General features: G+C 50.0%; 57 protein-coding genes and 1 pseudogene (2 of these 58 cut by a window edge). 32 read left to right on the top strand and 26 right to left on the bottom strand.

What is annotated here, in order from left to right; genetic code table 11:
* Window positions 1-986, bottom strand: the 5' portion of a protein-coding gene (locus SYN6312_RS01970; RefSeq protein WP_015123185.1) for an o-succinylbenzoate synthase. 34 nt of this gene lie to the left of the window's left edge; 986 of the gene's 1,020 nt are visible here — the first part of the coding sequence; it begins with the start codon at window positions 984-986; its stop codon lies off the left edge, out of view.
* A 273-nt stretch (window positions 987-1,259) separates the two neighbouring features.
* Between SYN6312_RS01970 and SYN6312_RS01965 the strand changes: the two genes are divergently transcribed.
* The 3 genes from SYN6312_RS01965 to SYN6312_RS01955 are packed head-to-tail and all read left to right on the top strand — an operon-like array spanning window position 1,260 to window position 2,886.
* Window positions 1,260-1,916: a Uma2 family endonuclease gene (locus SYN6312_RS01965; protein ID WP_015123184.1), complete on the top strand. Its 657-nt coding sequence runs from the start codon at window positions 1,260-1,262 to the stop codon at window positions 1,914-1,916.
* A 26-nt stretch (window positions 1,917-1,942) separates the two neighbouring features.
* The gene (locus SYN6312_RS01960; protein WP_015123183.1) at window positions 1,943-2,413 is read left to right on the top strand and encodes a DUF29 domain-containing protein; all 471 of its coding nucleotides are present in this window, start codon (window positions 1,943-1,945) and stop codon (window positions 2,411-2,413) included.
* A 26-nt stretch (window positions 2,414-2,439) separates the two neighbouring features.
* On the top strand, window positions 2,440-2,886 hold the full coding sequence (locus tag SYN6312_RS01955) for a DUF29 domain-containing protein (RefSeq protein ID WP_015123182.1): 447 nt from the start codon (window positions 2,440-2,442) through the stop codon (window positions 2,884-2,886).
* A gap of 277 nt (window positions 2,887-3,163) precedes the next feature.
* Here the strand turns inward: SYN6312_RS01955 and SYN6312_RS01950 are convergent, their stop codons facing one another.
* On the bottom strand, window positions 3,164-3,604 hold the full coding sequence (locus tag SYN6312_RS01950; protein WP_015123181.1) for a hypothetical protein: 441 nt from the start codon (window positions 3,602-3,604) through the stop codon (window positions 3,164-3,166).
* 422 nt (window positions 3,605-4,026) lie between these two features.
* On the opposite strand from SYN6312_RS01950, the gene mfd reads away from it, so the two are divergent.
* A complete protein-coding gene (mfd, locus tag SYN6312_RS01945) occupies window positions 4,027-7,491 on the top strand; it encodes a transcription-repair coupling factor (RefSeq protein WP_015123180.1) in 3,465 nt (1,154 codons plus the stop codon).
* A gap of 162 nt (window positions 7,492-7,653) precedes the next feature.
* Here mfd and SYN6312_RS01940 read toward each other — a convergent pair whose 3' ends face one another.
* Entirely contained in the window at window positions 7,654-9,117 is a 1,464-nt protein-coding gene (locus tag SYN6312_RS01940) for an FAD-linked oxidase C-terminal domain-containing protein (protein ID WP_015123179.1), read from the bottom strand.
* 70 nt (window positions 9,118-9,187) lie between these two features.
* Entirely contained in the window at window positions 9,188-10,201 is a 1,014-nt protein-coding gene (locus tag SYN6312_RS01935; RefSeq protein ID WP_015123178.1) for an N-acetylmuramoyl-L-alanine amidase, read from the bottom strand.
* A 379-nt stretch (window positions 10,202-10,580) separates the two neighbouring features.
* On the opposite strand from SYN6312_RS01935, the gene hemL reads away from it, so the two are divergent.
* From hemL to hemH, 5 genes are all read left to right on the top strand, one after another.
* A complete protein-coding gene (gene hemL / locus SYN6312_RS01930; RefSeq protein WP_015123177.1) occupies window positions 10,581-11,879 on the top strand; it encodes a glutamate-1-semialdehyde 2,1-aminomutase in 1,299 nt (432 codons plus the stop codon).
* 125 nt (window positions 11,880-12,004) lie between these two features.
* Window positions 12,005-12,763, top strand: coding sequence for an ABC transporter ATP-binding protein (locus tag SYN6312_RS01925; RefSeq protein ID WP_015123176.1), 759 nt, complete (start codon window positions 12,005-12,007; stop codon window positions 12,761-12,763).
* Window positions 12,764-12,905: 142 nt separating this feature from the next.
* Window positions 12,906-14,129, top strand: a complete 1,224-nt coding sequence (locus SYN6312_RS01920) for an MFS transporter (protein WP_015123175.1) — start codon at window positions 12,906-12,908, stop codon at window positions 14,127-14,129.
* A gap of 63 nt (window positions 14,130-14,192) precedes the next feature.
* Window positions 14,193-14,789, top strand: coding sequence for a hypothetical protein (locus SYN6312_RS01915; RefSeq protein WP_015123174.1), 597 nt, complete (start codon window positions 14,193-14,195; stop codon window positions 14,787-14,789).
* Between the two features lie 127 nt (window positions 14,790-14,916).
* Window positions 14,917-16,080, top strand: coding sequence for a ferrochelatase (gene hemH, locus SYN6312_RS01910; RefSeq protein WP_015123173.1), 1,164 nt, complete (start codon window positions 14,917-14,919; stop codon window positions 16,078-16,080).
* Between the two features lie 36 nt (window positions 16,081-16,116).
* Here the strand turns inward: hemH and SYN6312_RS01905 are convergent, their stop codons facing one another.
* On the bottom strand, window positions 16,117-18,702 hold the full coding sequence (locus SYN6312_RS01905; RefSeq protein WP_253276398.1) for an AAA-like domain-containing protein: 2,586 nt from the start codon (window positions 18,700-18,702) through the stop codon (window positions 16,117-16,119).
* 603 nt (window positions 18,703-19,305) lie between these two features.
* On the opposite strand from SYN6312_RS01905, the gene SYN6312_RS18655 reads away from it, so the two are divergent.
* Window positions 19,306-19,527 carry a hypothetical protein gene (locus SYN6312_RS18655; protein WP_015123171.1) on the top strand — a complete coding sequence of 74 codons (222 nt, stop codon included), beginning with the start codon at window positions 19,306-19,308 and terminating at the stop codon, window positions 19,525-19,527.
* Between the two features lie 29 nt (window positions 19,528-19,556).
* Here the strand turns inward: SYN6312_RS18655 and SYN6312_RS01895 are convergent, their stop codons facing one another.
* Together SYN6312_RS01895 and SYN6312_RS01890 are read right to left on the bottom strand one after the other, a co-directional pair.
* Window positions 19,557-20,282 carry a phycocyanobilin:ferredoxin oxidoreductase gene (locus tag SYN6312_RS01895; protein ID WP_015123170.1) on the bottom strand — a complete coding sequence of 242 codons (726 nt, stop codon included), beginning with the start codon at window positions 20,280-20,282 and terminating at the stop codon, window positions 19,557-19,559.
* A 9-nt stretch (window positions 20,283-20,291) separates the two neighbouring features.
* Window positions 20,292-22,535 carry a spermidine synthase gene (locus tag SYN6312_RS01890; protein ID WP_015123169.1) on the bottom strand — a complete coding sequence of 748 codons (2,244 nt, stop codon included), beginning with the start codon at window positions 22,533-22,535 and terminating at the stop codon, window positions 20,292-20,294.
* 680 nt (window positions 22,536-23,215) lie between these two features.
* Between SYN6312_RS01890 and SYN6312_RS01880 the strand changes: the two genes are divergently transcribed.
* Window positions 23,216-23,785 (top strand): Uma2 family endonuclease, encoded by a 570-nt coding sequence (locus SYN6312_RS01880; RefSeq protein WP_015123165.1) that lies wholly within the window; start codon window positions 23,216-23,218, stop codon window positions 23,783-23,785.
* Here SYN6312_RS01880 and trpD read toward each other — a convergent pair.
* The gene (gene trpD / locus SYN6312_RS01875) at window positions 23,772-24,800 is read right to left on the bottom strand and encodes an anthranilate phosphoribosyltransferase (protein ID WP_015123164.1); all 1,029 of its coding nucleotides are present in this window, start codon (window positions 24,798-24,800) and stop codon (window positions 23,772-23,774) included. The genes SYN6312_RS01880 and trpD overlap by 14 nt on opposite strands.
* Before the next feature lie 180 nt (window positions 24,801-24,980).
* Window positions 24,981-25,337 (bottom strand): hypothetical protein, encoded by a 357-nt coding sequence (locus tag SYN6312_RS18105; protein ID WP_015123163.1) that lies wholly within the window; start codon window positions 25,335-25,337, stop codon window positions 24,981-24,983.
* A 244-nt stretch (window positions 25,338-25,581) separates the two neighbouring features.
* On the opposite strand from SYN6312_RS18105, the gene SYN6312_RS01865 reads away from it, so the two are divergent.
* Both SYN6312_RS01865 and SYN6312_RS18100 read left to right on the top strand, forming a co-directional pair.
* Window positions 25,582-25,920: a hypothetical protein gene (locus tag SYN6312_RS01865; RefSeq protein WP_015123162.1), complete on the top strand. Its 339-nt coding sequence runs from the start codon at window positions 25,582-25,584 to the stop codon at window positions 25,918-25,920.
* A 528-nt stretch (window positions 25,921-26,448) separates the two neighbouring features.
* Window positions 26,449-26,955, top strand: a complete 507-nt coding sequence (locus SYN6312_RS18100; protein WP_216594166.1) for a hypothetical protein — start codon at window positions 26,449-26,451, stop codon at window positions 26,953-26,955.
* Here the strand turns inward: SYN6312_RS18100 and thrC are convergent.
* A complete protein-coding gene (gene thrC, locus SYN6312_RS01855) occupies window positions 26,942-28,027 on the bottom strand; it encodes a threonine synthase (RefSeq protein WP_015123160.1) in 1,086 nt (361 codons plus the stop codon). The two genes, SYN6312_RS18100 and thrC, sit on opposite strands and share 14 nt — an antisense overlap.
* Before the next feature lie 180 nt (window positions 28,028-28,207).
* Between thrC and SYN6312_RS01850 the strand changes: the two genes are divergently transcribed.
* From SYN6312_RS01850 to SYN6312_RS01835, 4 genes are all read left to right on the top strand, one after another.
* Window positions 28,208-28,531, top strand: coding sequence for a phasin family protein (locus tag SYN6312_RS01850; protein ID WP_015123159.1), 324 nt, complete (start codon window positions 28,208-28,210; stop codon window positions 28,529-28,531).
* Between the two features lie 66 nt (window positions 28,532-28,597).
* Window positions 28,598-29,149, top strand: coding sequence for an FKBP-type peptidyl-prolyl cis-trans isomerase (locus tag SYN6312_RS01845; RefSeq protein WP_015123158.1), 552 nt, complete (start codon window positions 28,598-28,600; stop codon window positions 29,147-29,149).
* Window positions 29,150-29,162: 13 nt separating this feature from the next.
* On the top strand, window positions 29,163-29,954 hold the full coding sequence (gene cpdA, locus SYN6312_RS01840) for a 3',5'-cyclic-AMP phosphodiesterase (RefSeq protein ID WP_015123157.1): 792 nt from the start codon (window positions 29,163-29,165) through the stop codon (window positions 29,952-29,954).
* 140 nt (window positions 29,955-30,094) lie between these two features.
* Complete coding sequence (locus tag SYN6312_RS01835; protein WP_015123156.1) at window positions 30,095-30,781, top strand: bifunctional 2-polyprenyl-6-hydroxyphenol methylase/3-demethylubiquinol 3-O-methyltransferase UbiG; 687 nt, start codon at window positions 30,095-30,097, stop codon at window positions 30,779-30,781.
* Between the two features lie 23 nt (window positions 30,782-30,804).
* Here the strand turns inward: SYN6312_RS01835 and SYN6312_RS01830 are convergent, their stop codons facing one another.
* Both SYN6312_RS01830 and SYN6312_RS01825 read right to left on the bottom strand, forming a co-directional pair.
* A complete protein-coding gene (locus SYN6312_RS01830; protein ID WP_015123155.1) occupies window positions 30,805-31,638 on the bottom strand; it encodes a TlyA family RNA methyltransferase in 834 nt (277 codons plus the stop codon).
* A 3-nt stretch (window positions 31,639-31,641) separates the two neighbouring features.
* Entirely contained in the window at window positions 31,642-32,916 is a 1,275-nt protein-coding gene (locus tag SYN6312_RS01825) for a DNA repair exonuclease (protein WP_015123154.1), read from the bottom strand.
* Window positions 32,917-33,250: 334 nt separating this feature from the next.
* Here SYN6312_RS01825 and SYN6312_RS01820 point away from each other — a divergent pair, with 334 nt between their 5' ends.
* The 5 genes from SYN6312_RS01820 to lpxB are packed head-to-tail and all read left to right on the top strand — an operon-like array spanning window position 33,251 to window position 38,945.
* A complete protein-coding gene (locus SYN6312_RS01820) occupies window positions 33,251-35,467 on the top strand; it encodes a BamA/TamA family outer membrane protein (protein ID WP_015123153.1) in 2,217 nt (738 codons plus the stop codon).
* A gap of 5 nt (window positions 35,468-35,472) precedes the next feature.
* Window positions 35,473-36,372, top strand: coding sequence for a UDP-3-O-acyl-N-acetylglucosamine deacetylase (gene lpxC / locus SYN6312_RS01815; RefSeq protein WP_015123152.1), 900 nt, complete (start codon window positions 35,473-35,475; stop codon window positions 36,370-36,372).
* 1 nt (window position 36,373) lies between these two features.
* A complete protein-coding gene (fabZ, locus tag SYN6312_RS01810; protein WP_015123151.1) occupies window positions 36,374-36,862 on the top strand; it encodes a 3-hydroxyacyl-ACP dehydratase FabZ in 489 nt (162 codons plus the stop codon).
* Between the two features lie 57 nt (window positions 36,863-36,919).
* Complete coding sequence (gene lpxA, locus SYN6312_RS01805) at window positions 36,920-37,744, top strand: acyl-ACP--UDP-N-acetylglucosamine O-acyltransferase (RefSeq protein WP_015123150.1); 825 nt, start codon at window positions 36,920-36,922, stop codon at window positions 37,742-37,744.
* Between the two features lie 13 nt (window positions 37,745-37,757).
* Window positions 37,758-38,945 (top strand): lipid-A-disaccharide synthase, encoded by a 1,188-nt coding sequence (gene lpxB / locus SYN6312_RS01800; protein WP_015123149.1) that lies wholly within the window; start codon window positions 37,758-37,760, stop codon window positions 38,943-38,945.
* Here lpxB and trmB read toward each other — a convergent pair.
* Together trmB and recF are read right to left on the bottom strand one after the other, a co-directional pair.
* Window positions 38,898-39,578, bottom strand: a complete 681-nt coding sequence (gene trmB, locus SYN6312_RS01795; RefSeq protein WP_015123148.1) for a tRNA (guanosine(46)-N7)-methyltransferase TrmB — start codon at window positions 39,576-39,578, stop codon at window positions 38,898-38,900. The genes lpxB and trmB overlap by 48 nt on opposite strands.
* 56 nt (window positions 39,579-39,634) lie before the next feature.
* Window positions 39,635-40,753 (bottom strand): DNA replication/repair protein RecF, encoded by a 1,119-nt coding sequence (recF, locus tag SYN6312_RS01790; protein WP_015123147.1) that lies wholly within the window; start codon window positions 40,751-40,753, stop codon window positions 39,635-39,637.
* Window positions 40,754-41,347: 594 nt separating this feature from the next.
* Between recF and SYN6312_RS01785 the strand changes: the two genes are divergently transcribed.
* Window positions 41,348-42,106 carry a methyltransferase domain-containing protein gene (locus tag SYN6312_RS01785; protein WP_015123146.1) on the top strand — a complete coding sequence of 253 codons (759 nt, stop codon included), beginning with the start codon at window positions 41,348-41,350 and terminating at the stop codon, window positions 42,104-42,106.
* The gene (gene tadA / locus SYN6312_RS01780) at window positions 42,106-42,615 is read left to right on the top strand and encodes a tRNA adenosine(34) deaminase TadA (protein ID WP_015123145.1); all 510 of its coding nucleotides are present in this window, start codon (window positions 42,106-42,108) and stop codon (window positions 42,613-42,615) included. Before SYN6312_RS01785 ends, tadA begins: the two co-directional genes overlap by 1 nt.
* 64 nt (window positions 42,616-42,679) lie before the next feature.
* On the opposite strand, the pseudogene folK reads toward tadA, so the two are convergent.
* A pseudogene (gene folK, locus SYN6312_RS20485) lies at window positions 42,680-43,069 on the bottom strand (2-amino-4-hydroxy-6-hydroxymethyldihydropteridine diphosphokinase); the annotation flags it as partial.
* A 118-nt stretch (window positions 43,070-43,187) separates the two neighbouring features.
* Between folK and btpA the strand changes: the two are divergent.
* A complete protein-coding gene (btpA, locus tag SYN6312_RS01775; protein ID WP_015123143.1) occupies window positions 43,188-44,078 on the top strand; it encodes a photosystem I biogenesis protein BtpA in 891 nt (296 codons plus the stop codon).
* Between the two features lie 51 nt (window positions 44,079-44,129).
* Here the strand turns inward: btpA and SYN6312_RS01770 are convergent, their stop codons facing one another.
* The 4 genes from SYN6312_RS01770 to SYN6312_RS01755 form a co-directional block, all read right to left on the bottom strand.
* Window positions 44,130-45,227 carry a hemolysin family protein gene (locus tag SYN6312_RS01770; RefSeq protein WP_253276397.1) on the bottom strand — a complete coding sequence of 366 codons (1,098 nt, stop codon included), beginning with the start codon at window positions 45,225-45,227 and terminating at the stop codon, window positions 44,130-44,132.
* Window positions 45,228-45,389: 162 nt separating this feature from the next.
* Complete coding sequence (locus tag SYN6312_RS01765) at window positions 45,390-45,821, bottom strand: DUF4168 domain-containing protein (protein ID WP_172636031.1); 432 nt, start codon at window positions 45,819-45,821, stop codon at window positions 45,390-45,392.
* Between the two features lie 57 nt (window positions 45,822-45,878).
* Window positions 45,879-46,349, bottom strand: coding sequence for a hypothetical protein (locus SYN6312_RS01760; RefSeq protein ID WP_015123140.1), 471 nt, complete (start codon window positions 46,347-46,349; stop codon window positions 45,879-45,881).
* 34 nt (window positions 46,350-46,383) lie between these two features.
* Window positions 46,384-46,752, bottom strand: a complete 369-nt coding sequence (locus SYN6312_RS01755; RefSeq protein ID WP_015123139.1) for a hypothetical protein — start codon at window positions 46,750-46,752, stop codon at window positions 46,384-46,386.
* A 94-nt stretch (window positions 46,753-46,846) separates the two neighbouring features.
* On the opposite strand from SYN6312_RS01755, the gene SYN6312_RS01750 reads away from it, so the two are divergent.
* From SYN6312_RS01750 to SYN6312_RS01740, 3 genes are all read left to right on the top strand, one after another.
* Window positions 46,847-47,278 carry a TerB family tellurite resistance protein gene (locus SYN6312_RS01750; protein ID WP_015123138.1) on the top strand — a complete coding sequence of 144 codons (432 nt, stop codon included), beginning with the start codon at window positions 46,847-46,849 and terminating at the stop codon, window positions 47,276-47,278.
* A 157-nt stretch (window positions 47,279-47,435) separates the two neighbouring features.
* Window positions 47,436-47,843 (top strand): pentapeptide repeat-containing protein, encoded by a 408-nt coding sequence (locus tag SYN6312_RS01745; RefSeq protein ID WP_015123137.1) that lies wholly within the window; start codon window positions 47,436-47,438, stop codon window positions 47,841-47,843.
* On the top strand, window positions 47,844-49,007 hold the full coding sequence (locus SYN6312_RS01740; RefSeq protein ID WP_015123136.1) for a class I SAM-dependent methyltransferase: 1,164 nt from the start codon (window positions 47,844-47,846) through the stop codon (window positions 49,005-49,007).
* Between the two features lie 24 nt (window positions 49,008-49,031).
* Here the strand turns inward: SYN6312_RS01740 and SYN6312_RS01735 are convergent, their stop codons facing one another.
* A complete protein-coding gene (locus tag SYN6312_RS01735) occupies window positions 49,032-49,343 on the bottom strand; it encodes a DUF6679 family protein (protein WP_015123135.1) in 312 nt (103 codons plus the stop codon).
* A 125-nt stretch (window positions 49,344-49,468) separates the two neighbouring features.
* A complete protein-coding gene (locus SYN6312_RS01730) occupies window positions 49,469-49,963 on the bottom strand; it encodes a hypothetical protein (protein WP_015123134.1) in 495 nt (164 codons plus the stop codon).
* A 188-nt stretch (window positions 49,964-50,151) separates the two neighbouring features.
* Between SYN6312_RS01730 and SYN6312_RS01725 the strand changes: the two genes are divergently transcribed.
* The 4 genes from SYN6312_RS01725 (at window position 50,152) to SYN6312_RS01710 (ending at window position 54,543) form a co-directional block, all read left to right on the top strand.
* Window positions 50,152-51,339, top strand: coding sequence for an HhoA/HhoB/HtrA family serine endopeptidase (locus SYN6312_RS01725; protein WP_015123133.1), 1,188 nt, complete (start codon window positions 50,152-50,154; stop codon window positions 51,337-51,339).
* 408 nt (window positions 51,340-51,747) lie between these two features.
* Complete coding sequence (locus SYN6312_RS01720; protein WP_172636030.1) at window positions 51,748-53,304, top strand: M48 family metallopeptidase; 1,557 nt, start codon at window positions 51,748-51,750, stop codon at window positions 53,302-53,304.
* A gap of 81 nt (window positions 53,305-53,385) precedes the next feature.
* A complete protein-coding gene (locus tag SYN6312_RS01715; protein WP_015123131.1) occupies window positions 53,386-54,039 on the top strand; it encodes a hypothetical protein in 654 nt (217 codons plus the stop codon).
* A gap of 204 nt (window positions 54,040-54,243) precedes the next feature.
* On the top strand, window positions 54,244-54,543 hold the full coding sequence (locus tag SYN6312_RS01710; RefSeq protein WP_015123130.1) for a ferredoxin: 300 nt from the start codon (window positions 54,244-54,246) through the stop codon (window positions 54,541-54,543).
* 85 nt (window positions 54,544-54,628) lie between these two features.
* Here SYN6312_RS01710 and SYN6312_RS01705 read toward each other — a convergent pair whose 3' ends face one another.
* The 5 genes from SYN6312_RS01705 to SYN6312_RS01690 form a co-directional block, all read right to left on the bottom strand.
* The gene (locus SYN6312_RS01705) at window positions 54,629-55,501 is read right to left on the bottom strand and encodes a shikimate dehydrogenase (RefSeq protein ID WP_015123129.1); all 873 of its coding nucleotides are present in this window, start codon (window positions 55,499-55,501) and stop codon (window positions 54,629-54,631) included.
* 39 nt (window positions 55,502-55,540) lie between these two features.
* Window positions 55,541-55,879, bottom strand: coding sequence for a P-II family nitrogen regulator (locus SYN6312_RS01700; RefSeq protein ID WP_015123128.1), 339 nt, complete (start codon window positions 55,877-55,879; stop codon window positions 55,541-55,543).
* 99 nt (window positions 55,880-55,978) lie between these two features.
* On the bottom strand, window positions 55,979-56,383 hold the full coding sequence (locus SYN6312_RS20890; RefSeq protein WP_371257390.1) for a Uma2 family endonuclease: 405 nt from the start codon (window positions 56,381-56,383) through the stop codon (window positions 55,979-55,981).
* On the bottom strand, window positions 56,350-56,631 hold the full coding sequence (locus SYN6312_RS20885; protein ID WP_371257385.1) for a hypothetical protein: 282 nt from the start codon (window positions 56,629-56,631) through the stop codon (window positions 56,350-56,352). The genes SYN6312_RS20890 and SYN6312_RS20885 overlap by 34 nt, the downstream gene beginning before the upstream one ends.
* 17 nt (window positions 56,632-56,648) lie before the next feature.
* Window positions 56,649-57,050, bottom strand: partial view of a R3H domain-containing nucleic acid-binding protein gene (locus SYN6312_RS01690; RefSeq protein WP_015123127.1) — the end only. 1,314 nt of this gene lie beyond the right edge of the window; the window shows 402 of its 1,716 coding nt (coding positions 1,315-1,716); the start codon falls outside the window, past its right edge; the stop codon is at window positions 56,649-56,651.

Genomic DNA, 57,050 nt, shown 5'->3' with positions numbered 1-57,050 from the left:
TCCCAAAAGTCTTCTAGTTCCGTCTTTGTGTTCAAAGTGGGTACTGGCCGCCAAGCGTCCACCCCCAGGCCCAAGGCATAGCGGGTCAGGTTTAACTCTTGGGCCAGGACTAAAATTCCCCAACGACCAATGGCCCCCTCCAAGGCAGAGGACAAAACAATCTGGTCTCGATATTTTGGCAAAACCACTTTTAAGCGCGACCAGGCCCCCATCAACACAGGCTTAATGACTACTAGGCCCCGCCAGCCCAAACCCATGACATTTTCCAGGGCGGTTAGACTATCTACGGTTTCATCCAAAGCAATGGAGGTTTGAAAGTCGTTGGACAAGGCTTGGAGATTAACCCAATCTTGGGCCGGGAGGGGCTGTTCGAGAAATTCAATGGCGATGTAGCCTTGCTCTTGTTGAAATTGGGTATTGAGCCGATCACAAACGGTTAACCAAGCCCGAGCCGTCGTTAAATTGAGGCCACCATTGGCATCTAAGCGAATTTTGAGGGGAGTTTCAGGGTTCAGGGTTTGTAACCAGGCCTGGAAAATCTCTAACTCTCTGGCATAGGGCAGAACGGCAATTTTCCACTTCCAGGCCACATAGGACTGTTTGGCTAACTGGGGGACAGTCAGTAGATCCCGGCCCGCCGGCAATAGACCACAGTAGGGCAAGGTTTCGGGCTGTAGGTGAGGAAATTCCGTAAGTTGGGCCCAGGCCTGGGACAGACCAAATTGACAGGCGGGTAAGGTATCAGGAATAGCGGCAATTGTTTCTGCGGTGATGGTGTTGGGGAGTGCAGCACAAAATGTCCAGGCGGCCCCGATGGGTTCGGATCCAAAAGCTGGCAATGGAGCAATTTCGCCAAACCCCACTTCCCCGGATTCCGACTCTAAGCGGACATAAATCCCTTCCCGAATCCGCCAAGTCCCATGATGGGTTTTTAGGGGCTGACAAAAGGGTTCCTGGTAAAGGAAAAATCTGGGGTAGGCGTACACAGCAGACTAAATGACTTTGTATGATCTTATCGAAAATGATAGAAAATGATCAGTTTTACAAACAGTTCTATTTAAATTGCGTTCGGCTCAGTTCGAGATCGGGTTGAAAGTTTATAATTTTTGTATAATTGAATCCATGCTGTAATCTTAAAAAAGATTACGGTAATCTAGCAAAACCTTGCCCAGGCCCTAGATGAAGATTGGTTTTCGCCCCGGCCCGATGATGATCTTTCGTGATTTGGTTAAACTTAGACCAGGCCTGGTAAATGTTTCATGATCACGACTTCTGCTCAATCAATAATTAAATCTAAGATCGCTACTTGGGCTGAATATCTTGAATTACGAGATGATCCCAATTTAGAGTGGCGCAAAATTTCATTTGATCAGGGATGGCTACGGGTAGAAATGGGTAAAGAGGGGCCTGGGCACGCATCAGTTAGCGATTTGTTCACGATCATTTTTGGTTTTTGGGCTTTTCTCCATCCCGAAGAAACCTATCAATCCTATGGGCGGTGTCTGATTGAAAACCCTGAAACCCAGGCCTGTGCTCCCGATTTAGTGCTTTATAGGGGTGACAATATTCCCCGCTGGCAACCTGGGACACCCCGCCGAATTACCTTACCTGAGCAGCGATTACCGGATTTAGTTGGAGAAGTGGCCGATACGAGCTTGACGTTGGATTTAGCAGAACAAAAACAGCTTTATGCTCGGTTGGGAGTTCCTGAGTATTGGGTGATTGATGTGCAGCAGGGTCAGGTCTTGGCCTTTGGCTTAACTGAGGCAGGAAGTTACGAACCAATTACGATTTCTCAAGTGTTACGGGGCCTGGAAATTGAGTTACTGTCGCAAACCTTAGCCCGTTTAGAGAAAGGAACAAACACTGCTGCGGCGAATTGGTTAATGCAACAGTTATCTATAAAACAAGACTAAACCTACTCAAATACCGAGAGTGAGCTATGACATCTCAACTGCAAATCAAATCTAAATCTCTTTACGAACAAGACTTTAACCTTTGGCTTGATGAAACTGTTCGTAAATTAAAGACGAATGAATTTAATGAAGTTGACTTGGAAAATTTAATTGAGGAAGTTGAAAGTTTGGGAAACAGTAATAAGCACGCGCTATCGAGTTATTTGCGGCAACTGCTACGACACTTGCTCAAGATTCAATATTGGGAATCGGAACGGGACTATTGCCTAAGAGGATGGGATGTGGAGGTTGCAAATTTTAGGTCTGAGATTAAATCTCTACTCAAAAGAAGCCCAAGTCTACGAAACCAATGCCTAGAAACATTTGAAGAAGAATATCAAAAGAGTCACGAGATTTTTCTTAAAGAAAGTCAAATCAACTCCAATATTGTCCCTAAGTCGCCACCCTTTACCCTAGAGCAACCCCTTGATCCAAATTGGCAACCTTGGAATAAATAACTTCCCGTGACTATAAATAGCAAAATATGACACCAGGCCCAGACACGACGGAAAAAAACCTCTACGATTCAGATTTTCAACTCTGGATTGATCGAACGGTTGAGCAACTAAAAAACCGGGACTTTGCCAATCTTGATCTGATCAATATCATTGATGAAGTTGAGGGTATTAGCAGAGAACAAAAGCGTAAACTCCAAACTTATTTGAGAACGATTTGTGAGCATTTAATCACCCATCAATATGCCCGGCCAGGCCATGACCGATTTTATCCAGAGCTAGAAGCTAATATTCTCAATTTTCGGTTTGAAGCTGAATCAATCCTAGACGATAGCCCAAGTCTGATGGAGTATCTCCAAGAAAAATTTGATCAAACGTATCGAGAAGCACGAGAACTTGTCATAATACAATTTGATTTAGCAGCGGATATAATTCCAGAAACTCCCTGGTTTACACTATCCCAAGGCCTTGGATGAAGATTGGTTTCCTCCTCAGCCTGGTAATGATCTTTAGTGATTTTGTTAAACTGGGAACAGATTTGATAGCAGAGTCTATAACAGTAATAAGTCTCATAACCACAAAACTTATTCATTACTATTAGAATCATTGATATTAGATTTGAATCTCTTCTTATCTATTCATATCTAAATTGAAATTTTTAATGTTATCAGTTGATAGCTACAGAGTTATGAATAAAGTAATAAAATTTTTATTATGTGCCCACATAATTCCTGAAAGGTGAGAAGGTAGCACCTAAAAGTCTTGTGAATCTTGATATTGATACCTAACTCCCTCTAAGATTCCTTTAAATTCTGATCCTCTGAGTGATTGCCAGTTTTGATTTGGAGAAAGGGTTAAATTAAATCTCTTGAATAGACTAAGGAATTCAGGTAGTGTCATCAATGTCTCAATACGTCTTACATTAATAGGTACTTGACCATCAGCAATCTTTTTACTTAATGTCTTTTGTGTTTCGTCTGCAACTAGCAACAGCACTACTGGAACTGGGTTGACAAGCTCCTCCCCGTCATTCTCACGAATACTGAGTTCTATCCCATACACTAGTTCATTTGAGTTTCTTAGCTTGCGATCATCTAGCCATTTATAAATTGATGATTGGTCAGAATTATCAGCAGATACAGAGCCCACCAAGTCATTATATTGAACACAAGCCTCAAAAATTTCTTCATTCATAAATTACAGTCATTATTACGAAATACCTTTATTATATATAATCGGAAGCTTTTTATTAAGTTTAGAGTCAGATAATATCTGATAGACAACAATTATCATTTTGTCTTGCCTCTCTATAAAGAGCTAAAGATAGACTCAAGACAATGTTTTAATATTGAGCCATTTAACGGATGCGTCAGTCAGTTCTTTGGCCGCAGTCCGGAGTGAGTGGTAAAGATTGAAGCCATCAATTAAGAAGGAAACTCGGTTCATATTAATATGGTTAAAACCCGCCAGATCGTAATCTAACGGGGGCCAGTGAGCAAAAGCCCATCTGGGGATGATTTCTTATAATACCAGCTAGTACCGGCAAATACCAGAAAGTCTAATCCTTTCAACTATGATAGCTTGGCAGTACGTCATGACTGAGTTGATTTCCATCTATGACACTGGCTGCTCTTATCCGTAGTTGGGCAAAATTACCCCTGATTGCGGAACTCACAACCAAGCTCCAAAAGCACCAATCCCTGCATCTGACTGGCATTCCGCGACTGGTCAAGGGCCTGGTTGCTTCGACTTTGGCCCAATCACAGCCGTTACTCGTCGTTACCGCCACCTTAGAAGAAGCCGGACGTTGGGCCGCGCAGTTGGAAATGATGGGTTGGGGGGCAGTGTTGTTTTATCCCACCTCGGAAGCTTCCCCCTATGATCCCTTTGATTTAGAAGCCGAGATGGCCTGGGGACAGTTACAGGTTTTAGCGGAATTGGGTCGGGAAAACTCAAATTTAGCCATTGTCACCACCGAGCGCGCCCTCCAGCCCCATTTACCGCCACCGGATTTATTTCAAGACTATTGTTTACGGCTTGAAGTCGGTCAGGAAAGTAATCTCAAAACCCTCAGTCAAACCCTGGCCAATTTGGGCTATGAGCGGGTTTCTTTGGTTGAATCGGAAGGGCAATGGAGTCAGCGGGGGGATATTCTCGATATTTTTCCGGTGTCCGCTGAGTTACCTGTGCGCTTGGAATGGTTTGGGGAGCAACTGGAAAAACTACGGGAATTTGATCCAGCCAATCAACGCTCCCTAGATGCAATTCCCCGCTTAGTGTTAACGCCGACTAGTTTTAGTCCTCTGATTGCCCAGGCCCTGAGTGAAGCCGAAAAAGAGCAAATTCAAGCCATTCTTCCCCCCCCCGAACAGGAACAATGGCAAGCAGGAAATCCACCCGAAGGCATGCGGCGATTTTTAGGATTAGCGTTTGAACGGCCGGCCAGTTTGATTGATTATCTAGCTCCGAATACATTGGTGGTTTTAGATGAGCCAGAGCAGTGTCGTCAACATAGTCATCGCTGGTATGAACAAATTGAAAGCCATTGGCAAGAGGTGAATCAACGGTCGTTAATGCCCGCCACCCATCAAACCTTTGCAGACTGTTTAAGCCAAATTAGTGACCATCAACAACTCAAGCTGAATGAACTCGCGGAAGTAAATCAGGGGTTAAATTTATCCAGTCGGCCGGTGCCAGCCATCCCCCATCAATTTGGCAAACTCGCTGAAGCCATCCGCCAAGAACGGGAGAAAAAGTTTGCGGTTTGGCTCATTTCGGCCCAGCCCAGTCGCTCGGTGGCATTGCTCCAAGAACACGATTGCCCGGCCCAGTTTGTCCCCAATCCGAAAGATTTTCCGGCCATTGATAAACTCCAGGCCCAGCGTGTCCCCATTGCCTTGAAATATTCGGGGTTGGCTGAACTTGAAGGCTTTATTTTACCGACTCTGCGCACCGTTGTTGTTACCGACCGGGAATTTTTTGGGCAACATAGTCTGGCCAATATGGGCTATGTCCGTAAACGCCGCCGGGCCGCCTCGAAACAGGTTGATGTTAACAAGTTACAGCCGGGAGATTATGTCGTTCATCGGCAGCACGGGATTGGGCGATTTCTCAAACTCGAACCCCTGTCAATCAGCCATGAAACCCGCGAATACTTAGTTATTCAATATGCTGATGGGGTCTTACGGATTGCCGCCGATCAATTTAATACGCTCTCCCGCTTACGCACTGGACAAGACACCCCACCCCAGCTCAATAAACTCAGTGGCCAGGCCTGGGAAAAAACGAAGCAAAAAGTTAGAAAAGCGATCAAAAAAGTTGCGGTTGACCTGCTCCAACTCTATGCCCAGCGGGCCCAACAACAGGGGTTTCGCTATCCCCCGGATCAGCCTTGGCAAGTGGAAATGGAAGATTCGTTCCCCTATCAACCGACACCGGATCAACTCAAAGCCACTCAAGATGTCAAACAGGATATGGAATCGGATCGGCCCATGGATCGCTTGGTTTGTGGGGATGTCGGTTTTGGCAAAACAGAGGTGGCGATTCGGGCAATTTTCAAAGCAATTACAGCCGGGAAACAAGTCGCGGTTTTGGCTCCGACAACAATCCTGACTCAACAGCATTACCACACCCTCAAAGAACGGTTTGCTCCGTATCCGATTCATGTCGGTTTACTCAATCGGTTTCGCACTGGAGAAGAACGGAAAAACATTCTCCAACGACTGGTAACGGGGGAACTCGATGTAGTGGTGGGGACGCATCAACTATTAGGGAAAGGCGTAAATTTTCGGGACTTGGGCCTGCTCGTGATTGATGAAGAACAACGATTTGGCGTGAATCAAAAGGAAAAAATTAAATCCCTCAAAACCCAACTGGATGTGTTAACCCTCAGTGCGACCCCCATCCCACGCACTCTCTACATGGCCTTATCCGGTGTTCGGGAAATGAGTGTAATTACCACGCCGCCACCATCCAGACGACCGATTCAAACTCATTTATCGCCCTATGACTTGGAAGCGATCCGCTCAGCCATTAGACAGGAGTTAGATCGGGGTGGGCAGGTGTTTTATGTGGTGCCGCGGGTGGCCGGGATTGAGGAGGTGGCCGGGAAGTTACAGATGATGGTGCCTGGCGCGCGGATATTGGTGGCCCACGGGCAAATGCAGGAAGGGGAACTGGAATCGACGATGTTGGGCTTTTTTAATGCTGAGGCCGAAATTCTCGTGTGTACGACCATTATTGAATCCGGTTTAGATATTCCGCGGGTGAATACAATTTTGGTGGAAGATGCCCATAAATTTGGCCTGGCCCAACTCTATCAACTCCGGGGACGGGTGGGGCGGGCCGGAATTCAAGCCCATGCCTGGTTATTTTATCCCCGTCAAGAATCCCTCACCGAAGAAGCAAGGGCCAGATTGCGGGCAATTCAGGAGTTTACCCAACTGGGTTCTGGCTATCAGTTAGCAATGCGGGATATGGAAATTCGCGGCGTCGGGAATCTGTTGGGGGCGGAACAACACGGGCAAATGGATGCGATTGGCTTTGATTTATACGTTGAGATGTTGGAAGAAGCCATTGCCGAAATTCGGGGTCAGGAAATTCCCACGGTGGAAGACACCCAAATTGATCTGAGTGTCACGGCCTTTATCCCGGCTGACTATATTCCCGACATGGAACAAAAGATGAGTACCTATCGCGCTATTTCTGCCTCCCAAGATGGCCTGGCGTTGAAACAGGTATTACTCGATTTAACGGATCGCTATGGTGTGCCGCCTGCCCCGGTTTTACAGTTAATTCGCGTCGTTGAACTCAAACAAATGGCCAAAAAACTTGGATTCTCGCGCATTAGACCGGAATCTAAACAACACGTGATTCTCGAAACCCCGATGGCAGAACCGGCCTGGAATGTGTTAGCCAGTAATTTACCCACTCATCTCCAAACTCGGTTTGTCTATAGTCCGGGTAAAGTCACCGTCCGGGGCCTGGGGATGCAAACGGCGGATAAACAGCTAGAAAGTCTAATTGATTGGTTAGGTAAACTACAGATCAATGTCGTCAAAGCTGGGCAACAGGGTAAGTGACCGCTTGAGAAATCTAAATCGCTCTTTCAGGATTCACGCACAGGTTACTGATAAAGAGTTGATAAGACTAGATTCTAAGATAGCTTCTGCCAAGAGATCCCCAGGAATATTGGGTATGGCCTTGCTCCTTCCATCTGAGATGGGATATCGGTTAAACAGGCTTTAAAAGAGTTCCGCCCCGGTCTGGGTCAGAAATCGTTGGCTATGAGCCGCTTCCCCGCAGGTTTTGGGGGTTGGAAATACCTTGTCAGGATTGGCAATTAATTTTGGATCAAAGGCTCGCCGTAAACTCGACATCATCTCCAGATCCGCAGGGCTAAACATCTCCGGCATAAAACATTTTTTATCAGAGCCAATGCCATGTTCTCCAGAAATGCTTCCCCCAACCCGCACACAAAGTTTGAGGATTTCCCCCCCTAGTTCTTCAACCGCCTGAAGTTCCCCTGGAATCGCTTCGTTATACAAAATCAAGGGGTGGAGATTACCATCACCCGCATGAAAAACGTTAGCGATTTTATAGCCATACTGTTCGCTCAGGGCATTAATTTCCTGCAAAACGTAAGGGAGTTGGGTGCGGGGAATTACCCCATCTTGGACAAAATAGTTAGGGCTGAGTCGCCCGGCCGCCGCAAAGGCTGCTTTTCTACCCTGCCACATTTTTAAGCGTTCCGTCACATCCTCGGCAATGTGAACATGACGCGCCCCATTTTGGTAGCAAATTTCACTCACCCGCTGACTGAGATAAGGGACTTCTGCCGCTAGGCCATCCACTTCAATCAAGAGAACGGCTCCAGCATCGCGGGGATAACATTGGGTCGCAACCACATCCTCCACAGCATTGATACTCAGGTTGTCCATGATTTCCATACCGGCCGGAATAATCCCAGCTTTAATAATGTCGGAAACCGTCACTGCCGCCGCCTCAATAGTTGTGAAATCAGCCAAGAGAACTTGAATCACCTCTGGGGTGGGCAAAACTCGTAAAGTAATTTCCGTGGCGATGCCCAGTGTGCCTTCCGAACCAACAAAAACCCCTACCAAATCATAGCCTGGCCCTTCTGGTAAAGCACTGCCGATCTGAATTACATCCCCTGATGGCAACACCACCGTTAAGCCCAAGACATGATTCGTGGTTACCCCATACTTAAGGCAATGGACTCCCCCGGAGTTTTCGGCCACATTGCCACCCACAGAGCAAATAATTTGACTGGAGGGATCGGGGGCATAAAACAACCCCTCATTGGTAACCGCTTGCGTCACCCAAGTATTAATCACCCCAGGCTGCACCACAACCCGCTGATTTGCTAAATCTACCTCTAGCACTTGGTTCATCCGGGATGTGACAATCAGCACCCCCTCAAGATGAGGTAAAGCTCCCCCCGATAATCCGGTGCCTGCTCCTCGAGCCACAAAGGGAATCCGGTAGTGATCACAGACTTTAACCACCTCGGCTACCTGCTCTGTGGACGTGGGCAAAACCACAACCTTGGGTTGTTGACGATAGCTGGCCAGGCCATCACATTCATAGACTATTAATTCTTCGGCTCGGGTCACAATTCCGTCAGTCCCAACAATCTTAGTTAGGGCGGTTGTAATGGCTTGCCAAGGGGTTACTTGCGTCAACATAAAGCCATAGTTAAAAAATTGTGTAGGAGAGCTTATATTTACCTTAGCTTAGTCTCACGGGCCGACTCCGCTAGAGGCGAAAATAGCGCATAATTCCTGTGGCAATCGCATTGGCCATTGCTTGGCGATAGGTGGATTGGGCTAAACGAATTCCATCTTCCCGCCCGGTTAAGAACCCTACTTCTACCAAAACAGCAGGCATTGAAGTATTCCGCAGAACATAAAAGCGAGCTTGCTTAACCCCCCGATCTCGAATTTGGACTTGGCTGAGAATACTCCGATGAATGGCCTGGGCCAGGGGCAGTCCACTAGCATAGTAATAGGTCTCCAGGCCATTGACTTCTGGATGAGCCAAGCTGAGGGAATTTGCATGAATACTGACAAAGGCCCTAGCTTTGATTTGCTCTGCTCGTAGGACGCGTGGGGCTAGGTCTAGCTCTTGGTCATTGGCCCGGGTCAAGACGGCCTGGACACCCCGTTGTTGGAGGGACTGGGCTAAACGTTGGGAAATATCCAAGGTGACGACTTTTTCCTGAAGGCCATTAATGCCAACTGCCCCTGGATCGCCCCCACCATGGCCTGGATCCACCGCAATCACCACTCGCGCCCGGGGATAAGCGGGTGGATTTGGAACACTGATGGCCACAGGATTCGGACTAGAGGGAGCTTCACCAAGGGCCAAAAACTTGGGTAACTGGACAAACCAACGATTTGGAGCCAGGCCACGGACTTTAACCTCTTGGGGGCGCAGGGTGTAGGTTGGCCCCAATTCAATCACCAGCCGAGTTGTCCTGGGGTTAAACTGCCCGACCCGGACTTCCTTAACAAAATTACCAATGGCGCGCTGAACCAGGGGTCGCCCAAAACGGGTACCAGGGAGATCCACCACTAAGCGAGTGGGATGGCTCAATAACTGCACTTGGGGGCGAACCGTTCCCTCAGCTACCATCTCGAGGCGACTCATGGGGGCATTAAATCGCCAATAATCCAATTGGTTGCCCCAGGCCGGCCGGGGAATTAACCAACTCAACCCACTCAGTCCCAGGCAAGTGCAACCAAGAATTGCTTGAACTAATCGCCCCATCTCACTCCCCTCACCACAGACCCCTTAACGCTCCTGAGTCCCAAAAAGTTTCCTGAACTGCCTCAACAGTGAGAAACCCCTTTATTCCCATTGCCTAAAAGATTTCCATGCCTTTAGAACAGTCTGGACCATGGTGTAGTCCTAGAACAATCATTTTTGACTTGATATATAAAAATACGTTCAACCACAGAAACCATGCAGATGATGTCGGGGACCGCTGGTGGTTATGCTGCCAAGGCGGCCGAGAATGTCAGAATAAATACATTAGTCCGTTGCACAGAAAGTCTCCCCGGTTAGGCTTGAAAACTAAGGATAATAGGTCGGGGCCTGGGAACGAGACCGTTTGAGATCAGGTGTTTGCGATAAGGAGTTTATTTTGGTGAGTACCCTTTACACCACAACTAAATCAGCCGAAATTTTTGCTGCTGCCCAAAACCTCATGCCGGGAGGGGTTAATTCTCCGGTGCGGGCCTTTAAATCTGTGGGGGGGCAGCCCATTGTCTTCGATCATGTCAAGGGGGCCTATATCTGGGATGTGGATGGCAACCAATATATTGACTATGTGGGAACCTGGGGCCCAGCCATTGTCGGTCATACCCACCCCGAAGTGATTGCTGCGCTCCATGAAGCCCTGGAAAAAGGAACCAGTTTTGGCGCGCCCTGTGTCCTCGAAAACGTCTTGGCTGAGATGGTGATTGCCGCCGTTCCCAGTATCGAAATGGTGCGGTTTGTCAATTCTGGCACCGAGGCCTGTATGGGGGTCTTACGGGTCATGCGCGCCTTTACCGGCCGGGAAAAAATCGTCAAGTTTGAAGGCTGCTACCACGGCCATGCCGATACCTTTCTGGTCAAAGCTGGTTCTGGCGTGGCGACCTTAGGTTTACCGGATTCCCCGGGTGTGCCCAAAGCGACCACAGCCTCAACGCTGACTGCCCCCTACAACGACCTCGAAGCCGTCAAAGCTCTCTTTGCTCAATATCCTGGCCAGATTGCGGGGGTGATTTTAGAGCCAGTGGTGGGCAATGCCGGGTTTATCGTCCCTGAGGCGGGATTCTTAGCGGGATTGCGGGAAATTACCCAACAGGATGGGGCATTACTGGTCTTTGATGAGGTGATGACCGGATTTCGGATTGCCTATGGTGGAGCCCAGGAAAAATTTGGCATTACCCCAGATTTGACCACTCTTGGCAAGGTAATTGGGGGGGGCTTACCCGTAGGAGCCTATGGGGGACGCAAAGAGATCATGTCCATGGTCGCCCCGGCTGGGCCGGTCTATCAAGCCGGGACACTGTCGGGGAATCCGTTGGCCATGACGGCTGGGATTAAAACCCTGGAAATTCTCCGCCGCCCCGGTACCTATGAGTATTTGGATGAGATGACAGGTGAGTTAGCCCGCGGTTTGGTGCAAGTAGCTAAAGAGTGCGGCCACGCGGCCTGTGGTGGGCATATCAGTGGGATGTTTGGGATGTTTTTCACAGAGGGGCCAGTGCGAAACTACGAGGACGCGAAACAGTCGGATTTAGCCAAGTTCAGTTCGTTTCATCGGGGGATGTTAGAGCGGGGTATTTATCTAGCCCCCTCCCAATTTGAAGCCGGATTTACCTCCCTGTCCCACTCCCAGGCCGAAGTCAGTCAAACCTTAGCTGCGGCCAAGGAAGTTTTAACTCAATTGACCTAGGTTCCAAGTCGTGCAATTCCCCTCAGACGCCATGCTTGGATTGTCCTGAGATTGAAGAAGGATGCTAAATTTAGGCAAGATCCCGTCATTTCCCCTTTGTTTTTGCCATCCTGAACTAGGCCTTTATGCAATCCATCACCTTTCCCTCGCCCCACCATGGCGCGATCAATGAGAATGTTGTCCTGTCAGTGCGGGGCCTGGAGATGACCTACTATGCTGGCCGACAGGCAACCCCAGTGCTGAAGGGGATCGATCTGGACGTGAAAGCGGGGGATATTGAACTGCTCATGGGCCCTTCCGGCTCCGGCAAAACCACTCTCCTGTCAATCATGGCTGGTATCCTCACCCCCACAGCCGGTCACGTGCGCTTATTTGGCCAGGAAATCACCAGTCTTCCCAAACGGCAATTAGCCCAATTTCGGCTCCAAAATATTGGTTTTATCTTTCAAGGTTTTAATTTATTTCCTGCCCTGACTGCGGCGGAGAATGTTGGGGTCGCTTTCCAACTCAAGGGAGTCCACCGTAAACGGGCCAAACCACAGGTTAGGGAACTTTTGGAGCGGGTGGGCTTGGCAGAACGGGCGGATCACTTGCCAGAGGATTTATCAGGGGGACAAAAGCAACGGGTCGCCATTGCCAGAGCTTTAGCCGGCCATCCCAAGTTGATTTTGGCGGATGAACCCACTGCGGCCTTGGATTCCCAGAGCGGCCGACGGGTGATTGAAATTCTGGGACAATTGGCCAAACAGGATGGGTGTACGGTGGTGATGGTGACCCACGATCCCCGCATTGTCGATATTGCGGATCGGGTGGTTTATGTGGAGGATGGGCAAATTACAACCCCAAGTTCGTCAATCAACGGCAAAATTCATTGGGAAGGTTGAACACAGCAAGAAGTTTTCAAAATTTAGCTGTTATTTAAGATACCGTTAGCCAAGATATTTCAGACCCGTTACTCTGGAAGTAGTTAACTTTTATTAAGCATCGCTTGTTTATTGCTGCGTCTGCTGTTTTAGCCGGGTCTTCATGAAATCACAAAAAACCCTCTGGATTCTTTTAGTGGCTGGGTTTTGCTTTTGGTCAGGTTTGGCGATCACGCTGCCGACACTGCCCCTTTACATCCAAAGTTTGGGTGGAACACCTCATCAGGTGGGAATTGTCATGGGTGGATTTGCCATTGGTTTGATTGCCTCCCGGGCCTGGTTGGGGAAGTTGGCGGATCGCAACGGCCGGAAGCGAGTCCTCTTGATTGGCTTGGGGGTTGCGGTGTTGGCTCCCCTGACCTATCTCCTAGATTTCTTCTTTTTTCATTCCTTGCCCCTAATGTTTACTCTGCGCGGCATCCATGGCATTAGTATTGCGGCTTTTACCACGGGGTATGTGGCCCTGATTGTGGATATTGCCCCACCGGAACATCGGGGCCAGATTTTAGGCTACACAAGTTTAGTGCATCCCATGGGAGTTGCTTTGGGCCCGAGTTTAGGGAGTTGGCTAGAAGCAGAGGCGGGCCATGGTTGGGTCTTTTTAGCCGCAACGGTCTTTGGCCTGGCTGGCCTGGTCTGTGTCCTCTATGTTCGAGAATGCCCTCCATCCTCCGCCCAAGCTGAAAACTCAGGCCTATTCTGGCGACTATTAGGGGCGGGGCGGTTACGAATTCCCACCCTAGTGATGTTATTGGTGGGGTTAGCCTTTGGGACGCTTTCAACCTTTGTCCCGCTGTTTATCAAGGCAGAAAATATTGACTTTAGCCCAGGCCTGTTTTATTCTGCCGCAGCTTTGGCGAGTTTTATTGGGCGGGTGGCAACCGGCAGTGCTTCAGATCGGTGGGGCCGGGGAGTTTTTATTAGCCTAAGTTTACTGTTCTATACCGCTTCCATGGTGGGATTGTCCCAGGCCCAGACCGGGGTAGATTTACTGGTGGCTGGATTTTTAGAGGGGTTTGGGGGCGGTGTTTTGATTCCGATGATGTCGGCCTTGATGGCGGATCGGTCTCAACCCGATGAACGGGGGCGAGTTTTGAGTTTAACCATGGGGGGCTTTGACTTTGGGATTGCCATCGCCGGGCCGATCATTGGGGCCTTGGCAGCGGATTGGGGCTTAAGGACATTATTTGCCTGTGGAGGTGGTTTTACAATCTTGGCCTTGGGCCTATTTTTCAGTGGCAGTGGTTTGAAAGTGGCCGACTCCTGCCGATTTGCCGTGGGGCGGGGGCCCGATCCCTATGCTGTGCCCATGCCAGTGGAGAACTAATCTGTTGCCACACCGTTCCAAAAAAGCTTTTTAAGATTCCTAGCTCAGGGTATTCTAAGGATTATGGGGACGGGGATTCAGACTAAAACCTTAATCTTAGTGGCAACTGCGGCAATTCTCGGTGGCAGTTTATACCTATTTCAGCAAAAGCTTCCCCCCCCTGCCAGTGAACAGGCCGTCACCTCCGCAAAGCCCGTTTTTAATTTACAAGAATCTCAAATTACTGGCCTGGTTCTTAAGCAGGGAGAGCAAACCCTCAAGCTGGAGCGGGATGATCAGGGGGCCTGGCAGATTTTAGAACCTGTTGCCGCTAGGGCAGAAACCGGAACTGTTGTTTTTTTATTAAATTTAATTGCCACAGCGAAAACAGAAAAGAGTCTTACCGTGCCCCTACAGACTGCCGATGAATTTGGCCTGGCCGAACCTATAGCCACGATTGAAATCTCAACACTGGCTCAGGGAAGCCATCGGTTAGTTTTGGGGGGCCTCACCTTTGATCGTAATCAACTTTACGCCCAGGCCGACCCCCCCATAATCCCCACAGATCCACTGACCATTATTGTTGTCCCGTTGCAATTCTTAGATGCGATCAACAAACCCTTACAGGCCTGGAAAGCCCAACCCACTCCAACGCCTCCAGCATCCCCTTCTCCTCCTTAAAAAACTCCAAACACCATCTGGCTGAATATTTGTTAAGAACTGTAATGGACAATGCCGGATTGTCTGGGGCTAGTCGCTATATTGTTAAAATCGGTAACAAAGATGAAAATTTGGGATATTTAGGACTATGGGGCGTACTGGTGTATTACTACTCAATTTGGGGGGCCCAGATAGCCTCGCCGATGTCCGTCCCTTTCTCTACAACTTATTTTCCGATCCTGAAATTATTCGCCTGCCCTTTCGGTGGTTACAGAAGCCCCTGGCCTGGTTGATCGCCACTCGTCGCGCCAAGACATCAGAGGCAAATTATGCCCAAATTGGGGGTGGTTCGCCCCTGCGTGAGATTACCGAACAGCAGGCCCAGGCCTTACAGGAATCCTTAGCCCAGGCCGGAGTCACCGCAACGATTTATATTGGTATGCGGTATTGGCATCCCTTCACCGAGGCAGCCTTGGCCCAAATTAAAGCGGATGGGATTGAAGAGTTAGTCATTCTGCCTTTGTATCCACAATTTTCTATTAGTACCAGTGGTTCCAGCTTTCGACTCATAGAAAGTCTTTGGCAGGGAGATCCCGCTCTCCAGAAGATTAAATATACGATTATTCCCTCCTGGTTTAACAATCGCGGCTATATCCAGGCCATGGTAGCCTTACTGCGCCAAGAACTCGATCAACTGCCAGAACCAGAAAAAGCCACCATTTTCTTTAGTGCCCACGGCGTACCAATCAGCTATGTCACCGAGGAAGGGGATCCCTACCAGGCCGAGATTGAGGCTTGTGTCCATTTGATTATGCAGACCCTCGGACGCTCAAACCCCCATGTGTTGGCCTATCAGAGTCGGGTTGGCCCAGTAGAGTGGCTTAAGCCCTATACGGAAGATGTGATTCCAGAATTGGCAGCGGCTGGAGTAACAGAACTGGTGGTGGTTCCGATTAGTTTTATTTCTGAACATATTGAAACCCTCCAAGAAATTGACATGGAATATCGAGAGTTGGCGGAGGAGTCGGGAATTCATACCTTTCGGCGCGTCCCAGCCCTCAACACCCACCCGGAATTTATTGCCGGTCTCAGGGATTTAGTCACTACCGCCCTAGATACTCCTCCCTATACCTTTGCCCAAGTGACCCATCCCCGCAAACAATTCAAGCTCTATCCCCAAGAGCGTTGGGAATGGGGGATGACATCGGCCGCGGAGGTCTGGAATGGGCGGTTGGCCATGATTGGATTTATTGCTCTGCTCATAGAATTAATTAGTGGTCAGGGGCCTTTGCATATGGCGGGTTTACTGTAGCTGAAGCAGCATAATCCTTAACCAGGACGAAACCAGTCAGGTGACACCCAGCTGGCGACTGAAGTATTGTCGGTACAAATCACAGCGGACACAAGCCGCATTGCCTTCCAAATGCACCAGGCCCAGGCTATGTAACTTAAAGCCAATGGTTGAATCTAAGACTACGGCCTGAGAAGTTTGTACCACTTCCCTAAAGGCGGGGACTAATTCGGCCCGTTGATGGAGATGCCACCACTGTCCCCGGAGATGATCTCGATAGAGTCCGGTTTCCGTTGCGGCCTGGGTGATTAATTCTTGCCAACTTAAATCCTGTTTCGCCAGATGGTACAGGGTCAACCGCACCAAATAGGCATGCCCCCCAATTAACTGTTGCAATTCAGACAGTTGACTTTGGCTTAAGTGCAGGCCGTGTAACTGACTCAGTTCTGAGATTTGGGCCAGGGTAAATTCCGGCAAGTCAACAGCCAGGCCAACGTTAAAAGGGGATTGATTAATATCCAGAGGAATATAGACCTCTGTGCCATGCACAACAATGAGCCGCAAATTCCGCCAGACATCTCGGTTTTTTGCTTCTTCATGCCAGGCCCGGAGTAAGCCAAAGAAGTCGCTGGCAATGGCCGGATATTCAAACACCCGATCCACCTCATCGAGGCCGAGAGTCAACGGGCGATCACAGTGGGGCAATAAATATTCTTCAAAATAGGCCGTGCAGTTATATTTACTCCCGAAAATATCGTCCCAATAGTCCTTGAGTTTATTGTCCAGGCCCAGCCGTCGCCCCACCCCGGCACAGAACCAGCGCAACAGTTTATCCAAGTTACTAAAGACATCGGCATCCGCTAACTGAAAACTGAGGGGAACGGTGGCATAGTTCTCTTCTGTGGCGCGATAGAGGAGGCGGGCCATCAGGGAGGTTTTACCCATTTGGCGCGGAGCTTTAATCCGAATTAGGGAGCCGGGTTGTAAAAGGGTTTCTCGACAGCGGCTTTCAATGGGGGGGCGTTCCATATAAAAGGCCGAAGCCACTTCCACCTGCCCTTCAGGGAGTTCCGGTTCAGCCACAGGCAAGGGGGGCGCATCTTCGGCAATCGTGGGTGGCGGCGGGAGGAGGCTTGCTCCAGAACCAGAGGGAATCTCTGGGGCCTGGGTGGGTTCAGCAGTGGCATTAACTAGGCTGAGAACCTCTTGGAGCAAGGCCGGGGTATCGGTGGAACTGTGCCAAAATCGCTGCTGGAGACGGTGTAAGTAACCGCGCAATTCGTAATTGAGGGGTAAATCCAAGGGAAAATTAACCCGAATTGGCAAAATAAAGGGTCGCCGTTCCGGTCGCTGGGTCTGGAGATTCCGAACCGTGCGAACTTCCTCTAAAACCATCTCACTTTGGGCGGATTGGGATGAAAGCAACAGCAGAAAAAAGTCGCACAGTTGTAACTCTTGATCAATGCGCTGGGCCCAACCTTCCCCCATTTGGATACTTTGACTGGCCATGAAGGGCTGATGCCCCGCAGCAACCAAAGCTGCAAAAAATTCCTCGGCGAGTTCTTGTTCTTCGCTCCCGTTAGAATGGCTAATAAAAACATTCCGGCCCTGACCATAGGCTTTTAAGGGTGGCAAATCTGATTCTGAGGCGGAAGTCGGTTGTCGGGTTGGGGGCGGATTGGCAAGAATGGGTGACACTGGCGGCGGGGAATTAGGCCGCAGCAGATCCTGAACTGGGGTGCGGAGAAAATTACCTAGACGTTTCCAGACCGGGGGCGCGCTCTCAAGATTGTGCAAGGCCTGGAGAACTTCATCCGCCGAGTTATACCGTTCATAGACCCCAGGCCGGATCATTCGCGAGAGGATTTCCACCAGGCCCCCACTCACCGCCATTTGGGCTTGCCATTGCCAGTTTCCCAATTTATCTTGGGGCAGTTGGAGAGGATTCTGACCACTGAGGGCCTGAACGCCGATCATCCCCAAAGCATAGAGATCACTATTGGCGCGAGGCCGCCCCTGGGCCTGTTCGGGAGGCATATACCCCGGAGTTCCAATGGCAATAGTTTGAGCCGCCGCCGCCCCCATGAGTGTCCCGCCCCCAATGGACATCCCCATTTGTTTAACGGCCCCAAAATCAATTAAGACCAGCTTTTGATCACTAACTCGCCGCATCAGATTATCCGGCTTAATGTCCCGATGGATGACCCCACAGCGATGGACAAAACTGAGAATCTGCAAAGCATCCGTCAGCATTTGGATAACTTGGGCTTCACTCCAACAACAGCCAAGGGGTAACTCTGTGCGTAGAACATGACCTTCAATGAAATCCTGAACCAGATAAAATTCTTCACCCTCCGCAAAATAGGCCAGGAGCCGAGGAATTTGATCATGATGGCCGAGTTTTTCTAGGACTTGGGCTTCTCGGAGAAACAAATCTCGGGCTAAGGGAAGAAAATTGCCATCGGTGCGGGCTGGGCGCAGGTATTTAACCACACACTTAACCCGGCCAGGCCGGTGGGTATCCTCAGCTAGGAACGTTTGTCCGAAGTTGCCTGCACCCAGAACACTGAGAATCCGATACCGACCACCAAAGGTTTTACCAATCATGCCAATACTAGGGGCGTTATTGAGGGAGAACTCCACCAGATTCACCATCAAATCAATTGAGAGTTTAGGTCTTCTGGCTGGCCTCTCAACGATCAGGATAACTTTATTTTTGACCGATGCCAGAGTCGGGCTTAATTTTGGGCGACAGGGCTGGGGCTGGCTGGCCCAATAACAGTGAACCCAAACCCGACAAGTTCCGTCAAACCACTGAGGTGAAAGAAGTTCCTGAGGAGAGGTTTTGATTGGGTAATAGTTTCTAACTGACCAATTAAAAATCCGATTGTCCAATGTCACTTGCCTTACAAAAATTTGCAGAGCCAAACATTAAGACATGATTAATTCATGGCAACACTCAGGGGAAACGGTATTCAAAGTAACAGAATTTCAAGGTTGAGCTTAGCGGTTTTCTTGATCCCCGCTAGTTTGTCGCAATTTTTAATGGAGATTTACTGCGGGATCGTTGTCACTTCTAGTTTTGTTGTCCATAATAAAGATAGTTCCTTAATCACCAAAGACTTATCATTCAACAACTTTATATTTAATTAACGTCTAATTTCTTGATAACTTGTTGCATAGGTGAGGCGTATATCCCCTAACAGATGGTTAAGCCAAAGCGAGAAAATTTAAGGATTATTTAAGATGCAAACCTTTCATACTATTCACTGCCCTAACTGTGGTCGCCCTGCCGAACGATATTTCCTCCATTTGGATCGAATTAGCCGGACTCAATGCCCAAGCTGCGACTATTTCATGGTGCAATGCCTCGATAGTGGGCGCGTTATTGAAGCCTATGCCCCAGGCCTGGTCGGGAAAACTGATAATTTGCCGCTCCTCGCCCGCCGAACAGCATTTTCCCATTAGTGGATGTCTCCCAACTGGGGTTAAGACGATTAAGCAGGGGGTAAATCAAACAGAACGGTCGTCATATAACGGTCTGCCCAGGCTTCTCCGAAGGCTTTTTCAAGGACACGCCGGGTTTTGTCATTTTGCTGTTGTTGCAGACAGTAACGTTGCTGACCGGCCAAAATTTTTTCGGCTTGTTCTGGGTTTAAGGGAGTTGCCTGCTGGGCCTGGTGGCAATGAATCTTGAGGTAATCCCCGACCCGCTCTAGAAATAAATCCTCTTCCCCAGGATCAGCCGGCCGGATAAAAAGACAAAACTGGGAGAAAATACTCCCCCATTCCGGTAAGTCCCGTTGTTGGCTGAACTGAATCGCTGGGAGACTTTTGAGGCTGTCTTGATAGGCCTGGGGTAAATCTGCCTCTACCGGAGATAAATCTACAATCGCCGCCGAAATTTGCCCCCGCCCCCCGACCAAATCCGTTCCGAACATCGGTAAAGCATTATTGGGACGCGGAAACATGACGCAGTGCAAAATATCCAAAACTGTCCCGACCCGAGCGAGTTCTAAATGGAGTTTGCGAAATTGGGGGGTTTGGTAGCAACGGTTTTCAATCGTGAGTTTTTCCCCTTCCAATTTCCCTTCCACATAGCCTAAATCCTCTGGGAGTTGATAGGGAGATAGGTCTAGGGTTTCGGCCCAGATTTGCTCAATTTGATCCGCAAGGCGGGCAATTAGGGGATGTTGGTCGTGGCGAATTGAGGTAGGAGTCATTCAGAGATCCTATCGTAAGGGGCGAATCAAGGGCAATAACTGGGAGAAGTCATCTGTCCAGGCCGAGATCTGGAGATTACCTGTTAATTTTTCCCAGCGGGGATCAGCCCTTAAGTCCGCTAAATTTTCCGTATCTTTTGTCAGTAAGACCCAACGTGAGGGTGTTTTTCCAGCTTGAAGTTCCCCTTGAGAGATCTCTTGATCCCATTGAATGACTGAAAACAAGTTTAACCGCTTACTTAAAGCAGCGATGACGGGTTCAAGGTCTAAAAAGCGATTGGTAATATTAATGGCCACCAGGCCAGTGGGGGTCAATTTTGTGAAATAAAGTTCCAGCGCTTCCTGGGTGATTAAATGAATCGGAATGGCATCGGAGCTAAAAGCATCCATTACTAATAAGTCAAGACTGTGATCCGGGGCCTGGGCCAAACTTAAACGACCATCCCCTAAGGTAATTTGGGGCTTTGTCATAGCACTGGTTAGATAGGTAAAGTATTGCGGGGTTTGGGCCAGGCTAACCACGAGGGGATCAATTTCATAGAAACTCCAGGCCTGGCCGGGTTGGGCATAACTCATCAGGGTTCCCACGCCTAATCCCAAAATCGCCACATTGTTTAAGCGATCCCCCAATGCTGTAAAAACCTGACCAATGGGGCCAGTGGGGGTGAAGTAGGTGAGCGGCACTTGGGTTTGGCCAGGGGTCATATTTTGGCGGCCGTGGACGGTTGTGCCATGAATTAAACTGTGAACGCCCGTATCTGGATCAGCCAGAACTTGATAGACCCCGAAGAAACTTCGCTCTGTGGCTAAAACGCCCCCCAACGAACTCAAGGAAAACTGCCCTAACAAGCCAACTAAGACTAGACCCAGGCCAATTCGCCATTTTTTTAATCCCCAAATCCAGGCCAAGCCAATCAATAAACCAAAGGCCATCAGAAACCCCCAGGCTGACTGTTGCGCAATCTGGACGTTCAGCCCAATTAATAAACAACCGAGTAACAAACCCATACCTAAGGGCCAAGTTAAGCGTAAAACCGTTCCCAATTCCAGATCCGGAAGTAGCAATAAACTAACCACAATAATCCAGGGATATTCCAAGACCGTTGTAAAAACAAGAGGTGCAATTAAACTATTGACCAGGCCCCCCAACATTCCGCCCAAAGCAATCGCCAAATAAAACCGCGTTAAATAGGCGGGATCAGGTCGAGATTGAGCCAGTTTTTGATGAAAGAGAGAAGCGGCGATGGTAAACACAATTAAATGCAAGGACAAAACAAGTCCCAAGGGTTGGGTAACTTTCAAAAGCAACAGCATCACTAAAACGACACCAGCCAAGGGAAAGGCCCCAGTTATCAGCTTCGGTAAGGTGGCTTGGGGGCGGGCAAAACTGACAATAAATGTTACTAAGTACAAACTGAGGGGAATAGCCCAAAATAAGGGAATTGCGGCAATATCAGTGGTGATATAGGTTGTCACGCTTAAGAGCCAGCTAGCCGGAATAAAGGCCAGCATCACCCAGCGGAGTTGAAGTTGTAGAGCTTTCCCCATTCGTAGAGAAGTGAGAGCTTGACCCGAGACTGCTAACAAATAAGAGCCTTGGCTGGTTTCTGTCTCCTGGGGATCATCTCTGTCTGTTCTCTCTTCTCCTAACTGACTGCTCATCGCCCCACCCCCACAAACACCAACCAAGAGGACTAAACAACCGTATAATCCGGCCCAAAGCTGGTTTTGTTGGGTCAAGGTTAAGTGCGGCTCCAAGACTAGGGGATAGCCCAAGAGGCCCATTAAGCTCCCAAAGTTGCTGGCTCCATAGAGAAAATACGGATCCTGGGCTTGAGGATGGGAAGTGGAGCTAAACCAGGCCTGGAGCAGAGGAGCCAGAGTCGAGAGGGCAAAAAATGGTACGCCCACTCCCAACAGCAGTACGGCCAATACCCAGGGAATCGGATTGGCATCCACAGGGGGCAACCAATCTACGGCGATTTTTAAGGGCAGCACCCCCAGAGGAATTAGCAACACCAGGCCTTGTAACCAAACTTGATTTTTCAGGCAGAATCGTTGGGTGCTCCAATCACTGTAGCCATATCCCAAGAGCAAGAGGGCCTGGAAAAAGAACAAACAGGTATTCCAAACCGCCGGCGCGCCACCCAACAAGGGCAACAGCATTTTTGCCACCATTAACTGCACCCAAAACAGCAGCATCGCACTCAGTCCCAGGGATAAGGCATAAATAGGTAGCAGAAATTTCACCATACAGTTGGCAACCTGACCCAGGGGGCATCTTCATTTACAAACATCGGTTAACCCAAGCCACTCGCACTCTGGCTCAGACACCAAAACTAGAGCAGGATCAGCATACTCTATACATTTATTGAGGAACTCAGCCGTGGCCTCTCTTCCAAGTGATCTGATCTCATGACGTTCTTTGCCCAGTAAATTAGCTACCTCAGTCATAATTATGAGGGGGTGTTATGAGGCAATTAAAGAAATTGTTATCGATGATGTCCTCAAGCCAGTTGTTATCATCTTCGAGAAAAGCTGAAAGAGTCCTAGCTTTTGGGATGAGTGACTTATCTTTAGCACCCATAAATAACAGAAGCAGGAGATTTGTATCCAAGAGCAGAGCTTGTGACTGTATATGGAATCCGTCATCCCCATTAGATAGTAATGCTCGGCTGGCTTGACTTGGCATCATCAGAGAAGGGGATATTTTTTATCTCTAACATAGAAAAACAACTACCACTAACCACTGATCAGTATTTTCGGAGAACTTAACTTCTTCGACTATTAAATCCCCTAGGCTCATGTTTTCAGACAAGTCTCTCACCTCATCAATTGCTGCTTTAACTGGACTCTTGGCGTTAACCGGACATTCCATCGCTTAGATTGAGAAACTGTGATCATTGTAATGAAGCTAGGGTTTTATCCTCAAAATGCCTGACTCATCATCTATTGCCACCAGCCTGGATACGTTCCTGAAGCAACCTAATATTGAGGCATCCCCGGCCTGGGAGTTAATCAACGAACAAGCCCAACAAAAGCCAATGCCCACCCTCTATCATTCCCGGTTACAGCGAAATTTGGTGAACTGGATTAACCAACACACTACAGATTACGAAGCGATCCAAGAACTTCGCTGTCTTGTGGCACCATTTTCCCCAGTACCCGACATTTCTGTCATTGCCTTGGGGCGATTACCTGAATCAGATGGGCCGTTCATGGGGGCCCCAGATTGGCTGATTGAAATTCGCTCTCCCGATCAAAATGTACTGGACTTACAAACAAAGATTCTCCATTGCCTATCCCATGACACCCAACTCGCTTGGTTAATTGATCTACAAAAAAAACAGGTCTGGGTTTGGCAAGGCAAATCATTGCCCCTGATCTATGCAGATCAGCAGGTTCTTCCAACGTTAATCGGTGTCCCTGGCCTAGCAGTAGTGACCTTGATGGAGATGACTCCAGCACGAGGCCAGGCAAGAGGATTTTCTAGCTCTGGGTGAACTTAACCAAGGTTGTGAGTTTATCCCAGGCCTCGCCACTGGCCAATACTGCTTGAGCCAACCTAATGCCCGCGGGTAAATCTCCCACCGCTTCCCCCACTTGCAACACCAGGCCCGCGTTCAAGGCCACAACATCCATTTGCGCTTGGGTGCCTTTGCCTTGAAGGACTTGAGTGAGAATCGTGACGTTTTCCGTTAAGCTTCCTCCATGAATTGCAGTAATTGATGCCGGCGTTAAACCCAGGGCTTCTGGTTCTAGTACCTGAGTTTCAATGGCTTGGGTTGTGGGGTTGATCACTGCCAAATCTGTAGGTTCTCCTAGCCCGGCCTCATCGACTCCCTCGCGCCCATGGAGGACAATCGCCCGGCGGGTTCCCAATTGCTGTAAGGCGGTGGCCATGGGTTCTAAATAGGCGGGACTGTACACTCCAATCACCTGGCCTGTGGGTCGAAAGGGATTCACCAAAGGGCCGAGGAGGTTAAACACAGTTCTCACCCCCAAAGTTTTGCGAATTTCCGCCACGGCCTTCATAGCTGGATGCCAACCCGGTGCAAATAGAAAGGTAATTCCCACCTCGTTTAGGGCGGCTTTGACCCGGGCCGTATCGGTTTGGAGATTAATGCCCAAGGCCTCCAAAACATCTGCTGAACCAACCCGACTGGAAATAGAGCGATTCCCATGTTTGGCCACCTTAACCCCTGCCGCCGCCACCACAAACGCCACTGCCGTAGAAATATTGAACGTCCCACTGCCATCTCCCCCTGTCCCACAAGTATCCACGAGGGGCACACCCAAATCCCAGGCCTGGCCCGGTGACTGTTCTAGGAGAGTTTCCGCCATCCCTGCCAGCTCATCGGCTCTCACACCCTTGGCCTGGATCGCAGCTAAAATTGCCCCCGACAATACCGGTGGAATGACAGACTCTAACCACCCCTGCATCAGATCTTTGGCTTGGCTACGGCTGAGGGATTTACCTGCAAGGAGTTGCCGTAAGAGTGCGGTCGCGTCAATCATAGGTATCAGACTGAAGGAGAAACAAGTTTAATGTTATCCCTTTACCCCCAAAACACTATCACCCGACCTCAGTTGTCTGAAAGGCAATTCATTCCAGAAGAGTCGCTCAAGATGGGCTAAATCCGCGCTGGGTTTTAGGCTTGTGCCCTTAGCAATCGGGAGAAATCTAGACTCAGAACCTCAGGATTTAACCTGTTGCCGGGTCTGGCGGGCCTGGAATAGATGCATCGGATAGCACAACAGGGATGAAAAGGTGAGCAAATAGGTGATGACTTGGGTAATTTGACACATGGCCTGGAGGTCTGTTCCGGCCAAACAGGTCAGTTTTTGTAAGGTAGAGCTAATACAAAACAGCAGCCAATAGACAAAAATCATCCGTAGCAGGGTTTCACTGTGAGCCGTAAACTCATCTAATTCTGCCCCTTGTCCAACCAACTTCATTACGCTTGGAGTGGCTTCAGTGCGCACTAAAATCACCAATCCAATCACTGAGGCTAGAGCCGAAACTCCCAAAATTAGATGATGCCAGGCCTGCATACGGTCACACTCCCAAACTCAAACTGCAATGGAACGCAAGACTTAACCACACCTTTACCGAGGCGTAATCCCAAGTCTAGGAGAGGCGATTTACAGGAGAAAAGAAATCCTTACAATTTGCAAATTTTCGGGTAACAAAGTTTACAATTCCAAGTTTTGCAACGGTTTCCGCGCCCACTCCCCAAATCAAGGCAGACTAAAAACAGTCTGAAAAATCAAAAGTAGATGACTTCAAAGGAATCCTATGGCCCCAATGCGCTTGAACTTAATTGAAGGAGCCGTCAGTTTTAGCTTTACTCCCCAGGCCGCCCAAGACTTACAAGAGGCTTTACGGGAACTTGTCCACCATCTCAAACAGGCCGCCAGTGCTAAACCCGGCACCCAAAAACCCTGGCCTGTCTTGGAATACCAATATACTGGCGAGATTTTCTTAGAAGTCTTTTGCAACCCGAACATTTGGCCCACCCCCTTTGCCGCCAAGGTGTTGATCACCGTTCGTGACGACCGGATGCGTCTAACCACTGAGGCCGAACTGACCCGAATGCTAGAGGATGTTCAAGGGTATTTGGATGAACTGGGCTAGTGTCCATCTGGGGGTGCCTTCATCTCAATTTTGTAGAACCTTGCCATAATCCTTGTCCAGGCCAAAATTTATAGTCATTTCTGCCAAAAGTGAGACATTATCCCTCCGGGAGGCTATGCCAACAAGGGTAGGACTCGTAAGGGTTTCAAGCATTTTCGTGTTTCATTTCTAAGCGAAAGGACTATACCTGCTGAGATCCATAAGGCTATCAATGTCTGTTAATTCCTCCCAAAAACTATCCGCCCCCAGAAGTTACTCCAGAGGCGGTCTAGCGGTCATCAATTGTTTGGATCAGACTGCCGGAAGGAACTCCGACATGGGGTCAAAGAACAACTCCGGCCTACAGCCAATTAGCCCCAAAACGATGACCCAATTGTTTACTACTATCTGACATGGGCATCACCTCCATTTCCCTGTACGGACTAAAGATTGATTTGAACTTCTACAAACTAACATGGTTTTCAAACAATAGGGAAGGGGTTTGTTAAAAATGATCTAGAAGAGGTTGATCCCAGGCCTGGAGCACCGTTGCAGCAGATGATCCCCTGGAGTGCTACCCAAGCTGAAGAATATAGGTTAATATCCGGCAAAGATGACCTGAAAATCGCCCAGATTACCGTTCTCCTAACCCAAAGCCAAAATTTTCTTGTGTCTGACCTTCCTGCTGATGTTCAACAAATTCGCCAACAACTCCAGGCCGCATTGGAGCAAGCCGCCCAGTGGCAACAACGGTATGAGTCCCAGGCCCAAAGGTCTTCTAGCCCTGTCTCCCGTCATCCCTCCCAACCCCCAGAACCACCTTCTAGCCAACCAGACACGACTCGGACAATCCCCGCCGAAATCCGCCAAGTCACAGATGTCACCGAGCTACAAAGACAACTCGCCCAGGCCCAGACTCAAATCGCCCAACTGAATGCCGCCCTCGCCGAAGAACAAGCCAATCACACCAAAACACGGCAAAACCTGACTAATGCCCTCGCTGATGCGATTGAAAACCTGACCCGCTTACGGAATCAACCCCCTAAAACCCCATAATTCCAGCAACATTGGCCAATTCGGGGACAACATTACGATGAAACTGGGTCGTCTCTTGTTGCAAAGCCGTATCGGGATCCTTGAGGCCATTACCGGTGAGGACGCAAACAATCGTGGCTCCACTAGGGATTTGGGCCTGATTTTTCAGGAGTCCCGCCACCGAAGCTGCACTGGCCGGTTCGCAGAAAATTCCCTCTTCTCCTGCCAACATGCGATAGGCCACTAAAATCTCGCTATCGGTCACGGCCTGAAAGTCCCCTTGACTGGCGGCGCGCACTGCTAAAGCCCGTTGCCAATTGGCTGGATTCCCAATCCGAATCGCCGTAGCAATGGTTTCGGGATGTCGACAAATTTCTCCGGTCACTAGGGGAGCCGAACCCGCCGCTTGAAAGCCCATCATTCGCGGTAAGCGTGTGCCTTTGTTTTGCTCGTGATATTGACAAAAGCCCATCCAATAGGCCGTAATATTTCCCGCATTCCCCATGGGGATACAGAGCCAATCCGGGGCATCCCCCAAAGCATCCACCACTTCAAAGGCGGCAGTTTTTTGCCCTTCTAAACGATAGGGATTGACAGAATTGACTAGGGTAATCGGGTAGGTTTCGGCCATTTCTCGGACAATTTCTAAGGCCCGGTCAAAGTTCCCCTGAATCGCCAAGACTTCCGCCCCATAGAGTAGGGCCTGGGCTAGTTTACCTTGGGCTACATAGCCTTCTGGAATGAGGACATAGGCCCGTAACCCTCCCCGGCGGGCATAGGCAGCAGCAGCAGCAGAGGTGTTCCCTGTACTGGCACAGATCACCGCCTTGGCCCCTGCTTCCTTAGCTTTGGAAATGGCCATGGTCATCCCCCGATCCTTGAAGCTGCCAGTGGGATTAAGACCATCGTATTTGACATAGACTTTGACCCCCCGGCCAATGGTGGCAGCAATCCGAGGTACGGGAATCAGAGGTGTGTTGCCTTCGTGGAGGGTAATAATTGGCGTGGTGTCGGAAACTGGCAAATAGCTCCGATAAGCGTGGATTAATCCCTGCCAGGCCTGGGCTGTGGGTAAAGTCAACGTCGAGGTCAAAGCGGTGCGTCCGATGATAAAACGAGGGTTTTCCGTATTTTCTAGTTTAAGGGATGGAATGCGTCTCTCCGGCTAGCTGGCCTGTAGATTCTCAGAACGCCCCCAGCTCATTGAAGTTCAAGACCCATCCTAAGCTAGATATTCCTGGCACAATAGAGGTATTTACCTTGCCGAGCTGCAATGGACAACAGTAATTTACTTCAGCAACTCCTCCTAATTGGGGTCGGGACAACGTCACTCATTACCGAAAAAGTCCGGGGGATGACCGATCAGTGGGTACAGGAAGGCCGTCTCAAACCCGACCAGGCCAAAGCCATGATTGATGATATTGTGAATCATCTCAAATCCGATGCCTCAGGGATTGAAGGGGGCTTGCAGCGGCAATTTCAGCAGTTTTTGGAAGAATTAGGCGTTCCCCAGCAAACGGAAATGGATGAATTACGGGGCCGGATTGATCGCTTAGAGCGACGGTTACGGGATTTAGAAAATCGCTTGTGGCAGTAGGGGAAGCAATTGACAGGCTAGGATCAATTCAATCGAATCATTTGCAAAACTGTCGGGGAGTTTTCTGTGCGAAATATTATAATCAGTCTAGCGGTCGTCGTTGTTTGTGCCCTAGTTATTGTGATTGCTCAACTGGTGACACCCACGGGGCCAGTTAATGCGAATCCCCTGGATCAGGGACAACCCACCAGTACAACCATCTCTACCGATCCGACTCCGCTCCTAGCCCAAGCTCCTTCTTTCCCCACCCAACCTATGACTCAATCTTCTGACGCTGATTACACGACCACACCCTCAGGCTTGAAATATCGCGATATTAAAGTCGGCACAGGGGTTGAACCCAAGAAAGGGCAAGTTGTCGTAGTGGACTATACCGGTACCCTGACCAATGGCAAAACCTTTGATAGCTCACGGGATCGGGGACAGCCATTTCAGTTCACCATTGGCGTGGGACAAGTAATTAAGGGTTGGGATGAAGGGGTCGGCACCATGCGGGTTGGGGGCCGCCGCGAACTGATCATTCCAGCAAACTTAGCCTATGGCTCTCGGGCTGTGGGGGGGGTCATTCCGGCAAACTCTACCTTGGTGTTTGATGTGGAACTCTTAGGGGTCAAGTGAGGCTGGACTGGAGATGGTTCGCGCCCTACATCTGGTGCAAGTCACTGACACCCATTTGTTTGCCGAACCCACTGGAAAACTTTTGGGCTTGGTTACGGCTGATTCTTTCCAATCGGTACTGACAGCTGTCCAGGCCCTAGATCCCTCGCCTGAGATTTTAATGCTGACGGGGGATTTAGCCCAAGATCACCAAGCTAAAACCTATCAATATCTGCGCTCCTTGACCGCCTCTTTAACGACTCCAATTTATTGGCTGCCGGGGAATCATGATCAGCCAGAGTTGATGGTGAGGGAACTAAATCATCCCCCCTTCAATGCCACCAAAGCATTCCAGGCCAGGGGTTGGCAATTTATTTTATTGAGTTCCCATCTACCTGGCCATGTTCACGGTCACTTGAGCGAGGAAACCCTAGCAAATTTAACTCAGCAACTCCAGAGGTCGCCAAATTCACCCACCTTGGTTGCCCTCCATCATCCTCCCTTCCGGGTTGGTTCCCAATGGTTAGATGGCAGTCGTCTGGATAACCCCGAAGATTTGTTTGCAGTCCTAGAGGCCTTTCCCCAAGTAAAGTTAGTCCTGTTTGGACATATTCATCAGGAGTTTCAGCAGGAGCGACAAGGGATCACCTATCTTGGTACACCTTCGACCTGCATTCAGTTTTTACCAGCAAGTCAAGACTTTGGCTTGGAGCCAGTGGGGCCAGGATTTCGGCAGGTCTGGTTATATCCCGATGGGGCCTGGACAACGAAAGTGACGCGGGTTAATTTCTCAACCTTGGTTGATCCGGCTGCTACGGGGTACTAAGCAACGTGATTCGTATTATTATGCCCCACGTCCTCGGCGGGGAAGAGTTTTGCCCCTGAGTTGCTGGTGTTCAAAATTATGCTATTGAGGCTATCAGCGGGGCTATCATTCAGTCCTGAGATGTCGAATATTGAATCAACATGGACAAGAGTCTGACGCAGAAAATACGGAATGACTTCGATTGCCTTGCTCTGCATGATCAGGAGGGATGGGATCACAATAATCACTATCACCGTTTCCTCCTTAAGCAGTTACCCTCTCAACGTCAAGTTGCGCTTGATATTGGTTGTGGAACAGGAGAATTTTCGCGTCTTCTGGCAAAACATTTTGAAAGGGTTATTGCAATCGACCTATCTCCGAACATGATCCAGGTTGCCCAGCAGCGTTCAAGACGGTTTTCAAATCTTGATTTTCAAGTTGCTGATGTCTTGCAATGGGAGCCAGGAGCCGAACAATTTGATGCGATTATATCTATTACCACCCTTCATCATCTGCCAGTTGAAAGGTTACTCCCTAATCTGAAAGCTGTTTTGAAACCGGGTGGCAGATTGATAATCTTAGATTTGTTAGAACATGAAAGTTGGCGAGATCAGTTAAGCGATTTTGTTGCAGTTCCTCTCAATTGGCTATTTCAGGTACTCAAGAATAGTCATATCCGGCAATCACCTGAAGCAACAGCAGCAATGAAAGAGCATCTCTGCACAGACAAGTACCTTACTATTTCGCAAGCACAACAAATTTACATAAGCTCATTGAGGATAGTAAAAGTCAGACAACATTTGTTTTGGCGTTATTCAGTGGTTTGGGAAAAGCCAGCAGCGGCATAAGGTTCAACTTTGATCTGGGTCTCCTAAGAATTTTGGTGACAAATCTCTTGAATCTGGGCAAGGGTGAGGGGATGCTGAGGAGCGTATGTATTTAACCACAGGAAAAATTCGCGATTACCGGCCGGCCCCAGCAACGGGGAAGGGGTTAAGCCTTGGGGCAGCCAACCGAGATGTTCAGCCGCCTCTAGGACTTTTTGAATCGCCTGGGCCTGGGCTTTGGCATCTTTGACCACGCCATTTTTACCCACCAGTTCCCGACCCACCTCAAATTGGGGCTTGACGAGCAGTAGCAGTTCTTTGGGGGCAATTAACAGATTTACAAGGGCGGGCAAGATCTTCGTTAGGGAAATAAATGAGACATCAGCAACCGCCAAGTCCGGCCGGGGATCATCAGGTTTGTAAAGATCACTTGGTATCAGATAACGAATGTTAGTCCGTTCTTTGAGAATGAGGTGGGGGTTTTGCCGGAGTCCCCAATCTACTTGTCCGTAGCCAACATCAATCCCATAGATCCGACTTGCCCCGGCCTGGAACAGACAATCACTAAATCCCCCCGTGGAAATGCCAGCATCCAGACAGATCCGCCCGGCTACAGCAATGGGGAATTTTTTCAAGGCTCCGGCCAGTTTTTCCCCGCCACGAGACACATAGGGTGGGCGTTGCTTGATCTCAATCTCGGCTTGGGGAGAAATGAGGGTACTGGGCTTATCAATGATCTCCTGGTTGACGCTGACCTGACCGGCCTGGATCAGCCGCTGGGCCTGTTGGCGGGAGAGGGGGCCGCTAGGGTCTAGACTCAGTTGGCGCTGGACAATCAGCAGGTCTAAGCGTTGTTTAGGAGGTTTACCCGCAGCCATAGTTTAGAACGTGCTCCCGGTGTCCCCAAGCAAGCCTACCCCTGCTAGCAGAGCCGCAACATAGTCATACTGCTCTTCGGGGGCATCCTGCTGCAAAACCCGCGCTTTTAAATCGGCTAATCCGCTAGCCAAGGTTGTCGCCACGTCTCGATAGGGGGCCTGGGCAGCGAGTAAATCCGTAAAAACAGTCTGTTCAATCTCCAAGCGACTGGGTAGTTCTGGGCCGTAAAAGGCGGTTTCGTAGGTGGTGATGGTTACATCATATTTGAGTAGGAAAATTAAAGCTTGGCTCTTGGCGTGTAATTCATCTCGCAATTGACGGACATCGAGTTCCGATCGCTCAAAGCCAATTTGACCCGTGATGCGTAGTTCGACAATGGCCGCAGGCGTTGCTGATGAGTGGGACAGAACTAATGCTTGGGCTGCTGCTTCAATCTGCTTTGGCAGTTGGTCTGGCATGACCTCCAAGTGCAGCCGCAGGATGGGCCGTTGCTGGTAGTCTCGTTGGAGTTGGGCGTTAATTTTGCCCCGCTTCAATTCAACTAGATAAACTCCCCGTGGGGTTTGAGCTTGGCTTTCTGCAATGGAGTTAGCTTCTACAGAACCCGGATTGAAAATCCAATTCTCGTAGCTATAGTTGCGGTGAATATGCCCAAGGGCCAAGTAATCCACACCCGCATTTTTCAGGGGCAGCAGGTCTTGATAGCGTAAGGCTCCGGCATAACGGGCGATTTGTCCTTCCAGGCCTTGGTGAAACAACATCACTGTAGTCGTGGGGCCGGACGGAAGTTGGTGAATTTGGGCCGCTAAAGTTTCGATGGCCGTTACCGCAGCCGCCCCATACCAACGGGAGCCAATCACCCGCACCCCGCAGGCCAGATCCAGATACCCCCCGGTTCTGGCCGATTCATCCCAGGCCTGGAGGGTTTCATTCTCGTCTGGCTCCAGCAAATAGAGTAATCCCAAATCCGAGAGATATTTCAGCCAACTGGTTTTTGTGCCGTAGGGGCGATAGTCATGGTTGCCCTCAATGGCCAGCACGGGAATATTAGCTGCTTTGAGTTGATTGAGAACCACTTGGGCCTGGTTTAAGGTGGCGGGAAGAATTTGCCGTTGCTCAAATAAATCCCCGGCGATCACCACAAAGTCCACCTGTGCCTCCAGGCCATAACGGATCACCGCATCCTGAAAGGCAAAGAAAAAATCTAACGTCCGCTCTGGATTGTTGTACTTGTCAAATCCCAGATGAACATCGGCCAGATGGAGAAAACGGGGCATAGGGCAGGTTTAAACCCGATGGGGGGCTGAGAACATGGGCGGGCCATCAACAAGCTAGCACTGGAGAAGGAATCAAAAATCAGTGCATAGGGGCCGCTGCCCAGGCGTAAGCCTCAAGGTAAAGATACCTGATCTGGCCCATTTTTGGCGGCCGAGTCAGGGTCACAAAGGCTCATGGTGGTGATCATCGGCAGATAAATTCGACTTGTGGGACGATTGGGGGTAAGTTAAAAACCTATCTTAATCAAGTTACTTTCCTTGTCATGGAACTGGGATGCGGTAAAATACGTCCCGATGGCTGGGTATTATTACCTCTTAGTGTGTGGTGTGCCGCGTGACAGAAAAACTATTTTTACTCCTCAGCCGTGCGTCTGGCTTCTCAGGACTTTTAGCTCTCCCAACAGTCTTGGCCTGGGGGTGGCTGGTTCCGGCGTTATCGGCCCAAGCAGAACCGGATATTTCCCCTCTTAACTCTGCACTTGTTGCCAATCCGGTTGAGTTTGGACAGGGGGGGGATAATCCGTCTTTGAGTTCCCCAGGGATGACCCCGGCCCAGCCCGGTTCGGCAGAAACTCCATTTGAGACCCGTTTACCGCCACCCCTAGCCCCGTTCCCGATTGCCCAGGCCCCAGCCCCTCCGTCTGCCCCCACCACTACAGAAACCCCTGCCCCCCCTGCCGCCTCATCCCCAGCAGTCCCAACTCCCTCTGACGCAACGCCGCCTGCCCCAACTACCTCCCCACCTCCCGCTTCACCCCCCCCAACGACCACCCAACCCCCTGCCCCTGATGAACCGCGGGTTTTAATTGCTGAGGTGGTTGTCCAAGGGGCGAAAACGCCAGAATTGGAGCAATTAGTCTATCAAGTGATTTCAACCCGGCCTGGAGGAACTGCAACTCGGACGCAACTGCAACAGGATGCCAACGCCATTTTTAGTACCGGCTTTTTTGCCGATGTCAAAGTCGATCCCTCAGATACACCCTTGGGGGTACGGGTCACCTTTGTGGTTCAACCCTATCCAGTCCTACGGGGTGTGCAAGTGGCCGGCAATCAAATTCTTAAGCAGGAGAAAGTAACGGAAATCTTTGCTCCCCAAGTGGGCAAGAATATTAACCTGCGCCAAATTCAAGAAGGCATTGAGCAAATCAACAAGTTCTACCAGGATAACGGCTATATCCTTGGCCAAGTCGTGGGTACGCCGCAAGTGGATCCGGATGGGGTGGTGACGTTGCAAGTGGCGGAAGGGGTAGTCGAGAAAATTAGTCTCAAGTTCCTCAACAAAGAAGACGAACCGACCAAGCAAAATACTCAAGACTTTGTCATTCTCCGGGAACTACGCACCGAACCTGGCAGTGTTCTGAATCAAGATACGGTTCAAAAAGATCTGAAGAGCCTGTTTGACTTAAACCTGTTTGAGGATGTCAAGGTCAGCCTGGATCCTGGGGAAGATCCCCGTAAGGTGGTCATGGTCCTAAACATCAAAGAGCGAAACACAGGCAGTATTTCCGCTGGGGCTGGGTATAGTTCTGCGGCGGGTTTGTTTGGGACAATCAGTTTTCAGCAAAATAATCTTTTTGGACGTAATTATAAGTTTAATTCGGAAATCCAGGCCGGGACTCAGGGGGACATTCTCTTTGACATTGGCTTTACGGATCCCTGGATTAAGGGAGACCCCTATCGGACATCCTATACAGCGAATATCTTTAACCGCTTGACCGTGCCCTATGTGTTTACCGGTGGCCCCACAGAAGTCACCTTAGCGAATGGAGACTGGGTTCGGATTAACCGCCTGGGGGCCAGTATCTTCTTTACCCGGCCGTTTACCACAGACCCCGATCTAATGCCCAAGGCCTGGACGGGTTCTCTTGGCTTGCAGTATCAAAACGTCTCCTCCCGAGATGCCTCATTGGCCATTGTCTCCACCGATGAGCTAGGGGACTGCTTGACCTTTAGTTGTACGGGGGTGGATGACCTATTAACAGTACAGGCGGCGATTTTACGGGATTTACGCGATGACCCTCTCCGGCCAACCAGTGGCTCAGTAATCCGAGTTGGCCTGGAACAATCCATTCCGGTTGGCTCCGGCAGTATTTTTATGAGTAAGTTTCGGGGCAGTTACAGCTATTTCATTCCGGTGAAGTTCCTCCGCTTTGATGGCCCCCAAACCATTGCCATTAACCTCCAGGCCGGGACGGTGGTGGGCGATTTACCTCCCTATGAGTCCTTTACCTTGGGTGGTGTGAACTCAGTCCGGGGTTGGGGTGAAGGAGAATTGGGCAGTGGACGCAGTTTTATCCAAGGGACTTTGGAGTATCGTTTCCCCATTGTTAGTATTGTTGGCGGCGCGCTCTTTGTTGATGCAGCTACAACCCTTGACTCACAAAGTGCCGTATTTGGGATTCCAGGGGTCGTCCGCGGCAAACCAGGGGAAGGCCTGGGCTATGGGGCAGGGGTACGGGTGAATACCCCCCTCGGTAATATTCGGATTGATTTTGGCTTTAATAACCAAGGTGGGAGTGCCATCAGCTTTGGAATTGGGGAGCGTTTCTAAAATCAATGCCTGAAACTTCTTTACCTGGGATCACGTTTGCGGTTCCTGCTCACGGACAACTGTTTCCAGCCCAAAAAACCCTGGCCCAGGCCATCACGATTACGGGCGTAGGACTCCATTCCGGCCTGGAGGTGAGGGTGGAATTGCAACCCGCCGCGGTGGATCAAGGGCGACAATTTAGGCGGATAGACTTAGGGGATGGCCCCATGATTCCCGCCCAGATAGAGTTTGTGAGAGCTACCCAACTTTCGACAGAATTAGCCACCGAGCAGGGGTCTGTCCGGACGATTGAGCATTTATTAGCGGCGTTGCTTATTGCTGGCGTGGATAATCTCGTTATTGCCTTGGATGGCCCAGAAGTCCCCCTTTTGGATGGCTCGGCCCAGGCCTGGTTGACAGCCCTCAGTTCTGTGGGTCTGATTCAGCAAAATGGCCCCAAAGTCCAATCCTTTCTCGCAGAGCCGGTCTATGTCCAGGCCGGAGATAGTTTTGCCCTCGCGTTACCGGCCCCAGAAACTCGCCTCACCTATGGGATTGATTTTTCCGACTATGCGGCGATTGGCCAACAGTGGTTTAGCTGCCTGGTGCGAGATTTGGCCAGTGAAATTGCCCCCGCCCGTACCTTTGGCCTGGCCGAACAAGTTGCGCAACTGCAAGCAGCGGGATTGATCAAAGGTGGTAGCCTAGAAAATGCTTTGGTTTGTAGCCATTCTGGTTGGGTAAATCCTCCCTTGCGCTTTATCAATGAGCCAGTCCGTCACAAGATCTTGGACTTTTGGGGAGATTTAGCCCTGTTGGGAACACCCCCTGTCGCCCATTATGTAGCGTACAAAGCGAGTCATACCCTTCACACCCGTTTAGCCCAGGCCATTGCAGCTACTCCCCCTTCTACCCCGTCTCCCTAAAATGCCCACCTTGACCTCCCCTGCGGCCCAGGCCTCGACCCAACCCGACCCTAATCACTCGGTTTTATCGGTAATTGAAATTCAAGCCCTCCTTCCCCATCGCTATCCATTTTTGTTGGTGGATCGAATTATTGATTATGTCCCAGGGTCGCGGGCTGTTGGCCTCAAAAATGTCACGGTGAATGAACCCTTCTTCCAAGGTCATTTTCCGGGGCGACCGATCATGCCGGGGGTGTTGATTGTCGAAGCCATGGCCCAAGTGGGTGGCGTGATTCTCATGCAAATGGGGGATCTAAAGGGTAAATTATCCATGTTCGCTGGGATTGACAAGGTAAGGTTCCGCCGCCCCGTTACCCCAGGGGATCAATTAATTTTAACAGCGGAATTGATCTGCATTAAACAACAGCGATTTGGCAAAATGCAAGGGAAGGCAGAGGTGAACGGACAACTGGCCTGTGAAGGAGAGATGATGTTTTCCTTAGTGGATTGAGTATTGCCCCCTTCCCCCCTGAGCAAGTCCCCCCCACTGCGGGAATTTAGGATACCCATGCAAACCCTGATTCATCCCACGGCTGTTATTCATCCTGATGCAGAGGTTGACCCAACTGTCCAAGTTGGCCCCTACGCAGTGATTGGCGCGGGTGTGAAAGTGGGGGCGGATACCCAAATTGGGGCCCATGTGGTTCTGGCGGGGCGGACAGAAATTGGACAACGCAATCAAATCTTTCCAGGAGCGGTGATTGGCACTATTTCCCAGGATCAAAAGTATGCCGGGGCCGACAGTGGGGTCAGGATTGGGGATGATAACTGCATTCGGGAATATGTGACGATTAACTGTGCCAATGGGCCTGGGGAAGTGACTCAAATTGGCAACGGGAATTGGCTTTTGGCCTACGTTCACATTGCCCATGACTGTGTGATTGAAGATCAAGTTGTGATTACTAATGCCAGTTCCATTGCTGGTCATGTTTGGATTGAATCGAAGGCGCGGATTGGCGGCATGGTAGGCATTCATCAATTTGTCCGGATTGGGCGGTTGGCCATGATTGGGGCGATGGCGCGGGTGGATCGGGATGTGCCGCCATTTATGTTGGTTGAAGGGCATCCGGCCCGGATTCGTGCCTTGAATCAGGTGGGCTTAAGGCGTTCCGGCTTGGATGATCGGGAAATGTCTATCCTCAAGCAAGCCTTTCGGCGCATCTATCGCGATGACTTACCCTTAGAAAAAGCCTTAAATAGTTTAGAGACCCTAGAACCCTGTGAATCGCTCGGTCATCTGAATCGCTTTCTGAACCAGGCCCAGACCCCCGGTCGGCGCGGCTTAACTCCAGGGAATAAAAACACGCCCTCTGAGTCTCGCGAGTCCACTTAAGGTCAGGCTGGGTATGACAAAAAACTTCAAGATTTTCATTAGCACTGGTGAAATTTCTGGTGATTTGCAAGGGGGTCTCTTAGTCGCCGCCCTCTTTGACCAGGCCCAGCAACGGGGGTGGGAATTGGAGATCACCGGCCTGGGGGGACAACGGATGGCAACCGCTGGAGCCAAAATTATTTACGACACCCGCCGAATTAGTTCCATTGGTTTTGTCGAGGCCCTGCGCTATGTGGCCCCCACGCTGAAGTTTCAAACTCTAGCCAAAAAATATCTCCAGGCCAATCCCCCGGACTTAGTGATTTACATTGATTACATTGCCGCCAATCTAACCTTGGGCCAATATATCCGCAAAAATCTCTCAGTTCCCACCGTCTATTACATCGCCCCCCAGGAATGGATCTGGTCTCATAGCCAAAAAACAACTCAAAAGCTGATTGAGATTAGCGATCAGATGATTGCCATCTTTCCCGAAGAAGAACGGTACTACAAAAAACACGGGGCAAACATTACTTGGGTCGGGCATCCCCTCGTGGATCGGGTCAAAAATGCTCCCAAGCGTGACCAGGCCCGGCAACAGTTAGGGCTTAAAGCCGATGAATTGGCCATTGTCCTGTTTCCAGTCTCCCGTTATCAAGAAATTAAGTCCCTATTGCCTCTATTTCTAAGGGCCGTCAAAATTATTCAAGCCCAACTCCCCCAGGCCCGGTTTTGGCTTTCCCTCTCATTGGCTCAGTATCGAGATGAAATTGCAGCTACGGTTGCAGAGTTTGGCCTGGACATTCCGATTTTAGAGGATCCCTTGTTGTTGATGGCCGCTGCGGATTTGACCCTGGCCAAGTCAGGAACCGTCAACCTAGAAATTGCCTTAATGAATGTTCCGCAAGTCGTGGTTTATCGGATCAATCCTTTCGGGCTGTGGCTCTATCAGACGTTCTTGAAGTTTGATTTAGATTACGTTTCCCCACCTAATTTAATTGCCATGGAGCCAGTTGTCCCGGAACTCCTCCAAGAAAACGCCACGCCTGAAAAAATTGCTGCCACTAGCTTAGATATTCTCCAAACTCCCCAAACCAAAGCTCAAATGTTGGCGGGCTATGATCGGGTCAAGCACCTGGCTGGAGAACCGGGAGCCGTCCACCGTGCCGCCCAATCAATTCTCAACCTCTTGGCGCAAGAAACCGCAACGGTAAATCGGTAGCTGATAGAACTCAACCCGCTTTTCTCGTTCTGTTTTCACAGGTAAAGGATTTTCCCCTAGCCAGCGCCCCTGCTCCAAATCACTACATATCTCGCCTAGGCCATATCGAGCCGGACAACCCACCTTAAATAGGGAATGTTCAGCAAACGTTTCCCGCATTTGTACGGCCACCTCTAAAACATCCGATTGCAGAAAGACAAAACCACCGGGTTTGATGATTTGGGCCAAGGCGGCGACCAATTCTGGCTGAACCAGGCGGCGTTTCTGGTGGCGGCGTTTGAACCAGGGATCTGGAAACTGAATTGTGACTAAATCCACAGTGGCAGGAGCAAAAACCTGGGACAGGGAAACATTGGCATTGGCAAATAGATAGGATAAATTCCCTAAACCTCTGGCCTGGGCGATTCCATTGGCTTCATCCACGAGGACTTTCCGAATTTCTAAACCCATAAAGTTCCAGTTGGGACAAATTTCCGCCATCTCCAGAACAAATCGTCCCCGTGCACAACCAATATCTAAATGCAAGGGCTGATCCGGATGAGCAAAAACAGTCTCCCAGGCCGGAGTTTCGATGGGGGTTTGAAACTGGCGACTGAGGGGATTAACGTGCTGGCGAGTGCGAATGTAGGGCATTAGTCTAGGCTAAATCGGGAGTGATCACCTTCCCAGCGTAGTGGGTTGAGGTCGAGTTATGGGAGGGTTGGATTCACTCGGCCGGCCTTGACCGTCATCACTTGGGCAGCACTTAACCAGGCCGGGTCAAATGCACCTAAATGAGTTGTGGTGATGATCGTTTGGAAGCGATTTTCAATAGTCCCTAGAAGTTGATTTTGGCGTTGTAAATCCAGTTCCGCTAAGACATCATCCAACAGTAATAAGGGCGACTCTCCAATCACAACCTCAATTAACTCCAATTCCGCCAGCTTCAAGGCTAAGACAAGAGTGCGCTGCTGTCCCTGGGAGCCATATTGTCGGGCTGGGGTGCCATTGATCAGTAACTCGACATCATCCCGATGGGGGCCAACTAAGGTCGTGCCTTGGATCTGTTCGGCCAACGTCCGAGCTTGTATTTTTTCCATAAAGGCTTGCCAGAGGTCTTCTGGGGCCTGGGTGGGGGCCGTTACATTTGCCCCATAGTTCAATTGCAGGTGTTCCCGATGATCGCTAATTTTCTCCTGCCAGGCCTGGGACAGGGGCCCTAACCGTTCAATCAGCCGATGTCGCCGCCGCATTAACCGAACTCCCGCTGTCGCCAGTTGTTGATTCCAGAGGGGCAGTTGGCTGGCATCCGTGGTTTGGTTTAGGACTTGTTTCAGGAGGGCATTGCGTTGGCGGAGAATGTGTTGATAGGTCTGCCAAAGATGGGCATAAATGGGTTCTAGTTGGGTCAAGACCCGATCTAACCAGGCCCGCCGCTCTGTTGGCCCCCCCCGCACCAGGTCTAAATCCAAGCTGGAAAATTGCACGGCATTGAGATGTCCCAAAAAGTCCAGAGATCGAGGCACTAACTCCCCATTCACCAATAAACTCCGCCGCCCACTTTGTCGTAAAACAGCCCCCAACTCTAAGGGGCCACTGGCACGCACCATCTCTGCTTGGATCAGGGCCTGGGGTTGCTCGGTTTGAATTAAATCCCGATCTCGACCCGTGCGATGGGAACTAAGGCAAGCCAACCACTCCACCGCTTCTAAGAGGTTGGATTTACCCTGGGCATTTTCACCCACTAGAATGATTTTGGGGGCCTGGAACTTAACCTGTTGTTCAACATAATTCCGAAAGTAGCGCAGTGAAAGATGCTGGAGATACATCCCCTTGGCCTGGCAGAAATGGTCACACAGCAACTTTAGCCGTCAACTAGAGGATGAGCAAGGGTAATGCTGGCTATTGACTTTGCTATCTGTGATCAGGGCGTAATGGTCTAGCTCAGAATAGAGAGATAACATCTGAGTCATCGGAGAGATCTGTCGCCGTTTGATCCCCCCGCTATCCTAAAGAAGATGAAATGCTCCAATGATGCAGGAAATGCTGACTCAAAATTGCGAGCCAACCTGATCAATTATCATCAAGACTAAGACCATGAATCAGTTAGTAACGGCGATCATTGATAGGGGGTTTTCAGGCTATTGAACCTTACCAGCTAATGGTATCTCGGCGTTGGACATGATTTGGGCAGGTCGTGACACCCCAACATTAGCTGATGGGACTTCTTGCACATTTGACGTTTACATGGGAGCTGTGGTTTGAGATGGTCAATATCGCGAGATTTACATCAATAAATCAGAAACAATTCCTCTGACTGCAATGCGGTTGTTGTACGGCTACGAGTTGCGGATTCAAGCTATAGAGGCAGGAACTGCTACGATTGAAGCCTTGACTGAGAGCAAGTTGAGAGGAGATGCCTTATGACCCAGGCCTGGAATTCCCACACCTATGCCCAGAATGCTCGTTTTGTCACTGATTTAGGGTTGCCGGTTGTGGAATGGCTGGCACCAAAAGCTGGGGAAAAGATTCTTGATCTAGGCTGTGGCGATGGGGTGCTAGGGGCAAAAATAAAGGAGTTTGGTTGCGACGTAGTCGGTGTTGATTCCAGTCCCAACCTGATTCATGCCGCCCAAGGCATTGGATTAGATGCTCGCTGCCTCAATGGTCATCACCTGAACTTCCAGGCCGAGTTTGATGCAGTGTTTAGTAATGCGGCTCTACACTGGATGCAAAAACCGGATCAGGTGATTGATGGGGTTTGGCGAGCCTTAAAACCAGGGGGAAGATTTGTTGGTGAGTTTGGTGGTCATGGGAATATTGCCACAATTCAGACAGCCTTAAACATGGCTTTAGAAAAGCGGGGGGCTAATCCAGCAGCCATCAATCCCTGGTATTTCCCCACTGTTGAGGAGTATCAGGATCGCTTAGCTGCCATAGGGTTTACAGTTAATCAAATTGTGCTGATTCCCCGGCCCACCCGGCTTCCAACTGATATGCGGGCCTGGCTCACAACATTTGCTCAACCTTACCTAAGTCTGATTACGCCAACTGAGCGAAATACCTTTTTAGAAGAGGTCATCACAGACCTAAAACCCATCTTGTGTGATGTTTTCGGGCAATGGTTTGCTGATTATGTGAGATTGCGATTTTCAGCGAGTAAGCCCCTCCATTTGCCATAATGTCTTTTGCCATCCCTGAACCACCCGGCCTGTCCCATGAATACTGGATGTCCCAGGCCATGACTCTTGCTGCTGCTGCGGGAGAATTTGGAGAAGTTCCAGTTGGAGCTGTAATTGTCGATAGCCAGGGTCAAGTTGTCAGCACTGGGGCAAATCGCCGCCAACGAGACAATGATCCCACCGCCCATGCCGAAATCATTGCCCTCCGCCAGGCCGGACAAATCCTCGGAACTTGGTATCTGACGGAATGTACCCTCTATGTCACCCTCGAACCCTGTCCGATGTGCACTGGGGCGATTCTCCAGGCCCGGATTAAAACCCTGATCTATGGCACAACCGATCCAAAAGCAGGCGCAATGGGAACCGTGATCAATATTCCCACCAGTCCGGCAGCCTTTCATCGCTTGGAGGTGATCGGGGGGGTTCTGGGAGAAGACTGTCGAGCACAACTCCAGGGCTGGTTTCGGGAGCATCGGCAACGGGCCAAAGAGAAATTCCCTCAGGAGTAATCTCTTGGGCTAAGGCTGCGATCGTTTTACCTGTGACCGGATCTCGCCCCTGGGGATAAATCTCCACCAAGGGAATCAAGACAAACCCCCGCTCACGGAAATAGGGATGAGGAACCGTCAGAGTTGGACTGTTAATGATTGAAGCGCCATAGAGAATTAAGTCTAAATCCAATGTCCGTGGGCCCCAATGGATCGGCCGCTGACGTTGGGCCTGAGTTTCAATCGCTTGTAGAGCAGTTAACAGGCCTGGGGCAGATAATGTTGTTTCCAGCAGCAGACAGCCATTTAGATAATCCGGCTGTGGTGGCCCAACCGGGTGAGTTCGATACCAGCGAGAACAGGCTATTAGGCGCACTTCAGGTAGCGTGGCAATGCTTTCAACCGCCATGTTTGCCAGGCTCAGGGAATCTCCCAAATTACTCCCCAATCCCACCACTGCCACCACAGAATCCATCATAAAAAGAGAATCCCCCCGCAGGATATACTATTACCTAGGCTATTTTTAGCTCAACTCTTTTTCCTGCCTTGTCTGCCTTAGCCGCCGTCCACCTTAGCTTGATCGAAATGCTGTTGTGAGTTTACAGCCCCTTTTTGCCTCAGCCTGCCCTGTTATTGGAGTTGTCCATCTCCTGCCTTTACCCACATCCCCCCGTTGGGGCGGCAGTCTTAAGGTTGTGATTGACCGAGCCGAACAGGAAGCAACGGCCTTAGCCGCAGGGGGGGTCGATGGCATTATTGTCGAAAACTTCTTTGATGCTCCCTTTACCAAGAGCCAAGTCGATCCAGCCGTTGTCAGTGCGATGACCTTAGTAATCCAACGGCTGAAAAATCTCGTCACCGTCCCCTTGGGAATTAATGTTTTGAGAAATGATGCCCACAGTGGCCTGGCCATTGCCGCTTGTACGGGGTGCCAGTTTATCCGCGTCAATGTTCTGACCGGGGTGATGGCCACAGATCAAGGCCTAATTGAAGGACAAGCCCACCATCTCCTCCGCTATCGGCGGGAATTAGGTCAAGATATTAAAATTTTTGCTGATGTTTTAGTTAAACACGCCCGTCCTTTAGGTAGCCCCAATCTCACCACCGCAGTCGCCGATACCATTCAACGAGGCCTGGCAGATGGAGTGATTTTATCCGGTTGGGCCACCGGCAGCCCGCCTAGTCAAGAAGACCTAGAACTCTCCATAGATGCTGCCAAAGGTACCCCCGTCTTCATTGGCAGTGGAGCCACTTGGGAAAATATTCCGGACTTGATCCGGTTCGCCAACGGGGTAATTGTGGCCAGTTCTCTGAAACGGCAAGGCAAAATTGAACAGCCCGTTGATCCGATTCGGGTGAGTCGGTTTGTGGCTGCCCTCCGCCATGCCTTAGCCACGGAAGAGTCCATTGAGGGGGCCAAAGAACTGCCAAAACCTGCTACTGCTTCGATGGCTCTACCCACACCCACGCTGCCCCTCGGTTGAGTCCACAGACTATACATTAAATTCATCAGGGTTTCCGTCACCGGAACAGTCCTAGAGCTTGGGGATCATCCGGCGACTGCGCGGACGTAACCAGGCCCGTAAATCTGTTTCGTCATAAATTTCCCCAACCAACTCCTCCAAAATGTCCTCAAGGGTGACCAGGCCAACGGTTCCTCCATATTCATCCACAACAATGGCCAAGTGGAGTTGTTGCACCAGCATTTCCTTCAGTAGATCTGCAAGACGTTTTGTTTCCGGGACAAAGACTGGGGTATCCATAGCACTGACAACAGATTGATTCCCTTGACTTTCTAAAACCTTGAGGGCTTGTTTGAGATTAATCACCCCAATGATCGTGTCTTTGCTCTCCTCTTGGACAGGAATCCGGGAATAGCCTGTTTCTAAGCAAATACTAATCAGGTCTTGAAGGCTGGCTTCTTTGGCAACAGTTTGCATTTCTGTGCGCGGCCGAACCACCTCGCGGACACTGAGTTTATCTAGGGCAAGGGTTTTATTGAGCAATTGCCGTTTTTGGAGATCAAGCTGGCCCCGCCCGCCTAAGATTTCAATCATCAGTTGGAGATCCTGGAGGGATTCCCCCTGGTGGGTCGGATTAGGTTGGAGCAGGCGTAACAGGGCTTGAACCACTTTCTCCAAGATGAATATTAGCGGCCAGAGAATCACCGATAGCCAATAAATGGGGCGGACAACCACCTTAAAGATCGCCATCGCATTGGTAATCGCCAGGGATTTGGGTGTAATTTCCCCAAAAACCAAGGTGAGGAGGGTAATCACCCCCGTTGCCAGGCCAATGGAACCACTCCCCAGCCAAACAGCAAAAATGTTCCCGGCTAAAATGGCCGATACATTATTGACGAGATTATTCCCCACCAGCAACGTGGACACAAATCGCGTCCGATTTTCCAAGACCAAGCGGAATAGGCCTGTTGGATCCCCCTGCTCCTTGATTAAGGCCCGTAGTTTTAAGTTGTCTAGGGCTGTAATTGCCGTTTCCGAGCCAGAAAAAATTGCCGACAGGACAAGCATCAAGACCAAGACTGCCACATCAAAGCGCAAGTCACCCAAGACTGGCTCACTGGCAAACACAGGCAGTGGCGGGGATAAAACTGTAAAAACTAGACTGCTCAAGGACTTAGGATCATCCAACAAGCTAGATCACCCGGCCAGGCATTACCCAGATCATGCTGTCCCGAATCTAGCAGAATTTAGTCTAACGGATTTAGGGATCCCCTGCTGATGGTGATAGGGAGAATCTTAAAAGCTTTGGGCCTGGGCAGTTTGGGAGGATGCTTATTTCTTTTGCAGGCGCATCATTTCATATTGAACGCGTTGGTAGAGACCAGGATTAGCGTGAATTTGTTGGGTAATGTTGTTAAATTCCTCGGGGGTGAGGTCATATTTTTTGAGAATTTGCGTGGATTCATTGAAATATTGGCTACAGAGATTATCTAGGCGGGGGGAAGCGAGATTTTTCGGCTCGGCTAAGCAGCTATTGCGGGGGACTTGACCGGAAAACATTTTCTGGGCCTGGCGATAATACTTCAGGCGAATCGGTTCAATGGCTAGTACGGCCTGGGCATAACTACTGAGTTGGCTATTGCTAAGGGTTGTTGTCGGACTAGGAGCAATGACTTGGGCCTGGGCGGTCGTGGTCAACCCACTTAGGCCGAAGATGGTCAATAACCCGAAACCGCAAGCAAGACGCTTCAGTGATTTGGACATTAGGGATGAGCCGCAACGTAAGGGTAAAGTCTGCATGGATCGGGGATGCACTACCAGTTATGAAGGGTTTAGGGAGAGAGGAGTTCCCAGGCCAGGGTCTGTCCCCATCCGTAAACGCTTTTGCAAATGTGCTGCCCAGTTCACCGCTAGGGTAATGTCGGTAAAGGGAATCGCGTAGGGTTGCCCCAGGTTGTTAGAACCATCCTGAGGGATTAAAACTAGCTCAATCTGGTGGGCCGGGGCAGGTGGATCAGTGAGGGTAATGGGCTGGTGATCAACCCAGACTTGCACTATTTGGATTTGGCTAAGATCAATAATCTGTAGGTTGTCAGGGCCACGGCGAGTGGGTTTGCCCCAGGTTAATTGGGTTTGATTTAGGCCTAAAACGGCTCGGACATCATATTTGGCGGTCTCAAAATCCTTGGACCAACGTTCATAGGCCTGTAACTTTTGCCATTCATGCCACCCCAGGCCAGCCAGGCCAAAGAAGACTAATAACAGCGGTAACCACAACAATCCATGTAGCATTGGGTTTGACCTCTCCCACCTTGACGGGGTTTGTTTAATCCTCTAGGGCCTGGGAGCGCACCTCAACCGCAGCCACATCAATGGTTCCCGGCGGTGTTTGCCGCACAAATTGGCGATTCTCAACGTCCACAGCTTCACCACAATTAGGGCAGCGGGTTTTACTATTAACGAGGCTGGCAAATTCAAAACCACACACTGGGCAGGGGGCCTGGATTAGGTTTTGTCTTAACCAGAACCGCAAACCAATCACGATCAGAATCGGAGTCACGGCCAGGATCACCAACAAAATCACAAAGGACTTAACCAGCCAGCCCAGGCCCAACGCCCCCAAGGCCCAGACCACCAAAATTAGGGTCAACCAAAAGCGCAAACTGGGGCTGACATACAGCGAGTTAATGTTCACAAATGTTCCTCAAGGCCGCCGTATCCCCCATCATAAGGAATAGTTGCCCTGTGATCATCCTCATTGCGCTCCTGCACTCTAGTCATCCGCTCCTATGAACTATCCTCAACCCTATCTCCGGCAAATAATCGCCATTATTATTGGTGCGGCCTGGGCAGATGGCAGTCTTCAACCCACAGAAGTAAGCTATCTCCAAAAACTCTTAAGCCAATATCACCTGCAAGAAGACTCCGAATTACAGTCACTCTTAGCTGCCCCTGTACCTCTAGCCATCACGGAAGAGTTGATCGCCACCTATCTCCCCGACTCTACCGCCACCGAACGACAAAAACTCCTCGTGGATATTGGCACGCTCTTAATTGCCGATGACGTTGTTTCTCCCCAAGAGCATCAACTGTTAGACGACTACTACACGCTCATGGCAGAAATTTCTCCTCTCCCCGAACCTGGCCCCACCTTGGTGACAACTGTCGGACAACAAGTTCGCAAAGGACTCAAAGCAATTTTAAGCAAAATCCATCCCTAAGACTCTTGGCCCTAGCCGTCCACCTAGGTTAAGGGAAGAGTAGGCTGTGGTGGTGAGATTTAGGAATTCTATGGCAGAAGAGCGGGATCATCATCATCAGTCCCTAGAATAGGAATTGGGGAAAATTCACCATAAATTTGTTTTTTTTCGCTTTTTTATGTCCAATCCCAGTTCTACCCCAGGCCCCGCTAAACCCAACTTCCTAGAGCGTTACGCGCCCTTTGTGCTGAATCAGAAGAAAGCCACTGATTTGGTGCAAGCCTATGGCCAGGGAAAACGTGATTTTCAAAGAATTGATCTAAGTGGAGTCAGCCTTGCGGATGTGGATTTAAGGGGCATTGACTTCAGCGGGGCAACTTTAAACAATGTTTCCTTGACCAACGTGAACCTGGGGGGAGCAAAGCTCATTGAAGCCAATTTAGTCAATGCTCGGTTAGTGACTGTCCAACTCCGAGGCGCCAACCTGAGCCGGGCTAATCTGCGGGGGGCAATCCTGACTCAAACCACCCTTTCCCAGGCCACCCTGAAAGCCACCACTCTCCCCAATGGGCATTTATCTCCTTAAGTGAACTCCAAACCCCTGCCAGATTTTCTATCCCAGGCCTTGCTCTCTGCCCCAGACCAACGGGTTACCTTTGCGGAATTTATGGAGCGGGTTCTCTACGATCCCACATTTGGCTATTACAACCGCGACTCGGCCCCAATGGGCAAAACTGGGGATTACTTGACATCACCGCACCTTAGCCCGGACTTTGGCGAATTAGTGGCCGTCCAGTTGGTTCAGATGTGGCAAGCCTTAGCCCAACCCGCATTATTTACAGTTGTGGAAATGGGAGCAGGGCAAGGGGTTTTGGCGGCTGATATTTTGCGGTTTTGTCAGGCTGAGTATCCCGACTTTTACCAGGCCTTGAGCTATGTGATTATTGAACGCTCCGAGAGGCTACGGGAAACCCAAAAAAATCAACTCAGGAATTGGGCAGAGATTGATCGAGCTATCTGGCGGGATTGGGGGGATATCCCTCTAGAGTCTGTGGTGGGCTGTTTTTTATCCAATGAATTAGTCGATGCCTTGCCTGTCCACCGGGTTTGTTGGCAACAGGGAGAACTTCAGGAAATCTATGTCCGACTCAATGAGTCCCACAATCAACTAACAGAAGAACTTGGCCCCCTCTCCACCCCAGGCCTGGCCACTTATTTTGAATTTCTTGGCTTGAATTTGACAACCCCACCCTATCCAGACGGGTATCGCACCGAAGTGAATTTAGCCGCCCTCGATTGGTTAACTGCAGTCGCGCACCGCTTAGCCCAGGGGTTTGTTCTGACTATTGACTACGGCTACCCAGCAACGACCTATTACCACCCGAACCGCAGCGATGGCACCTTACAAGCCTATTACCAACACCGACATCACAACAATCCCTATATCCATCTCGGACAACAGGATTTAACCGCCCATGTGGATTTCACAACCCTAGAACGCTGGGGAGAGCAACAGGGCTTAAGATCACTGATTTTGACCCATCAGGCCCCTTGGTTAATGTCCCTGGGATTGGCTGAGCGTTTGCGGCAAAATAACCAAACCTCCGGTGACATCAATCACGCCCTCCGCCGCCGGGCTGCCCTGCAACAGTTAATTGACCCTCTGGGCCTGGGAGGATTGCGAGTCTTGTTGCAAGGAAAAGGGGGCAAAACCCTTCAGCCCTTGAGAATGCTCGCCCTAGATATCTGAGGCCAACTTGTTCCAGAGTTGAACCTAATCGGGATTGACCTCTGGGGAAGGCTTAGGTAGTTGCTCGGCTTCTGGGCAATCCTCAGAGACCAAAGGATCAGAAAAGCCACGGGGTACAGAGGCTAATTTGCGGGTAATCGCCCCAATACTTTCTAGGCGCACCATTTCTTCCCAAGAGCAAACCTCATCCTCTTCATCTGTCTCATAGCGAAGGGTGACTAAATCTCCCTCAATTTCCACAATCTGAGCCCGATCAATCAGGCGTTGTTGGTCTCGCAGATATACCCCAATCTCCTGGCCATCTGTGTACAGTTGGTAGAGCTTACGATGCAACATAGGGCATTTCTCCTGAGCGGAATCTGGTCAAAAGCAAAGCACAACCCCTAACCATTGCCTGACAGTCTAGGCCATGACCTGATCTTTGGGAAGGGGGCAATTTAATAGAAAACCAGGATAAGCACTTAGCCATTCAGTAACAGTCCCAAACTATTAGTTGATATCAAGTAATGACAAAGCCACCCAAGTAACATCCCGCCCAGGCCAAGGGGAATTAAAACAAAAAACACTTGGGCCAGGGAATAACCAACGGCGCGCATTTCCAAGCGTAAAAGTGTATCTGTCGAGCCAATTATCCCGATCAAGGCAAAAACCAGGGGAGAAACTACGGCTAAGGTAACGATTGAACTCAGATAAAACATTGTAAAGACACTACGGGGCCCAAGTTGAACCAAGCGCAACAAATTTCCCCGGCCCCAAGTATGAAGAATATTCCCTAAGCCCAAGATCAAAATAACAATCAAAATCGAAGCCAGGCAATGCTCCCAAAAACTCCAGCCAGGATTACCATTCGCCAAATTTAACCCCAGGGTCAGATAGGCTAAAACCACAGCACAAAAAGCCCCCCAGGGAAATCGTCTAACTTTAGCTGAGCGACTCACTGGTTTTAGGGCAGGCATCAATAAAGGAAAAGCAGACAATTTTTCAGGAATCTACAAGTCTAGGGCAATAATATTCTTATTCTAGTAGTCTCAGGGAAGTAATTATCAATACAAGTGGGTAGATCTCTCGGCTGGGAACCAACACCATCAGCTTTGCGTCAAGTCTCAGTAATTCGATCAACTATTCCTTTCCTTTGCGAATAACTATGGCAACTCACCCTGTTTTCAATCGCTCCATTACCTGCCTTTCCTTTATGGCCCTGGGCGCGACCGCTACTTTGTTCACGGGACAATTTTTGCCATCTCGCAGTGGCCTGGTGCAACCCTCTGTCGCGCAACTCTCTGCCCCAATTACTGGGACTGGTGATATTAACTTTATTGCTCAGGCGGTTGAAAAAGTTGGCCCATCTGTGGTGCGGATTGATTCCTCTCGCACGGTTCAAGCCCGTACTCCTCGCGTGTTTAACGATCCCTTTTTCCAAGAGTTCTTTGGGGCACCTCGTCAAAATCAACCCCCAACACGGGTAGAGCGGGGCACGGGTTCTGGGTTTATCATTAGCTCCGATGGTGTAATTCTCACCAATGCTCATGTGATTGATGGAGCGGATCGGGTGACGGTCACACTAAAGGATGGGCGCAACTATGAAGGGAAAGTCCTCGGGCAAGATACGGTTACAGATGTAGCAGTCGTAAAAATTGAAGCCGAAAACCTGCCTATCTCCCGGATTGGGGATTCGGATCAACTCCGGCCTGGGGAATGGGCCATTGCCATTGGAAATCCCTTGGGGCTAGACAATACCGTCACCGCTGGCATTATCAGTGCAACCGGACGCAGCAGTGGGGATGTGGGTGTTCCAGATAAACGGGTTGGCTTTATTCAGACGGATGCAGCCATCAATCCTGGGAACTCTGGTGGCCCGCTCCTGAATCAACAGGGGGAAGTGATTGGGATGAATACCGCAATTATTGGGGGCGCGCAGGGCCTGGGATTTGCGATTCCCATTAAAACAGCCCAGCGGATTGCCAACCAGTTGATTGCTAATGGCAAGGTTGAGCATCCCTTCTTAGGCATTCGCATGGCTAGTCTCACCCCTGAAATGCGCGATCAGATAAATAGTGCGCCCAACAGCCCTGTGCGTGTCCAGGATGATAAAGGGGTCTTGATTTTCCAAGTCATTCCTAACTCCCCTGCCGCCCGCTCTGGTCTCCAGGCCGGTGATGTGATCCAAAGCATCAATGGTCAGTCCGTTACCAAAGCAGATCAAGTTCAACAGGTGGTAGAAGATTCCTCTGTGGGTTCGACCTTAGAATTAAGTGTCCGGCGGCAGGGTCAAAGCATGAGTATTGCCGTTCAACCCGCTCCCTTACCCACCCAAGCCAGTCGGCAACGGTAGGGCACTAACCAGGAAGGCAGTCAAGATGAATCCGTGCCCAGGAATGCGCTAGTTTTGACTGCATTCCATGATTCGATATAGTGTTACACCGCTTGTTCCAGTTTGGGACGGCCAGTACTCATCAGCCCGAGATGCTGCGATTCGCTCTAGACCGATGCTAGAACTGGGTAAGGCTATCTTGATATTTACTCCTGAATCAACCTGTATTTCCTTGATATTGGAGCCACGCCAAAGGTTAGGGCATCGCAATTGCGTTATCAAATCCGCTTTCCCCAATTCCTAACCAGGCCCCAACGTTCCCCCTGGGGTAGATTCCTTGCCCTATTCCTGGCAACGTTGCTATTTACCGGCACAAGCCAGGCCAACCCAATCTCAGTGCTCAACCCAGCGCGCCTGATGACAGCCCAATTGATTCCACTCGAGGGCTCGGCTAAGGATCTCAAACCCTCTCCCACCCCACCCAGTTCTCTTGAGTCCGGGCTACCTCCCGCAGATATGCCCCCAGCCAGCCACCCGAACTTAGACCGTGATCCGGTTCCCGCTGCGGCCACCTCTGATGCTGAGACCTATCATCAATCCCGCTATGATTTGTTGGCGGAGGGAGACAAACTGTACTTAGCCGGAGATATCTCTGGAGCCACTCAGCTTTATCGGCAAGCCAAAGGTAATTTTGCCAGTCCGCCTCCCTTATCTCCCCCGATTCAAAATCCTGGACAGCTCCCCCCAGCCGGACAAGTGTACTGGCGCGAAGCCCTAGCGGGTTCAGAAGGACAACTCTACAGTGCTAAAGTCGTTCCCCTGCAACTCCTCGTTGAAACCTATCCCCAGTTCATTCCCGCCCACCTTAAACTTGCCGAGTATCTTGAAGCCCAAGGCAATCCTCGCCAGGCCCTAGCCATCTTGGAACGGGCCGCCACGCTCTACCCCGACCAGGCCGACATTACCCGCGCCCTAATTTTGGCCCACGATCAACGGAAAGAATGGCTCGAATCGGCTTTAACGGCGCGTCAATTTCTCGTGGTCAACCCAAATCATCCCCAGGCCGGCGAGTTTAGTACCCTTGCTGATGAACGGATGCAACGATTTCGACGCAACCTCCAAGGAAAAATTCAAGAGGGTCTGATTGCCAGCGCGATCACGGGAGCTGTGGGAATTGCCGTCACAGGTAGCCCATTTATGTCCCTGAGTACGTTACAAACCATGATGCTGGTCATGCAGGGAGAATCTGCCATTGGGGAAGCCGCCGTTAAACAACTGACGCGCCAACTTAAGCTTGTAGAACAGCCTGAGGTGGTGAGCTACATCAATAATTTGGGCCAAAAACTGGCTCGACTCGCTGGGCGTTCAGAATTTGATTATGAGTTTTTTGTGGTTAATGATCCGCAACTCAATGCCTTTGCTCTCCCTGGCGGCAAGGTGTTTGTGAATTCTGGCGCAATCCTCAAATCTAATTCTGAGGCGGAGTTAGCGGGACTCTTAGGCCATGAAATTGCCCACACGGTCTTGTCCCACGGCTTTCAACTGGCAACCCAAGGGACTGCTGCCCTAAATATCGCTCGCTTGATTCCGGCTGGGGGCTATGTGGCGGGGGTGACGGTGACGAGTTTTAGTCGAGATATGGAGCGTCAAGCGGATATTGTTGGCACCAGAATTCTGGCTCGGAGTGGCTATGCGGCCGATGGTTTGATTAATTTCACCTATCTCCTCAACCAGGAATATCGGGGACGGAATACGGTTGTACCTTGGTTTGCAACCCATCCTGCCACCCCGGAGCGGCTACGATACCTGGAAAACCTTGTTCAGCAGCAGAACTATAATCGCTATGGCTATGAAGGGGTTTATGCCCACCGCCAAGTTCAATCCCAACTCCAGGCCGGGTCTAATGCCGATGCACCACAGCCAACGCCTAGTCCGGAACCGCAGCCATCAACCTCTCCGTCCCCTAGTCCCCCGACAACCTCTTGACCCTAAAAAAGCACCGTTGCCCCGATGAAATGACCCTAGGGATTTTAAGATTGAGGCAGACCCTTCCCCCTTTCTAGCTTCATGCTCAAACCCCTCACCCGCCAAAAATTTGAACAACTCATCCCGGCTGTGGCCACGGGTCGGCAATATCGTCATGTTTGGGGGAAGATTCCCGACTTTCTGCGGCGATTGATTTTTTCCGTGGTGGGGGTCGCTGCGGTCTGGTTTCCCCTCAGTTACGTTGGCCATGGGGTGCAACTGGTGGCTGGCTTGGTGGCCGGTTTGTATTGGTTGTGGTGGCCAGCGGTATCTGCCAGTTTCCGGAATCAGGTCTATCGCCGCTATCCCTACAGTGGGTTTTGGCAAGGGGAAGTTTTGTCCGTTTATGTCACGGAAGAATTAATTGGGAAAGAAGAATCCGTGGATCAACGGGGAGAATTGGTAATCGTTGAAAAGCGAGAAAGACGCTTGAATTTAGAAATTGGCGATGAAACAGGCTTTGAGACCAAACTCCAGGCCCGCCTCAGCCCTCAACATCGAGTCATCCGGCCTGGAGATCAAGCCGAGATCATTGTTCTCTCCCGTCGCGCCAACCTAGAGGATATTGAGAAAATTAGTGATATTTATCTGCCGCGCCACCGTCTGTGGGTGAGTGACTATCCTTGGTTGCAGCGGGACATTTTTGAGCAGATGAGTTATGAATTTAATCGCCGTCTCGCTCGCCACCGCCATTAGGAGCGTCTCCGGTACAGATAGATAAGTAAATTGAATATATCTAATGGAACCCTTTGCAAAAACCATTGGGAAACAACCCAGACCATCTCTACCAAAATGGAGATTTTCCCCTAGTATCAGAGATGGAGCATTTTGCCCCCTAATCATTTAGGGCAGAGTAGAGCTTGCTCTAACGCCGTTTCCGTAAGAGAAGAGGACTATTTCATGGCAACCTATAAGGTGACATTAATCAATGAGGCTCAGGGCCTAAATACCACCATTGATGTACCTGATGACGAATACATTTTGGATGTTGCAGAAGAACAGGGCCTAGATTTACCCTTCTCCTGCCGGGCTGGGGCCTGCTCGACCTGTGCGGGTAAGATTGTCGAAGGTGAAGTCGATCAGTCTGACCAGTCCTTCTTGGATGATGATCAAATCGAAAAAGGATATGTTCTAACCTGCGTTGCCTATCCAAAATCTGATTGTAAAATTCTGACTCACCAAGAAGAAGAACTTTACTAAGATAAATTTTTCAAGAAAACTTTAATTCCTTGATCTCCTCAGGATGGTACTCGTCTTGGGGATTTTTATAGGGATCAACTTGAACCTATAACTTTTCTGGAAATAACCTAGCCCAGGCCTGGGCCCGCATCACATCCACTGGGGCCGGTTGTCCTAACCACCATTGAAAAGCCGCTGCCCCCTGCTGAATCAACATTTCCAGGCCATCAATGGTCTTTAAGCCCCGCTCTTGGCCCCAGGCCAGTAATTGGGTTGGGTTTGGCGTGTAAATCAAGTCATAAATAATTGCCGAAGCAGGCAGTTGGTCTAAATCCTTAGGCGCAAGGGGGGAATGGTTCATCTCAGGGGCCATCCCTAAGGGAGTTGAGTTTACCACGAGGGCCGCCGCTGCCAGTTCCTTGGCCCAGCCTTCCCAGGGAACCACCTTGAGAAATCCGGGGGGAAGAATATCCTGCCAACTGGCCTGAAATGCTTGTAACTTAGCCAAATCTCGGCCGCTGACGGTTAATTCTGCCAGGCCCAACTGCCAACAAGCAACCACAACTGCCCGCGCTGCCCCTCCACAGCCTAATAACAGGCCCGTTTGATTTGACCAGTTGAGATTTAGGGCCTGTAAGGGAGCTAGAAACCCAGCCACGTCTGTATTTGTGCCAATCCAGGCCCCGGCTTCCCGCTTGACTGTATTCACCGCCCCCACCTGATCCACCAGAGGAGATACGGACTTGAGGCAGGGAATGATCGCTTGTTTGTGGGGAATCGTGATGTTAAATCCCTGCACACCAATGACTAACATCCCAGAGAGGGCCGTTTCCAAATCCCCAGGGGCAATGGAGAAGGGGAGGTAAACATAATCCAACTCTAAGGACTCTAAAGCAGCATTATGGATAACGGGGGAAAGACTATGCTTAACGGGATAGCCAATCACCCCCAAGAGTTGCGTTGTGCCCCGAATTGGCATGGTTAAAGACTCTCTGGGCCTGGCGACAACTAAAGCCCCTTAAACGGCTTCTTGATTTTTTTCACCCGTGCGAATCCGTACCACCTGTTCCACCGGAGTAATGAAGATTTTGCCATCGCCAATTTCGCCAGTGCGGGCTGCCGTAATGATTTTTTCGACTACAGTATCCACCTGTTCATCTTCAACGACGATTTCAACCTTTAGCTTTTGGAGAAATTCCACCGTATATTCCGAGCCTCGATAGCGCTCTGTCTGTCCTTTTTGGCGGCCAAATCCCCGCACTTCCGAGACGGTCATCCCCACAATTCCAGCATTTACGAGGGCAATTTTAACTTCGTCAAGCTTAAAGGGACGAATAATCGCTTCTACTTTTTTCAAGAGACTTTCCTCAATGGACGGCTAGCGTGGAACTATTCTCACCTATACCCTATCTATCACCGTCTCCTCCCCTATTCATGTAGCCTGTGATACAAAACTCTACTTTTGCCTCTCTCTCTGTTTTTGGACTAAGTTTCGCCAGGCCTGTTCTGCTGCCACTTCATCCGCCTGGGCCTGGGTTAAAAAGTTATAAAGATCGTTCTTAGCAACCCACGGAAAAGTAGGACTGTTTTCTCTCTCAATATACTGATCCTCTTGCAGTTGAAAAATTCGCCATTCTTGACCGTTATATCGCCAAAATTCAGGGATCCCCAAGGCGGCATAGAGTTGGTTTTTATTCACGTCACTATGGCTAAAGTCAACTTCAACCACTAAATCTGGCGGCGGATCCTGCAATAAATTTACTGTACGACCGACAACCTTAGCCTGGTTTTGAATGTAATAGGCACAATCCGGTTCGACCCCGCGTGCTAAATCCGGGCGGGAGAGGGTAGTTGATCCCAGAGTTTTAGCTTCAGCCCCATTTCGGTCACTAAAACCCGGATAAAGAGACTGATTAATTCCCGTGTAAATTCATGGGCTTCTAAGGGCATTGTTATTTCTAAGGTGCCGCGATCATAGGCAAGGCGAAGATTCCGAGTTTCGGGGAGTGATTGCAGGAGTTGTTGATAGTTATCCCAGGCCAAATCATGGAGAATGATCCGTTGTTCACCTTTAAGTTGCGACTGACTTAGTGTAGATGTTGTAATCATGTCGACTATTCCAAAAACTAAGCCGGATAAATCCGTAATCGCCGATAGGGTTCTTCCCCGAAACTTTGGGAGGTCAAGCGGTAATGCTCGATTAATTCATGTTGAATCCGGCGAATACTGGCAGAACGGGGCAGAAGTTCGACGGGTTGCTTTTTGGGAATGACGATTTTCTCGACAGCGAGGCGCGCTTCTTCCAAGGCTTCAATTTCATCATCATTACCCGTGGGCGCAAACAAGGCTAAATTCACCCCATCCGCCGGACTTGGTTCCTCCATCCCCAATAAATGCTGCAATCCCCGGACAATTTGGGCCATACTATTGGCTTTGATCGTATGGACGGGAATGTGATGTAAATGAGCGAGATGCCGCAGTTTGGATTGGGTTTTTAGGTGGGAGCGCAAGGTTAAAATCACATCCGC

Origin of the sequence: Synechococcus sp. PCC 6312, from assembly GCF_000316685.1 — a bacterium.
Lineage (GTDB): Bacteria > Cyanobacteriota > Cyanobacteriia > Thermosynechococcales > Thermosynechococcaceae > Pseudocalidococcus.
This window is presented reverse-complemented; position numbering and strand designations above follow the sequence as displayed.

Bases quoted from the DNA above. Each gene is read 5' to 3' on its own strand.
- SYN6312_RS01965 (WP_015123184.1), top strand. From the start codon at position 1,260: ATGATCACGACTTCTGCTCAATCAATAATTAAATCTAAGATCGCTACT.
- SYN6312_RS01960 (WP_015123183.1), top strand. From the start codon at position 1,943: ATGACATCTCAACTGCAAATCAAATCTAAATCTCTTTACGAACAAGAC.
- SYN6312_RS01955 (WP_015123182.1), top strand. From the start codon at position 2,440: ATGACACCAGGCCCAGACACGACGGAAAAAAACCTCTACGATTCAGAT.
- SYN6312_RS01950 (WP_015123181.1), bottom strand. From the start codon at position 3,604: ATGAATGAAGAAATTTTTGAGGCTTGTGTTCAATATAATGACTTGGTG.
- mfd (WP_015123180.1), top strand. From the start codon at position 4,027: ATGACACTGGCTGCTCTTATCCGTAGTTGGGCAAAATTACCCCTGATT.
- SYN6312_RS01940 (WP_015123179.1), bottom strand. From the start codon at position 9,117: ATGTTGACGCAAGTAACCCCTTGGCAAGCCATTACAACCGCCCTAACT.
- SYN6312_RS01935 (WP_015123178.1), bottom strand. From the start codon at position 10,201: ATGGGGCGATTAGTTCAAGCAATTCTTGGTTGCACTTGCCTGGGACTG.
- SYN6312_RS01925 (WP_015123176.1), top strand. From the start codon at position 12,005: ATGCAATCCATCACCTTTCCCTCGCCCCACCATGGCGCGATCAATGAG.
- SYN6312_RS01920 (WP_015123175.1), top strand. From the start codon at position 12,906: ATGAAATCACAAAAAACCCTCTGGATTCTTTTAGTGGCTGGGTTTTGC.
- SYN6312_RS01915 (WP_015123174.1), top strand. From the start codon at position 14,193: ATGGGGACGGGGATTCAGACTAAAACCTTAATCTTAGTGGCAACTGCG.
- hemH (WP_015123173.1), top strand. From the start codon at position 14,917: ATGGGGCGTACTGGTGTATTACTACTCAATTTGGGGGGCCCAGATAGC.
- SYN6312_RS18655 (WP_015123171.1), top strand. From the start codon at position 19,306: ATGCAAACCTTTCATACTATTCACTGCCCTAACTGTGGTCGCCCTGCC.
- SYN6312_RS01895 (WP_015123170.1), bottom strand. From the start codon at position 20,282: ATGACTCCTACCTCAATTCGCCACGACCAACATCCCCTAATTGCCCGC.
- SYN6312_RS01890 (WP_015123169.1), bottom strand. From the start codon at position 22,535: ATGGTGAAATTTCTGCTACCTATTTATGCCTTATCCCTGGGACTGAGT.
- SYN6312_RS01880 (WP_015123165.1), top strand. From the start codon at position 23,216: ATGCCTGACTCATCATCTATTGCCACCAGCCTGGATACGTTCCTGAAG.
- trpD (WP_015123164.1), bottom strand. From the start codon at position 24,800: ATGATTGACGCGACCGCACTCTTACGGCAACTCCTTGCAGGTAAATCC.
- SYN6312_RS18105 (WP_015123163.1), bottom strand. From the start codon at position 25,337: ATGCAGGCCTGGCATCATCTAATTTTGGGAGTTTCGGCTCTAGCCTCA.
- SYN6312_RS01865 (WP_015123162.1), top strand. From the start codon at position 25,582: ATGGCCCCAATGCGCTTGAACTTAATTGAAGGAGCCGTCAGTTTTAGC.
- SYN6312_RS01850 (WP_015123159.1), top strand. From the start codon at position 28,208: ATGGACAACAGTAATTTACTTCAGCAACTCCTCCTAATTGGGGTCGGG.
- cpdA (WP_015123157.1), top strand. From the start codon at position 29,163: ATGGTTCGCGCCCTACATCTGGTGCAAGTCACTGACACCCATTTGTTT.
- SYN6312_RS01835 (WP_015123156.1), top strand. From the start codon at position 30,095: ATGGACAAGAGTCTGACGCAGAAAATACGGAATGACTTCGATTGCCTT.
- SYN6312_RS01830 (WP_015123155.1), bottom strand. From the start codon at position 31,638: ATGGCTGCGGGTAAACCTCCTAAACAACGCTTAGACCTGCTGATTGTC.
- SYN6312_RS01825 (WP_015123154.1), bottom strand. From the start codon at position 32,916: ATGCCCCGTTTTCTCCATCTGGCCGATGTTCATCTGGGATTTGACAAG.
- lpxC (WP_015123152.1), top strand. From the start codon at position 35,473: ATGCCTGAAACTTCTTTACCTGGGATCACGTTTGCGGTTCCTGCTCAC.
- fabZ (WP_015123151.1), top strand. From the start codon at position 36,374: ATGCCCACCTTGACCTCCCCTGCGGCCCAGGCCTCGACCCAACCCGAC.
- lpxA (WP_015123150.1), top strand. From the start codon at position 36,920: ATGCAAACCCTGATTCATCCCACGGCTGTTATTCATCCTGATGCAGAG.
- lpxB (WP_015123149.1), top strand. From the start codon at position 37,758: ATGACAAAAAACTTCAAGATTTTCATTAGCACTGGTGAAATTTCTGGT.
- trmB (WP_015123148.1), bottom strand. From the start codon at position 39,578: ATGCCCTACATTCGCACTCGCCAGCACGTTAATCCCCTCAGTCGCCAG.
- recF (WP_015123147.1), bottom strand. From the start codon at position 40,753: ATGTATCTCCAGCATCTTTCACTGCGCTACTTTCGGAATTATGTTGAA.
- SYN6312_RS01785 (WP_015123146.1), top strand. From the start codon at position 41,348: ATGACCCAGGCCTGGAATTCCCACACCTATGCCCAGAATGCTCGTTTT.
- tadA (WP_015123145.1), top strand. From the start codon at position 42,106: ATGTCTTTTGCCATCCCTGAACCACCCGGCCTGTCCCATGAATACTGG.
- SYN6312_RS01765 (WP_172636031.1), bottom strand. From the start codon at position 45,821: ATGTCCAAATCACTGAAGCGTCTTGCTTGCGGTTTCGGGTTATTGACC.
- SYN6312_RS01760 (WP_015123140.1), bottom strand. From the start codon at position 46,349: ATGCTACATGGATTGTTGTGGTTACCGCTGTTATTAGTCTTCTTTGGC.
- SYN6312_RS01750 (WP_015123138.1), top strand. From the start codon at position 46,847: ATGAACTATCCTCAACCCTATCTCCGGCAAATAATCGCCATTATTATT.
- SYN6312_RS01745 (WP_015123137.1), top strand. From the start codon at position 47,436: ATGTCCAATCCCAGTTCTACCCCAGGCCCCGCTAAACCCAACTTCCTA.
- SYN6312_RS01735 (WP_015123135.1), bottom strand. From the start codon at position 49,343: ATGTTGCATCGTAAGCTCTACCAACTGTACACAGATGGCCAGGAGATT.
- SYN6312_RS01730 (WP_015123134.1), bottom strand. From the start codon at position 49,963: ATGCCTGCCCTAAAACCAGTGAGTCGCTCAGCTAAAGTTAGACGATTT.
- SYN6312_RS01725 (WP_015123133.1), top strand. From the start codon at position 50,152: ATGGCAACTCACCCTGTTTTCAATCGCTCCATTACCTGCCTTTCCTTT.
- SYN6312_RS01715 (WP_015123131.1), top strand. From the start codon at position 53,386: ATGCTCAAACCCCTCACCCGCCAAAAATTTGAACAACTCATCCCGGCT.
- SYN6312_RS01710 (WP_015123130.1), top strand. From the start codon at position 54,244: ATGGCAACCTATAAGGTGACATTAATCAATGAGGCTCAGGGCCTAAAT.
- SYN6312_RS01705 (WP_015123129.1), bottom strand. From the start codon at position 55,501: ATGCCAATTCGGGGCACAACGCAACTCTTGGGGGTGATTGGCTATCCC.
- SYN6312_RS20885 (WP_371257385.1), bottom strand. From the start codon at position 56,631: ATGATTACAACATCTACACTAAGTCAGTCGCAACTTAAAGGTGAACAA.